The organism is Microcoleus sp. MON2_D5, assembly GCF_036701905.1.
Taxonomy (GTDB): Bacteria; Cyanobacteriota; Cyanobacteriia; order Cyanobacteriales; family Microcoleaceae; genus Microcoleus.
The window spans coordinates 1-57,671 of the sequence record NZ_JAUBRM010000047.1 but is presented as its reverse complement, the minus strand read 5'-3'; the positions used below and the strand labels follow the sequence as shown (position 1 = coordinate 57,671).

Annotated in this window: 43 protein-coding genes and 1 pseudogene (1 of these 44 running past the window's edge); 19 read left to right on the top strand and 25 right to left on the bottom strand. The window is 47.4% G+C overall.

Translation table 11 applies throughout. The features are described from left to right. On the top strand, positions 1-597 hold part of the coding region annotated (locus tag QUA47_RS18400; protein WP_333431770.1) for a transposase (this coding region is incomplete at its 5' end). Its footprint begins 127 nt before the window's first position; 597 of 724 annotated nt are visible. 410 nt (positions 598-1,007) lie between these two features. On the opposite strand, the gene psb35 is transcribed toward QUA47_RS18400, so the two are convergent. After that, positions 1,008-1,220 carry a photosystem II assembly protein Psb35 gene (gene psb35 / locus QUA47_RS18395; RefSeq protein ID WP_199292739.1) on the bottom strand — a complete coding sequence of 71 codons (213 nt, stop codon included), beginning with the start codon at positions 1,218-1,220 and terminating at the stop codon, positions 1,008-1,010. 208 nt (positions 1,221-1,428) lie between these two features. Here psb35 and QUA47_RS18390 point away from each other — a divergent pair, with 208 nt between their 5' ends. After that, the gene (locus QUA47_RS18390; RefSeq protein ID WP_333431769.1) at positions 1,429-4,410 is read left to right on the top strand and encodes a glycerol-3-phosphate acyltransferase; all 2,982 of its coding nucleotides are present in this window, start codon (positions 1,429-1,431) and stop codon (positions 4,408-4,410) included. A 187-nt stretch (positions 4,411-4,597) separates the two neighbouring features. Here QUA47_RS18390 and QUA47_RS18385 read toward each other — a convergent pair whose 3' ends face one another. The 4 genes from QUA47_RS18385 to QUA47_RS18370 form a co-directional block, all read right to left on the bottom strand. After that, positions 4,598-6,328: a chemotaxis protein CheB gene (locus QUA47_RS18385; protein ID WP_333431768.1), complete on the bottom strand. Its 1,731-nt coding sequence runs from the start codon at positions 6,326-6,328 to the stop codon at positions 4,598-4,600. 325 nt (positions 6,329-6,653) lie between these two features. After that, complete coding sequence (locus tag QUA47_RS18380) at positions 6,654-7,874, bottom strand: ABC transporter permease (RefSeq protein WP_333431767.1); 1,221 nt, start codon at positions 7,872-7,874, stop codon at positions 6,654-6,656. A 165-nt stretch (positions 7,875-8,039) separates the two neighbouring features. Continuing rightward, positions 8,040-9,257, bottom strand: a complete 1,218-nt coding sequence (locus tag QUA47_RS18375; protein ID WP_333215453.1) for an ABC transporter permease — start codon at positions 9,255-9,257, stop codon at positions 8,040-8,042. Positions 9,258-9,399: 142 nt separating this feature from the next. Beyond that, a complete protein-coding gene (locus tag QUA47_RS18370; RefSeq protein ID WP_333431766.1) occupies positions 9,400-11,268 on the bottom strand; it encodes an efflux RND transporter periplasmic adaptor subunit in 1,869 nt (622 codons plus the stop codon). Positions 11,269-11,838: 570 nt separating this feature from the next. On the opposite strand from QUA47_RS18370, the gene QUA47_RS18365 reads away from it, so the two are divergent. Then, a complete protein-coding gene (locus tag QUA47_RS18365; RefSeq protein ID WP_333431765.1) occupies positions 11,839-12,249 on the top strand; it encodes a hypothetical protein in 411 nt (136 codons plus the stop codon). A gap of 11 nt (positions 12,250-12,260) precedes the next feature. On the opposite strand, the gene QUA47_RS18360 is transcribed toward QUA47_RS18365, so the two are convergent. The 4 genes from QUA47_RS18360 to QUA47_RS18345 all read right to left on the bottom strand — a co-directional run bounded on the left by QUA47_RS18360 (position 12,261) and on the right by QUA47_RS18345 (position 16,453). Then, on the bottom strand, positions 12,261-13,271 hold the full coding sequence (locus QUA47_RS18360; RefSeq protein ID WP_333431764.1) for an ABC transporter permease: 1,011 nt from the start codon (positions 13,269-13,271) through the stop codon (positions 12,261-12,263). Positions 13,272-13,280: 9 nt separating this feature from the next. Beyond that, positions 13,281-13,832 (bottom strand): AAA family ATPase, encoded by a 552-nt coding sequence (locus QUA47_RS18355; RefSeq protein WP_333431763.1) that lies wholly within the window; start codon positions 13,830-13,832, stop codon positions 13,281-13,283. A 65-nt stretch (positions 13,833-13,897) separates the two neighbouring features. Next, entirely contained in the window at positions 13,898-15,556 is a 1,659-nt protein-coding gene (locus tag QUA47_RS18350; RefSeq protein ID WP_333431762.1) for an ABC transporter substrate-binding protein, read from the bottom strand. Between the two features lie 243 nt (positions 15,557-15,799). Then, complete coding sequence (locus tag QUA47_RS18345; RefSeq protein WP_333431761.1) at positions 15,800-16,453, bottom strand: hypothetical protein; 654 nt, start codon at positions 16,451-16,453, stop codon at positions 15,800-15,802. A gap of 236 nt (positions 16,454-16,689) precedes the next feature. On the opposite strand from QUA47_RS18345, the gene QUA47_RS18340 reads away from it, so the two are divergent. Together QUA47_RS18340 and QUA47_RS18335 are read left to right on the top strand one after the other, a co-directional pair. Continuing rightward, positions 16,690-19,173, top strand: a complete 2,484-nt coding sequence (locus tag QUA47_RS18340) for an NACHT domain-containing NTPase (RefSeq protein WP_333431760.1) — start codon at positions 16,690-16,692, stop codon at positions 19,171-19,173. A gap of 254 nt (positions 19,174-19,427) precedes the next feature. After that, a pseudogene (locus QUA47_RS18335) lies at positions 19,428-19,734 on the top strand (saccharopine dehydrogenase-like oxidoreductase); the annotation flags it as partial. A gap of 359 nt (positions 19,735-20,093) precedes the next feature. On the opposite strand, the gene QUA47_RS18330 reads toward QUA47_RS18335, so the two are convergent. The 5 genes from QUA47_RS18330 to QUA47_RS18310 all read right to left on the bottom strand — a co-directional run bounded on the left by QUA47_RS18330 (position 20,094) and on the right by QUA47_RS18310 (position 25,729). Continuing rightward, a complete protein-coding gene (locus tag QUA47_RS18330) occupies positions 20,094-20,708 on the bottom strand; it encodes a hypothetical protein (protein WP_190660379.1) in 615 nt (204 codons plus the stop codon). 241 nt (positions 20,709-20,949) lie between these two features. Continuing rightward, positions 20,950-22,077, bottom strand: a complete 1,128-nt coding sequence (locus QUA47_RS18325) for a type II secretion system F family protein (RefSeq protein WP_333431759.1) — start codon at positions 22,075-22,077, stop codon at positions 20,950-20,952. Positions 22,078-22,171: 94 nt separating this feature from the next. Further along, positions 22,172-23,269, bottom strand: coding sequence for a type IV pilus twitching motility protein PilT (locus tag QUA47_RS18320; RefSeq protein ID WP_190745295.1), 1,098 nt, complete (start codon positions 23,267-23,269; stop codon positions 22,172-22,174). A gap of 75 nt (positions 23,270-23,344) precedes the next feature. Continuing rightward, on the bottom strand, positions 23,345-25,351 hold the full coding sequence (locus QUA47_RS18315; RefSeq protein ID WP_333431758.1) for a GspE/PulE family protein: 2,007 nt from the start codon (positions 25,349-25,351) through the stop codon (positions 23,345-23,347). A gap of 150 nt (positions 25,352-25,501) precedes the next feature. Beyond that, positions 25,502-25,729, bottom strand: coding sequence for a hypothetical protein (locus QUA47_RS18310; protein WP_333431757.1), 228 nt, complete (start codon positions 25,727-25,729; stop codon positions 25,502-25,504). A 913-nt stretch (positions 25,730-26,642) separates the two neighbouring features. Between QUA47_RS18310 and grpE the strand changes: the two genes are divergently transcribed. The 8 genes from grpE (at position 26,643) to QUA47_RS18270 (ending at position 35,432) form a co-directional block, all read left to right on the top strand. After that, positions 26,643-27,437 (top strand): nucleotide exchange factor GrpE, encoded by a 795-nt coding sequence (gene grpE, locus QUA47_RS18305; protein WP_333215428.1) that lies wholly within the window; start codon positions 26,643-26,645, stop codon positions 27,435-27,437. Positions 27,438-27,730: 293 nt separating this feature from the next. Next, the gene (gene dnaK, locus QUA47_RS18300) at positions 27,731-29,884 is read left to right on the top strand and encodes a molecular chaperone DnaK (RefSeq protein ID WP_333431756.1); all 2,154 of its coding nucleotides are present in this window, start codon (positions 27,731-27,733) and stop codon (positions 29,882-29,884) included. Between the two features lie 132 nt (positions 29,885-30,016). Further along, positions 30,017-31,147: a molecular chaperone DnaJ gene (gene dnaJ, locus QUA47_RS18295; RefSeq protein WP_006635247.1), complete on the top strand. Its 1,131-nt coding sequence runs from the start codon at positions 30,017-30,019 to the stop codon at positions 31,145-31,147. 291 nt (positions 31,148-31,438) lie between these two features. Continuing rightward, positions 31,439-31,729, top strand: coding sequence for a sulfurtransferase TusA family protein (locus QUA47_RS18290; RefSeq protein WP_190660391.1), 291 nt, complete (start codon positions 31,439-31,441; stop codon positions 31,727-31,729). After that, complete coding sequence (gene rsgA / locus QUA47_RS18285; RefSeq protein WP_333431755.1) at positions 31,726-32,976, top strand: ribosome small subunit-dependent GTPase A; 1,251 nt, start codon at positions 31,726-31,728, stop codon at positions 32,974-32,976. Before QUA47_RS18290 ends, rsgA begins: the two co-directional genes overlap by 4 nt. A 244-nt stretch (positions 32,977-33,220) precedes the next feature. Further along, entirely contained in the window at positions 33,221-34,006 is a 786-nt protein-coding gene (locus tag QUA47_RS18280; protein ID WP_333431754.1) for a MotA/TolQ/ExbB proton channel family protein, read from the top strand. A gap of 15 nt (positions 34,007-34,021) precedes the next feature. Then, complete coding sequence (locus QUA47_RS18275) at positions 34,022-34,750, top strand: biopolymer transporter ExbD (protein WP_333431753.1); 729 nt, start codon at positions 34,022-34,024, stop codon at positions 34,748-34,750. A 484-nt stretch (positions 34,751-35,234) separates the two neighbouring features. Then, complete coding sequence (locus tag QUA47_RS18270) at positions 35,235-35,432, top strand: NblA/ycf18 family protein (protein ID WP_006635253.1); 198 nt, start codon at positions 35,235-35,237, stop codon at positions 35,430-35,432. Between the two features lie 432 nt (positions 35,433-35,864). On the opposite strand, the gene QUA47_RS18265 is transcribed toward QUA47_RS18270, so the two are convergent. From QUA47_RS18265 to infC, 9 genes are all read right to left on the bottom strand, one after another. After that, positions 35,865-36,296, bottom strand: coding sequence for a hypothetical protein (locus QUA47_RS18265; RefSeq protein ID WP_199292612.1), 432 nt, complete (start codon positions 36,294-36,296; stop codon positions 35,865-35,867). A 98-nt stretch (positions 36,297-36,394) separates the two neighbouring features. After that, positions 36,395-37,597 carry an anhydro-N-acetylmuramic acid kinase gene (locus tag QUA47_RS18260; protein ID WP_333431752.1) on the bottom strand — a complete coding sequence of 401 codons (1,203 nt, stop codon included), beginning with the start codon at positions 37,595-37,597 and terminating at the stop codon, positions 36,395-36,397. Positions 37,598-37,680: 83 nt separating this feature from the next. After that, positions 37,681-38,412, bottom strand: coding sequence for a PP2C family serine/threonine-protein phosphatase (locus QUA47_RS18255; RefSeq protein ID WP_333085120.1), 732 nt, complete (start codon positions 38,410-38,412; stop codon positions 37,681-37,683). Positions 38,413-38,829: 417 nt separating this feature from the next. Then, positions 38,830-40,596 (bottom strand): AarF/ABC1/UbiB kinase family protein, encoded by a 1,767-nt coding sequence (locus tag QUA47_RS18250; protein ID WP_333431751.1) that lies wholly within the window; start codon positions 40,594-40,596, stop codon positions 38,830-38,832. A gap of 111 nt (positions 40,597-40,707) precedes the next feature. After that, a complete protein-coding gene (locus QUA47_RS18245) occupies positions 40,708-41,040 on the bottom strand; it encodes a DUF6825 family protein (protein ID WP_333215412.1) in 333 nt (110 codons plus the stop codon). A 519-nt stretch (positions 41,041-41,559) separates the two neighbouring features. Then, positions 41,560-43,131, bottom strand: coding sequence for a protein kinase domain-containing protein (locus QUA47_RS18240; protein ID WP_333431750.1), 1,572 nt, complete (start codon positions 43,129-43,131; stop codon positions 41,560-41,562). Positions 43,132-43,868: 737 nt separating this feature from the next. After that, the gene (locus tag QUA47_RS18235; RefSeq protein WP_333128001.1) at positions 43,869-44,345 is read right to left on the bottom strand and encodes a Crp/Fnr family transcriptional regulator; all 477 of its coding nucleotides are present in this window, start codon (positions 44,343-44,345) and stop codon (positions 43,869-43,871) included. Between the two features lie 122 nt (positions 44,346-44,467). Beyond that, positions 44,468-47,512 carry a HEAT repeat domain-containing protein gene (locus QUA47_RS18230; RefSeq protein ID WP_333431749.1) on the bottom strand — a complete coding sequence of 1,015 codons (3,045 nt, stop codon included), beginning with the start codon at positions 47,510-47,512 and terminating at the stop codon, positions 44,468-44,470. A 111-nt stretch (positions 47,513-47,623) separates the two neighbouring features. After that, positions 47,624-48,160: a translation initiation factor IF-3 gene (infC, locus tag QUA47_RS18225; RefSeq protein WP_006635262.1), complete on the bottom strand. Its 537-nt coding sequence runs from the start codon at positions 48,158-48,160 to the stop codon at positions 47,624-47,626. Between the two features lie 416 nt (positions 48,161-48,576). Between infC and QUA47_RS18220 the strand changes: the two genes are divergently transcribed. The 6 genes from QUA47_RS18220 to QUA47_RS31040 all read left to right on the top strand — a co-directional run bounded on the left by QUA47_RS18220 (position 48,577) and on the right by QUA47_RS31040 (position 55,187). Further along, positions 48,577-49,599: an alpha/beta fold hydrolase gene (locus QUA47_RS18220; protein ID WP_333217308.1), complete on the top strand. Its 1,023-nt coding sequence runs from the start codon at positions 48,577-48,579 to the stop codon at positions 49,597-49,599. Positions 49,600-50,077: 478 nt separating this feature from the next. Further along, entirely contained in the window at positions 50,078-50,479 is a 402-nt protein-coding gene (locus QUA47_RS18215) for a hypothetical protein (protein WP_333431748.1), read from the top strand. Positions 50,480-51,024: 545 nt separating this feature from the next. Continuing rightward, positions 51,025-52,818: an N-acetylmuramoyl-L-alanine amidase gene (locus QUA47_RS18210; protein WP_333431747.1), complete on the top strand. Its 1,794-nt coding sequence runs from the start codon at positions 51,025-51,027 to the stop codon at positions 52,816-52,818. 144 nt (positions 52,819-52,962) lie between these two features. Next, the gene (gene murI / locus QUA47_RS18205; protein ID WP_190660417.1) at positions 52,963-53,802 is read left to right on the top strand and encodes a glutamate racemase; all 840 of its coding nucleotides are present in this window, start codon (positions 52,963-52,965) and stop codon (positions 53,800-53,802) included. A 180-nt stretch (positions 53,803-53,982) separates the two neighbouring features. Beyond that, the gene (locus tag QUA47_RS18200; RefSeq protein WP_242722119.1) at positions 53,983-54,537 is read left to right on the top strand and encodes an NYN domain-containing protein; all 555 of its coding nucleotides are present in this window, start codon (positions 53,983-53,985) and stop codon (positions 54,535-54,537) included. A 533-nt stretch (positions 54,538-55,070) separates the two neighbouring features. Further along, positions 55,071-55,187, top strand: a complete 117-nt coding sequence (locus QUA47_RS31040) for a DUF5615 family PIN-like protein (protein WP_333287332.1) — start codon at positions 55,071-55,073, stop codon at positions 55,185-55,187. 101 nt (positions 55,188-55,288) lie between these two features. Here the strand turns inward: QUA47_RS31040 and QUA47_RS18195 are convergent, their stop codons facing one another. Next, entirely contained in the window at positions 55,289-55,507 is a 219-nt protein-coding gene (locus QUA47_RS18195; RefSeq protein ID WP_333431771.1) for a DUF4926 domain-containing protein, read from the bottom strand. Positions 55,508-55,744: 237 nt separating this feature from the next. Further along, the gene (locus QUA47_RS18190; RefSeq protein ID WP_333431746.1) at positions 55,745-57,469 is read right to left on the bottom strand and encodes an AIPR family protein; all 1,725 of its coding nucleotides are present in this window, start codon (positions 57,467-57,469) and stop codon (positions 55,745-55,747) included. Between the last annotated feature and the right edge of the window lie 202 nt (positions 57,470-57,671).

Here is a 57,671-nt window from a genome sequence, read left to right as displayed (position 1 = left end):
ACTACGGTTGAAAACCCGAGGTTTCTAAAAAAAGGTGAAAAAGTCCTCAAACGTTCAGGGCGTCGCGTATCAAGAAAAGTAAGAGGTTTAAAAAACAGGCTCAAAGCTAGGCAGATTCTAGGCAAGCGCCATCTCAAAATAAGTAGACAGCGTAAAGACCATGCAATAAAACTTGCAAGGTGCGTAATCTCATCCAACGATGTAGTCGTTTACGAAGATTTGAGAATCAAAAACATGGTGAAGAATCACTGTCTGGCTAAGTCCATTAACGACGCATCTTGGTATCAATTCCGTGTTTGGCTTGAATACTTTGGTAAAGTATTTGACAAGATTACGGTTGCGGTGAATTCCCAATACACCAGCCAAGAATGCTCTAGCTGCGGGGTAACAGTCAAAAAAACACTATCCACAAGGACTCACGCCTGTAAGTGTGGCTGCGTTTTGGATAGAGATTTTAATGCAGCTAGAAATATCCTCAGTCGAGGATTGGGTACGGTAGGGCATACCGGAACCTTTGGTCTTGAGCCAAGCAACGCTTTAGGAGAATCAATCTCTACTGTGGTTGGAGAAGTCCTGCCTCAGCAAATTGGCTCGTAGATTAAAGAATCCCCGTGCGTAAACGCCGGGGAGTGTCAAGACATTAAACGGGAAAATAATCGTCGGGGCGATCGCCTTAGCAGCCAAATTTACGAATAGGTGGTGAGATGTCTCAAATGCCACTTCCCAAAAGAGCCTGAATCTCCTGAGAATTCTAAAGCTATAGTCAAGGTCGAAATTTCTATGATTAAATCTATCTAATGATCTCTTCCATCAAGGTCAATAAAGGGAGCGAGCGCGGGATGAGCGATCGCTGTATTGAAATTAGTGCTTTCGGTCTATTAAAACTGTTCACTCAAAGCTTTTATATATAGCAGCGTAAGGCGCGCCGAGGCGCACCCTACCGGATAGATATGCAAGGGTAATTTCTATTCCTCTCAAAGCTTTTTTTGATCTCAAACAGCTTTGTTCTATTTTTTCTTTGAATCAGAAACCTCAGCAATCAAATCATCTTTATCAACTTTGGGTACAAAATCAGGGCGTTCTTTGGCTTCCCAACCGGGGGGACGCTTGGAGTTATACCAGGCGACAGAGCCGATCGTAGCTGCCGCAATAAAGCCAGCAACAAGAACTAATATTGGAGTGCTCATGCTGACACTTGATTCCGGCACTGGCTGCTGCATCAGCAGCTCAATCATTACTCGCCGGATGGGTGCCACAACTGCTATGGGAGTGGTCAAGCTGATACCTATCATTAGGCTAAATCCTTATCTACTCTACTTTTACATTATCTTAAGTGCTAAGGACGTTTGGTTGATATATCGGAAGACAGAAAAATTGACAGAATTGCCGTCATAATGTTTAGAGCTTGAAAATAGGAGAGCTGATTTTATGCCGTTGCCGACAATAGCATTGCTGTTGACTGCTAGTTTCAGCCTGGGTGCTTTACCGCTAACGGAATGGGCAGTGCGAGTGTTTGGCCGCCGAGATTTGAGGGCGCTGGGCACGGGGAATGTGGGGGTGTCTGCAGCTTTCATTCACGGGGGGAAATTAGCGGGAATTGCTGCGGTGTTGGTAGAAATTGCCCGGGGTATTGTGCCAGTTTTGGCGGGGCGATTTTGCTTCCCGGATGCACCTGCGATCGCGATCGCCCTGTTAATTCCTCTAGTTGCGGGCAGATATGCGATCGCCCGAGGTGGAGGCGTGACCAACGCTGTTTGGGGTCTTTTGGTATTTTCGCCGTCGGTGGCTGTATCATCCGGCATTTGGGGGCTGCTGGCGTGGGCTTTGGCACAGCGGTGGTGGGGTGAGGGCGATCGGGCGAGACTCTTTGCTTCCCGTTGCGGGTGTCTGTGCACCCCAATCTGGGTTTGGGTGTGGCGACAATCAATGCCTGAATTTTTAGCAGCAACAGGATTAGCTTTGTTGTTAGCAGCAATTAATTTCAGTCAGGGTGATGATATGGCTTTATCTAAATCAGAACAATTGTTTTCTCTTGATGACTCGTTAGATGCTGCAATATGCGGCGATAAAGCTGCTAAATTGTCTCAACTGAAACGAGCCAATTTCAATGTACCCAATGGTTGGATATTATTGAATGAATCGGGTCTGGGGCCTGGGGCCTGGGGCATCGGACATCTAGAAAATGGTGAGGAATTGTCAATTCCTAATTCTTTAATCCAAAATCTCAAATCCAAAATCCAAAATCGCATGATTGTGCGTTCTTCTGCTGCGGGAGAAGATGGCGATACGAGTTCTGCCGCCGGACAATATCAAACTATTGGCGCTGTTTTCACTGAAGCAGAATTGCTCGATGCAATTAATCGCTGTCGCCAGTCTTATTGGACTTCCGAAGCCGTTGCTTACCGCCGACAGCGACAACTCCCCGATACCCAAATGGCTGTATTGATTCAGCCTTACATTGACAGCCAAATTGCGGGAGTCATGTTCAGCCGCAATCCTTTAGATGGCGGTTCCCAGATTATTATTGAAGCTTTGCCGGGAGGTGCTGAATCTGTTGTTGGCGGACAAGTTACTCCGGTTCATTTAGAAATAGATTTTAGTACACCTGAATCATTAGAAGAAAGTTTAAGTGAATTTGAAAATAATTCTATTTTTGATAAATCGATAATAGCAAATTTGGTGAAACAAGCGCAAGCAATCGAAGCTTTTTTTCACGGCATCCCGCAGGATATTGAGTGGAGTTGGGATGGGGGAAAAGTTTGGATTTTGCAAAGTCGGCCGATTACAAATTTACAGCCTTTTTGGACGCGCACAATTGCTGCAGAAGTGATTCCCGGTGCAATTCGCCCGCTAACTTGGTCGATTAATCGACCGCTTACTTGCGGGGTTTGGGGAGAGATTTTTCAGGTGGTTTTGGGCGATCGCGCGATCGGCTTAAACTTTAATGAAACGGCAACTTTGCTGGGTTCTCACGCCTATTTTAATGCGACTTTGTTGGGCGAAATTTTTCGGATGATGGGATTGCCGGAGCAGGGTTTGGAATTTTTGCTGAGAGGGCAAAAAATGGGCAAGCCGCCTTTGGGGAAGATTTTGCCTTCTTTGCCTGGTTTGTGGCGTCTGGTGGAGCGGGAGAGGGCGCTGAATGCAGAATTTAAGGGCGATCGCACTTCTATTTTCCTCCCCGCACTGCAAAGTCTGGAGAAGGAAGAAGGAAGAGGGAAGAAGGAAGAAGGAAGAGGTTCGAGCGAAGAAGAAATATTAATGCCCAATGCCCAATGCCCAATGCCCGAGTATCAATATTTGTCGGAATTGTTGGAGAAAGCCGAGCAAATTCAGGAGTGGCTGAAACCGATTACTTACTACAATATATTAGGGCCGATCGGGCTGGCTATTCGCAAGGCAATTTTTCGCGTTAATGATGACTGGCTGGCTAATGATAGCGCTCCTGAAATTGCTTCTGTGCGAGCTTTGCAGCAGTTGGCTCAGAAATTGCGACAAGCTGCTGTTTCGCAGTCTGGCGAAACTGTTTCAGTCGCACATTTAGCACAGACATTTTCTGAAACTCCGGCTTTACAAGCAGACTTTGAAAAGTGGCTTGATATTTACGGATATTTGAGCGAAGTGGGAACGGATATCGCTGTTCCTACTTGGCGAGAACAACCGGAAGTTTACCAAAAACTGCTAATAAGTATGGCTCAAAAAGCCCAAATTAATTTACTCGAAAAGCGGAAATTAGGCTTGAGTTTTGGGCAGAAGTGGCGACTAGATAAATGTCAGGAAAGAGCGCTCGTCAAAAACGAAATTAGCGAAATTTACGCGCGGTTGTTGGCTCATCTACGCTGGACTTTTTTGGAGATAGAAGCTTGCGGATTGGCAATGCAGGTGTTTCAGGAAAGCGGGGATATTTTTTATCTGGAATTTGGGGAAATTCAGCAGTGGATTCGCAGCGGGGCGAGTGTTTCGTTTAAGGATACAATTAGGGAAAGGCGCGATCGCCTCTTAGCCGATCGCGATCGTCCGATTCCCCCTGTCGTCTACGGCAATTTGCTGCCTAATTCTCAGAAAAGGGCGATCGAACTTGCCACATCCGCAACTAATATCATCCAGGGAATCCCCGCGAGTATCGGTCGTGTCGAAGGCTTTGTCAAGATTTGCCGCACCGCGAGCACAGATTTAGGAGAAAATGCGATCGCAGTAGTTCCTTACACCGATGCAGGTTGGGCACCGCTGCTATTAGGAGCAACAGCAATTATCGCCGAAGTTGGCGGCCAACTATCTCACGGAGCAATAATCGCTCGCGAGTACAAAATTCCCGCAGTCATGAATATTTCTGAAGCGACCACTCGCTTGCGAGACGGTCAAAAAGTCCGAGTAGACGGGTATCTCGGCACTGTAGAACTGCTGGAATAATTAGCAACAGGCAAGATGCCTGTTCCACAAAGAGTTGATTTCTTGTAAAACAGGCATCTTGCGGAACGGGCAAGATGCCCATTCCACAAGAAAATTGAGTTTTGTGGAACGGGCATCTTGCCCGTTCTTGAAAATGGTGAAAGATGTAAGCTCAAACCAATAATCTCGTAAACCCGCCCCGACTTTCCTAAGCCTTTAAGAAATTCTGGACAACATAGTTCCCCACATTTCTACCCGCACTCAAACCATCTACGTTAGCACTCATGAAATGAATGCCTCCGTAAATGCGACTCATGCCCGATTCATCGGCCGCTTCGCTGAAGTTTTCAAAGGTTCGCAAAGTGTTGACAGTCCTGTCTCCCCGATCTCCAAAGCCGTAATCCGAACCAAATACAGAACTCATAACAGGATCAGCAGCACCGCTAAAGGTGCTGTGGCCCGACGTGTACTCAGGGAACGGCGGAGTAGTTAGCAACGGAGTCCACAGGGGGTCGGCCGTCGTGTCGGGGTTGTTGTCCGTGTCAGCTTGGCGGATAGCTGTCACCGGGCGCCATAAATTGTACTGGTACTTGGCATCCCAGCAGCTAATAGCTGCATCGGCCAGAGCAATATTCAGCAGGGCGAACAAGCGGGCGCTATCTTCTAAGGATTGACCAGTGAGAGTCGCTGTTTCTTCGGCGATTTGGTTCCAGTGGCCCGGAGGCGTAAACGTCCCAGCGCCGTTGGCCCAGAATTTGGCGATCGCAGTTTGGTCTGGGGTGCGCGTGAGGCTGTCACTTTTGCCGATTTCTTGGACGTAGTTAAGTTCCTCTGCGTACTGGGCGCTGTCAAGGGCGGGCGGGCCGTCCGGGCGGAACTGAGAACCGCTAGTCATCGCAAAGGGAGTAACTTCTGCCCACTGTGGCGCCAGCCCTGCGGCAAGGGCAGGGGGAGTCGGCACCCAACTGCCAAGGTCGGTTTTGGGCGTGTACTGCACTACTTTCGTGATGCCGTCTGTACTCCGCGAACTGATAATTTGGTCGGCAACTTGCTGTCCCAGGGCAATCCCGTCTTGTTTGGCTTTGCCGTCGGTAATTTTGGCTAAAGACGATGCGTATACTTCGTTGAATGTGGCTGCTTGCGCTGGGTAGACGCTGACTAAGACGCGGTGGGCGGCTGCGGCGGTGGCAGCTTCTGCTGATGTGCCTGCTGGTGGGTCTATTTCCACCAGGTAAGGGCTGTATTTTTTGCTGATGGAATTAACAGCATCGTAAATGGCTGCGTGAACCATTGCCATGTTGCGGGAGGCGAGGGGAGGCGCGGTGCTGGCTGTCCGCACTGCATTCAGCATGACTCCGTTCCACTCAATGACAGGGTTTGCCGATAGCTGATTTGTGAATTGGTCGCGGTTGATTGTGGCGCTGTTGACTCCTTGCAAGACTGCTAAATACTCGCCCGTGAGTTTGTCTTGAATTACGGTGCTGTTGCTGTTGACTCCGGTGCCTTGCTGGATGTTTAAATCTTCAAAGGTGAGGCCGTCTACCAAGCGAATTTTGTCATTGCCGTTGCCGAAGTCGGCGATGTAGTCGGCTGTGGCTACAGTTGGGCCGCCGCTGCCTTTAGGAATGGCAAATATATCATCGCCTGTGCCGCCGCTCATGGTATCGCTGCCTGCGCCCGCGTAGATGATGTCGTTCCCGGAATCGCCACCAATTAGGTCGGTGCCTTTGCCTCCCCAGAGGATGTCATTGTCCGCACCGCCAAGAATCGTATCGTTGCCTGGGTCGCCGCAGATTTTGTCTTTGCCGACATCGCCTTCGAGATAGTCGTCTCCGCTGTTGGCATAAATGATGTCGTTGCCATCCAAGGCGTTAAATCTGTCTGGTTCGGTAGTTCCTTGGAAATAGTCAAAGTTAGGAGTTGGGGGGAGGGATGCCATGTTTATTTATTGGATATTTTGATTAAATCGCAAAGCTTTCGTAAACTCTATAGATGCTTAAGTGTGTTTACCCCTAGCTTAATATTATTAAACTTTCTGGCGCGGAAGTAAACACCACAACCCCGCTTTATTGAATCTTTAATATTTAATGGGCTTTTTATGAAGTTTGGCAATCTAAATGTGCGTAAAAATACAGTCCTTAAAACTGCCTCCAATACTGCAACTTAGTTAAAATTTTACAAAAAAAAATTTTTTTTATGTAGAGCTATATAATTTTTACCTTCATAAAAGGTGGGGATTGTGTAACTCAGTAAGTATATATTGATTAAGCACTTCTCAAGGCTGCGATCGGGTCTAGTTTGGCGGCTTGGCGGGCGGGGACAACGCCGAAAAAGAGGCCAACTGCACCGGATACACTGACAGCAAGGACGATCGCCACCGGCGAAATACTAGCTTGCAAGGGCGTGAAATTACCTACAAGCAAGATACCGCCGACACCTACGCAAGTACCGACTATCCCTCCGGCAGCCGACAAAATTACAGCTTCTACAATAAATTGAAACAAGATATCTTGTTGGGATGCGCCGATCGCCTTTCTGAGCCCGATTTCCTGAGTGCGTTCGCTAACGGACACAAGCATAATGTTCATAATCCCAATGCCGCCGACTAATAGGGAAATGCTGGCAACAGCAGTTAACATCAGAGTCAAAGCGCCGGAAATTGCCCCCATTCTTGCCATTAAATCTTTCTGGTTTCTAACACTAAAATCATCTTCGGTAGTAATTTTGTGCCGCAATCTCAGCAGGTTTTCCACCTGAAATTGCGCCGCGTCCATTTGCGATTCATCTTTAATTGAAATAAATATTGATGTGACAGCCAAACCGTAGGGAGATTTGCGCCCGACTATGCGATTGGCCATTGTGGCGATCGGCACAGCGGCGGAATTGTCAAAGTTCGTGCCAAAAGATGTGCCTTTGGGCGCCAATACTCCAATTACTTTGAGACTGACATTTTGGATACGCACCTGTTCGCCCAAGGGATTTGTATTGCCAAAAAGTTTCTCCGCTAATTCTGAACCGAGAACCACAACTTGGTTACTTTGCTTAACATCAAGTTCGGTCAAAAACCGGCCTTTTGCCATTTCAAAGCTTCTGACTTCTAGAAATTCTGGAATCGTGCCAAAAATTAGAGCCGAAACATTTTTGTTGCTGTAGCGAACTATTTCGGAACTGTTAAGTTCCGCTGACACGCCTTGAACGGAGGGGACTTGAGTTGCGATCGCCTTTGCATCTGGCAGTACGAGAGTTTGAGGCACATTTGTGAGAGAACTTCGCCTCGCGTTGGGAACTCCAGGCCTCACGATTAATACATTTGTACCCAGCGATTGAACTTGTCCTGCTACAAATTTTTGAGCTCCTTCTCCAATTCCAATCATGGCAATTACTGAGGCGTTGCCGACAATCATGCCGATCATTGTTAAACTGCTGCGAGTTTTGTTTGCTAGCAGTGTTTGACCTGCCATTTTGACGCTTTCAATAAAATTCATATTTTCTTTAAATGAACAAGAAGGAAGAAGAAAAACAGGCCAATGTCATGGTTTGCTGTGCGTCAAAATCCCAGGGGATTGGGATTGCGACGCACAGCAAACCATGACACACTTAATAATGAATTACTACAGTCAACCGTCAACCGTCAACCGTCAACAAACTGATTAAGCACTTCTCAAAGCCACAATCGGGTCTAATTTAGCAGCTTGTTTTGCAGGTACGATGCCGAAGAATAAGCCGATGCTGCCGGAAACACCGACTGCAAGTGCGATCGCCACGGGGGAAACACTAGCTTGCAGGGGAGTAAAAGCAGCGACTAAAAGCACGCCGCCGATACCGAATCCAGTGCCGATCGCCCCGCCTGCTGCTGACAAAATCACAGACTCGATCATAAACTGAATCAGGATATCCTGCTGAGATGCTCCGATCGCCTTTCTCAGCCCAATTTCCTTCGTGCGTTCGGTAACAGAAACCAGCATGATATTCATAATCCCGATGCCGCCGACAAACAGCGAAATTGCCGCCACGAAAGCCAACATCAACGTCAAACCACCAGTAATGTTGCCCAAAGTTTTCATTAACTCTTTCTGATTTCGGACCGTAAAATCATCTTCTTTAGTGATTTTATGACGCAATCTGAGCAGATTTTCTATTTGAAATTGGGCCGCTTGCATCATAGTTTCATCTTTGATCGCAACCGAAATAAATGTTACTTTTGTACCGTAGGGAGACGAGCGACCTACGATCCGGTTTGCCATTGTTGTCAGCGGCAAATAAACGTTCATATCTTGATTGTCGCCAAAGCTGGAACCTTTTGCCTGCATGACTCCAATCACTTGAAAGCTAGAATTTTTGATGCGAATGTATTGACCAACTGGCTGGGTATTGCCAAATAATTGTTCGGCTGCTTCCGATCCTAAAGCAACCACATTTTCTTGTCTTTCTAAATCTAATTTGCTTAAAAATCGACCTTGACCGACATCAAAGCTTCTGACTGTCAGAAATTCTGGGGTAGTTCCGACAATGGAAGATGAAACGTTTTTATTGCGGTAAGTAACGAGTTGACTATCATTGAGAGTTGGTGCGACTTCTTGGACAGAAGGAACTTGAGATGCGATCGCCTCTGCATCTTCCACTACTAAAGTCTGGGGCGGAATCACCGGGCGGCTTTGGGCTTCAGGACTTCCGGGAATAATAAATAGCAAGTTTGAACCCAGAGAGTTAACTTGTCCCTCGATAAATGTTTGAGCTCCTTCCCCAATACCGATCATCGAAATGACAGAAGCATTACCTATGATAATTCCTAACATCGTCAAGGTGCTGCGAAGCTTGTTTGCCATCAAAGTTGTGACGGCCATTTTGACGCTTTCAACAATATCCATAATTTTTAGAAGGAAGAAGGAAGAAGGAAGAAGGAAGAAGGAACAGGGAACAGGGAAAAAGGAGCAATCATAAAATAACAAATAACAAACAACTAATTTGCAATTCACAATTGGTAATGCCTTCTGCCCTCTGCCCCAGGCCCTATTTCTGATTCTTGATAATATCCTCCAGCTTTTTACCTTGAGGAAGTTCGGTAAAAACGCGATCGCCCGCTTTTGCACCCTCTAAAATCTGAATTTTGTTGCCAATAGTCGAGCCAACGGTAACAGGCTTAAACTTCGGCTGTTGTTTCTCATCAGGAACCAGCACACCCGTTTGACCTTTATTAGTCACAATTGCCACCGTCGGCACAACTAAAGCATTGCTCAGCTTTTGGCCGACAAATCTCAAATCTACATTCATTCCCGATTGCAAGAAATCCTTGCCCGTATCGATCGCTACGCGCACTTGAAATAGCGTCACGTCCCGTTCCTTAACTGCTTCCGGCGCAATTAACTTAACGCGGCCTTTAAACACTTTATCTGGATAAGCGTCAGCCACTATTTCAACTTCTTGACCCGCTTTAATTTGACTGATATCTGCCTCCGGGACTTTCGCCAAAACCTCCACATCTCTAGCTAGAGCGACAATCGATGTCGAAGTTGCCGAAGTAGCTTCCGATGCCGAAGTGGCGGGAGTTACAAAAGCTCCTTGAATCGCGTATCTTTGGGTAATGACTCCAGCAAAAGGAGCGCGAACTTTCGTATCTTCTAACTGCACTTCTTGAAAGCGGACTTGAGCTTGAACTTCGGCTAATTCAGCTTGAGCTTGAGCTATTTCTTCCGGGCGAGAACCGTTTTCTTGTGCCGCCAATTCGCTTTTTGCTTCAGCAACTGCTGCTTCGGCTTTGGCGATTTCTTCTGGACGGTTGCCGTTTTCTACTTGCGCTAATTTGCTTTTTGCTTCGGCAACTTCTGCTTCTGCTTGGGCAATTTCTTCGGATCGCGTGCCGTTTTGCAATTGCTTCAATGCTTGCTGCTCGACTTGGACAGCAGCTTGCAGTTGCTGAATTTGCGACTCCCGACTTTCTTGCAGTTGTTGCAGGCGTCTTTGGGATTCTATTAATTTAGCTTGGGCCGTGCGATTTTCTTTGATCAGTTCATCCAGTTTATCTTTAGCAAGAGCACCTTCTTCTACTAGCGGTCGATTGCGTTCTACCCGTTGAGCGGTTAGTTCTGCTTGGGCTTTACTCGATTCAATTTGCGTTTGTGCTTGGGCAATTTCTTGTTTGACACTGCCGGTTTGAGTATCTGCTAAACGAGCTTGAGCTTGTGCTAAACGAGCTCGCGCTTGGCTGACTTCTTCAACGCGGCTGCCAGCTCGCAGTCGCTGCAATCCAGCCTGAGTTTGCTGCAAGCGGGCTCTGGCTCCTGCAACTTCTTCAACGCGGCTGCCGGCTTGGGCTTGCGCGAGACTGGCCTCGGCTTGATCTAAGCGCGCTCGGGCGCTGGCGATGTCTTCCGATCTATTTCCGGCTTCGATTTGGGCGAGTTTGGCTCGCACGCTGGCTTCGCGGGCTTTAGCTTGAGCCAGTTGAGCTTCTACATCGCGGCTTTCCATGCGGGCCACGATTTGTCCTGCTTCCACTTTATCGCCCTGTTCGACAAATAATTCTGCGATCCTGCCGGAGCCTTTGGGGCTGAGATTCACGCGCTGTACGGGCTGCACCGTGCCGCTCGACGTGATCCGCACCGTGAGGTTTTGCGCTTCCACCGGCACTGTCATACTGGCGATCGCATCTACTTTCGGCTGCGATCGACTTTTTGCTATATATATAGTGGTCGGTACAGCTAGCAACCCGGCTGCAACCAACCCAATCGCCCACCGCTGCGGTTTGCGCGCGGGTTTCTTCGGAGACTGCTTTTGGGCGGTTTTGTTATCTGCAATTTTGGTCTCTGCTGCCTTGGTGTCTACAGTCTGAGTATCTTCCACCTTGACCTGAGCAGTTTCCTTTTTGGGGCTAACGATCATACCGACTCACCTAATTTAATCTCAGGATTACCTTTAAAGGTAAAATTTTTTCTGATGCTCGGCATCGTCTTTCAGACTCATCCGATCGGGTGAATTTAAAAAAGTTCCCCAACCAGCACCTGTAAGCAATTATAGCTAATCGTTGCAAATTATTAAATAATGTTAAGTTTTTTCAGCCTAAAGAGGTGGGCCCAAACTGAATCGCTGCCGACTGGTGGCAAATAAAAATATATTTTAGCAGATAATATTATTTTTGGGAGCTAGCCGTGCGCTTCTCACCCGCAACAAAGGCGGATCTGCCAACGGGCGATCGACTACAGTAGGTCATTGCAGACTCGTGTTAGCGATCGCAGCGAGCTCTGCCAGTGCTAAGCTCCTCATGGCACAATATTAAGATGCTTACTCTCATAAACCAGGCTTCTGCTAGAAATAACAGGTTTGTCCGCGAAGAATCCCCGCAGAAACCCCGTTCCACGGGTAGCGGTGCGTAAATCCTGAATACATTTCCGCCCTGTGCCCACAACAGGTTAAAATATTTTTCAAATCCGTTAAAAATGGAAAATCAAAACAATGAATCGTCATCAAAGCGTTACAGTTTTGGCAATCTTGCAGCTAATTAGCGGCATTTTCAGTCTGCTTGACGGCTTGTTCATCTTACTTTTTGCCGGCATTTTTGGCGGTCTCGGTGCGGCTGTAGGCGGGGCGAAGGTTGGCACTGTAATAGGCAGCTTCATTGCAATTTTTGCGGCGCTCAGTTTTATTTTAGGCTTCCTCTCCTTACTCTTAACTTGGGGTTTGTTTCACCTCAAAAATTGGGCTTGGACAGGAACGTTAATTGTCCATATCATCGCCACCCTCGCGCAAATTGTCAAAATGTTTGGCAGCGGCGGTACAGCAGTCAATTTTTTAACTGTGGGTTTTGCCGTGGCTAGCATTTACTACCTGCAGCAGCCGGATGTTAAACAAGCATTTCGTGTCTAATTTCCTTTTCATTAACGGTACTGAATTCTCGGATCGAAAAAAGCATAGGAAATATCAACCGCCAGATTAATCAGTACAAAAGTTACAGCCACAAAAATTACTCCTCCTTGGACAATTGGGTAATCCCGCGTCAGAATACCCGTGTAAATCCAAGAACCAATTCCCGGCCAGGAGAAAATCGTTTCAGTCAGAATAGCGCCGCCTAAAAGAGTGCCGAACTGCAAACCGATAGTTGTGACGATCGGCAAAAAGGCATTTTTCAAAGCGTGTTTCAAAATCACCCAATATTCCGGCAATCCCTTAGCCCTCGCAGTGCGGATGTAATCTTGAGAAAGCACTTCCAGCATCGCAGAACGAGTGATGCGAGCTATAATAGCCAGGGGAATAGTTCCTAAAGTCAAAGCTGGCAGGATTAAATGGGCGATCGCATCTCGCAAAGCAACCAAATCCCACCTCAGCAAAGAATCCAAAATATAAACACCCGTAATCGACTTAAAACCAAACCCCAAATCTACACTAATCCGCCCGCTAGGAGGCAGCCATTTCAAATAAACAGCAAACAAATAAATCAACATCAATCCCAACCAATACACCGGCAAAGATACGCCAATTAACGAACCGCTCATCGCGAGATTGTCCAGCCAGCTATTTTTCCGAACAGCAGCCAAAATCCCCGCCGGAATACCGATAACAAGTGCCACCAACATCGCCACCACAGACAGTTCAAAAGTTGCAGGCCAACGACTTGTAATTTCATCAATTATGGGAATACCGCTAATAATACTATTTCCCAAATCCAAGCGCAGCAAACTCCCTAAAAAAGCCAAATATTGCAAAGGTAAAGGCTGATTCAGACCCAACCTTGCTCTCAAAACTTCCACTTGTTCGGGAGTTCCTCGTTCTCCCAAAAGCACTGTAGCTGGGTCTCCCGGTATTAAATGCAAAAAAGTAAATACTAGCAGAGTGATTCCGAAAAGGACGGGCAATAGTCCCAGCAAACGTTTAACAATATATTGAAACATCAGTTGAGCTCATTCACCTTGCAAATTTGCCAAAATCCGATCGACCGTTTCTTCTACCGTTAGATTGGTTGAATCCAGCCAGTAGCCAAGGCGAGGAGTTTCGGTACGGAGAATGCGATCGAAGGCATAAACCATTGTTTCGTTGGCATATCCGGTCTTCGATCTTGCTGCATCCCGTGCCGCTACAACTTCTGCCTTCGGACACAGAACGATCGCCGACAAGGGCACATCGTGGAAAGTGGCAAGTACCTCAGCCAGTGCCGAACCAATGATGATGTCTTGATAAACGACCGTAAAACCAGCCTGGAGATAGTGTCGCGCTGCCATTGCTGCCAGGTGATACCGCAGTTGAAGCTGCTGATATGCCTCTGCTGACAAATTTAACGCCATTTCCGCCTGTCCATTCACAATCATGCGACGAAAGATATCGCCGCGAAGGTGGACACTTTTGGGCAACCGTTCGGCAAGTGATTGGGCCACACTTGATTTTCCGGCAGCCATGTTCCCGGTAATCAAAATAATTTGTGGCTGATGATTTGCAAGTTGCGGATTGCTGTCCATACTGTTTGTTAAGGTAAATTCATGTTAAGTATGAGAACCGAGGAGAGGTGTCTCGATCTAAACTCTCAATTTTTGCTCACTTCCTCAAAAGACTCCGACCCCAAAGGACTCGGAATCCAACCTTGAATATTCTTGCGTTTCCCTAAAAGCGGCTGCGAATGTACGATCGGCAAACGCACAGCTTCCTCGTGCAAAATCTCGCTAACTTCCGCATAAATTTTCGCCCTAGCTGCTTTATCGCCACTGGCCCTCCCCCGATCCAAAAGTTCCAGAACTTTCGGATTTTTCCAATTTCCCAAATCCCCCGTGGAACCAGGCCCGAAGTGAGGATAATAAAAATTGTCTGGATCGCCGTAATCTCCAATCCAACCCATCATAAAAGCTTGAAATCCGGGAGGTTTTACCCGATCGGCTAAATAAGCAGACCAATCCTTTGTCAGCAATTTTACCCGAATCCCGATCGCGCTCAAATCCGCCGCAAAAGCCTCAGCAATCGGCTTCGGTGTGGGAAAATAGGGACGGCTGACGGGCATATACCACAAATCCAAATCAAAACCGTTCGGATAACCGGCTTTCGCGAGCATTGCTTTAGCTTGCTGCGGGTTAAATTCATAATCTTTAACTTTATCAGACGCCGCCCAATTCAGCGCAGGCGGGATAAATTGCGAATCATGTTTTCCGAGTTCTCCCCAGAAAGCTTTGACTATTGCTGGCTTGTTAATTGTTTGGGCGATCGCCCGCCTGACTTCCGGTTTTGACAAAGGTTCGTAACTCGGATTTAACCCTAAATAACCGACATTAAAAGAAGGTCGCACAACAGCTTCTAAATTAGGATCTCCCTGAACTTCTTGCAGTTGATCCGGCGTTAAATCCACAGTAAAATCAAGTTGTCCTGCTCGCAATTGAGCCAGTCTCGCCGCCGGATCGTCAACAAAACGAATTACCAGTTGATTGACTTTGGGCGTGCCAGTTTTCCAATAATTCGGATTTTTCTCCAAAACAATGCGATCGCCCGATCGCCATTCCTTAAACACAAAAGGCCCCGTACCCACCGCCAGCGACCCCGGAGTGCCGTACTTAGCACCCGCTTTTTTCACCGCCGCCGGACTCGCCATCCCGAAATAAGCGGAACCTATCGCCGAGGGAAAAGCAGCAAAAGGTCGATTCAAAACAAATTTAATTGTAGACTTATCAACAACTGCCACATCTTTTACTAAAGAATCTTTTTCTCCCTTAAACCCGCCAAAAAGATCTTTCCAAATCGGATAATTCTTGCCCGCTTCTCGAAAACCGTTAGGATTTTTGGCATCCCACCAGCGCTCTACATTAAACTTAACAGCTTCCGCATCAAAATCCGTGCCGTCGTGAAACTTTACCCCGGAACGCAACTTAAAAGTCCAAGTTTTACCATCTTTAGAACTTGACCATTCAGTAGCCAGACTCGGTTCAAGTTCCACAGTTCCCGGTTTGAAATCAGTCAAGCGATTGTAAATTTGGTCGATAACAACCACCGAATTGCCATCAGTAATATTTCCCGGTTCCAGATTGACCGGCGGCCCGCCCGCACCGTAAACTAAAGCCCCAGCCGGAACCGCAGCAGGAGTTGTCGGAGTTGGAGAATTATTGCTAACCGTGTTTGAAGGAGTGCCGCAATTTGATAAAATTACAGCCATCCCAAAAACTAGACCTAATAAAACTAAACGCCAGGATTTTAACAATTTCATCTCAATAGCTCCCGTTTACTAGCAAACTGCACTCATGTAATAATAAAATGGTAATTCTCCCCGGCTCTTCCCTCTGCGAATTCTGCGCTCTCTGCGGTTAATTTAATAAATTCTATCAGGACTTACGCAACTGTCACAAGCACTCGCGGCTAAGCCACACCATCCGCCCAAAAACAAGACCCTAAACATAGTTAGGGATAGAACTGGCCAACTCCAGTTCTATCCTAACTATTTCTGAACCTATCAAGCAGCTTTTTCTCCAAAAAACTTTAGCCGTTTCAACCACTTCTGCCAGTATTCCAGCAATTGTTCGCGTTCCAACACAAATATTTCCGCATCTTGATCGGGAAGAGCCACAACAATCAAAGCATTAACAATTTTATTACCAAACAGACTTTCACCATAGCATCGATTAATTGCCCCACCATAAGCAACTAACTGTAAAGGCTTGTCGTAGAGTTTTTCTACTCGCAGTTTAGGTTCTTCAGCAGTCGTCCACTCAATAGTGCATGGAACACCTTGATAACGGGCAACTAAATCAACTTTCCCGGCGTATCCTTCCACATAATTTGGCACAACTGTCTCCACCAACTGGACATCGCTAAGTTTCTCCAGTACAGGCTGAACGCTATAACAATAGGGCTGAATCAGGCTGGAAGCAGTGGGAGATAACCCTTGCAAATAATCCTTAACCCACTGATGCAATAGTTCTCCCCGGCGACGGCTGGTTACAGCAATGCGATTTGCTTCTGCGTTCCCTACTTTATTGCGCCAATTAGAAAGAGCAGCTACAGATTCAATCGGCTGTGTAGCCTTAAGTATTGTGGTAACTGCTGGTAGCAGAATGCCATTTTCATCTTGGTAGTCAAACCGTCCATTAGCCCTGGTTCTTTTCATGATAAGAATCTCCCAAAAATTGCTAAATTCAATTTCGCAATTTAGCTTTGGAGATATCTCTCACGTTGAGGCTGACTTAGACTGACTTAGGCTGACATATCTACAATCTTCAGTTTCAGCCTGCTATTGAATAGCATTTTTGCTGCAGAATAAGTAATATAAGAGCAGCCCTAACTGTGATTTAAGGCTAGATAGAAGATACTGAATTCGTTGTCAGGTAATAGAGAGGTTAGTCAATGTCAATGCCGCGTGACTTTTTAATTGAGATGGCTCGTAAGTATGCGCTTTCGCCAGAACAAGAGGATGCTTTTGTAATCTGGTTTAGTAGCAGTAACAAGACAGAATTGGAGATAGCAACCAAACTCCATATCACCAACAGTGCGCTTACCACTCGCATGAGCCACGTTTACAAAAAGTTCAGTATCAACGGTAAAGGCCCAGGTAAATATGGTCGCTTGCTCAATTTTCTGACTGCTGAATATCGTAAATGCAAGGCTTCGGACTCTCCAACTTCTAATCTGTCAGAAAATGAGTTAAATGACTTGGTGCAAGAGGTGCGCCAGAATTGCAGCGAGATGATTCAATACCAATGCGGTACAATGCGATCGCTCACCATGCCACAACCCATTGACGTAAGTGACCTCTACACAAACGTCAATATTCTGGAAAAAATTACCAGTCATCGGCGGCGCGAAATAGATGAACTGTTGCAAGACTGTAACCCGGAAAACTTCGATCGCTTTGGACTTGGCCGAGTAACTGATAAACGAATACCAGGACTAAAAGCGGTTGAGAAATACTCAAAATTGATGGTGCTGGGTAAGCCAGGGTCAGGAAAAACCACATTTTTAAAACATTTAGCCATCCAGTGCAATCAAGGTAACTTTCAAGCTCATCGCGTTCCTATTTTTATCACGCTCAAACAGTTTGCAGAAACAGAAGGAAAACCTAGTTTACTGGAATACATTACCCAGATATTTTCTGATTGTGATGTCTCTGCTGAACAAATAGCTGTGCTGTGGAAGCACGGTAAGACACTGGTTTTACTCGATGGTTTAGATGAAGTAAAAGTTGAGCATAACCGCCATGTCATCAAGCAATTTCTTTATTTATCTGACAAATTTCGCACTAATCACTTTGTAATGACTTGTCGGATTGCAGCAAAAGATTATACTTTTGAGAAGTTTACAGAGGTTGAAGTCGCAGATTTTGATGGCAAGCAGATAGTCACCTTTGCCCGAAAATGGTTTCAAGCTAAGGAATCAGCGAAATCAGAGGAATTTATTCAACAGCTTAGGGCAAATGACCGGATTCGAGAACTAGCAACAAATCCGTTACTGCTGACGCTGTTATGTTTGGTGTTTGAAGAATCAGCCAAATTTACCGGCTTACGCTCAGAACTTTATGAAGAAGGAGTGGATATCCTGCTGAGAAGATGGGATGAAACGCGAAAGATTGAGCGAGAGCAGGTTTATAAAAATCTCTCATTGCAGCACAAGAAAGATTTACTCAGTCAAATTGCTCTAACGACATTTCAGCAGGGAGACTATTTCTTTAAACAGAAACAACTAGAGCAGTATATTTCTGATTACATCCGCAATCTGCCCGATGCTCAAAACGACCCGGAGGCTTTGCAGCTAGATAGTGAAGCGGTGCTAAAATCAATTGAGGCGCAGCATGGATTATTAGTGGAACGGGCGCAGAAAATATACTCTTTTTCTCATTTGACATTTCAAGAGTATTTCACGGCTATAGAAATTGTTAAAAATTCGGAAACATCAGCTTTGGAGAGTTTGGCAAGTCACATTCTTGATTCAGGTTGGCGGGAGGTCTTTTTACTTGTGGCTGAACAGTTGCCAAGTGCCGATAAACTCTTACAGTTAATAAAACCAGAAATTGATGCTCTCATAGCCGAAGATATGCACTTGCAGAAGTTATTAAACTGGGTTAGCCAGAAATCAAGTGCAATTTCTGTAAGTCACAAACTGTATGCTGTTAGAACATTTTATTTTGAAATAGCCCTGTTAATTGATGATGCTTTGTTTAGTGAGTTGGACTGTGGTGGCTATTTTTTTCCGACTCCTGATGATGCTTATGCTCTGTCTCATTCCATTGACATGTGTTTTAAGCATGAGCTTGCATACTTTAGAAATGCCGATCTCAATCCACAAGATCGTAAGCTTGCTCCTGTTCTAGAGATTTATTGTACTCTGCCTCGTATCCTTTTTGATACTCGATATTTAGCTACTCCTAATTACGGGGAAGGACATTATAAAACTCAAGAAGATTATTCCCTAAATTTCCATATTTCCACAGACATAAATTTTGTAATTGATTGCTGTATTTATCCTGACACCAAAGGATTAAAGGCAACACTAAGTCAACTCAATAAGAGACTACCATCTGAAAATAAGAACCGCATTAATCAAGAATGGAAAGATGAAGAATTAGAACGAGTAATGGAATGGTGGGATGAACACGGTCAAGTCTGGTTCGAGGACTTAAAGCTTGCGATAATTGAGCACTGTAATATAGGTAATGATTGGCAGTTTAATTCTGAGCAATATGAGGTGTTGGCTCAGTATCACGAAGCTCATCTATTTCTGATGGAATGTTTCAATAGTGGTTTTGTTGCTGTGAGTCATGAAGTGCGTGAGGAAATTAAGGAGACGTTGTTGTTACCAATAGCTGAGATTCAAAACATGAATAACAACAACTGAAGTGCTATATTTTGCGGGTATTAGTGACCAATAGTTGTGAACCGAGAAAATTTAACTATTTAGTTTAACAACTCAAATGTCCTTCCCTAGGTATCTCTTTGGTCTGATCTTATTGGCGCGATCATATGTGATTTTTGCGTAAGCCCTGGCTATATTAAAACCAAACACAATCTAAATATATTCTTCACTTGTCCCCTATTGACAGAGCGTAAAAAATTGTCCGCTCTCAAGAAAGCCCCGTGAATGACGTAGCAAAAGCCCAAGCAATGACTGATGCAGAAGTGGAAGCACTGTTAGATAGCACCGACGGTTTATTGAAGCTATAAAATATGGAACACGCCGATGATATCATGTTGGAATTGGGGGGGATTTGCGATCGCGAGCGAGTCACAGTCGGCGGCATCGTCGATACCCGAAATTCCAAAAAAACCCTCAGTACCAACCTCCCCAATACCGATCGCACATTCATTCGAGGGCAAAATCTCAACTCACACCTTTACTTTAGGCTACCCAACCAGCATGAAAGCCAACGTTTGCGGCCCAGCTAGAGGGGTCATTCGATTTTAGATTTTAGATTTTAGATTTACTCCACAGATGAATTTGGGAGCTTGAACAAGAGTCTAAAATTTTAATCTCTCCACCACGTCGGGGGCTTGTATCCGTTTTTGGGCGGGTCACAAATGGCAAAGCGATCGATTAATTCGATTCTTTGAAATACGCTCTACCTGTGGAGCATAAACATTCCTTTTCACACCAAAAATATCTTTGAATATCTGCATATAACAACCCGATTCGGGATTCGCAAACATCAATATTTCTCTCTTTTTTCTTTCTCTGCGCCAAGAGCGCCCTCTACGGTTCGTTGAAAAAAATCTACTTTACATCAAGCAATAGGATGGCTATATGCGATCGCACCCACCCTACAAATCAAAACTCTCTTCACCAATACTTCCCAGTTCCCCGCTACCCAGAAACTCTTCCTCCTCTACTTCCTCAATCTCAGAGTCGAAACTTTCCACCACAAACGGCAAACCAGCAGCCATCAAACCCCGTTGAATCAGTTCCGGCGTTTCGTCAAACAAAACAAATAGCGGATGAACAGCCTCAGCTTCATCGCTGTAAATATGGCTGTAGCGGTACGGCATCACCCATTCGTAACCTTTATCCAGCCAAACCTGAGACTGTCGCCAGCGGCCGAGCAACTCAGAAAACTCTTCGCCCGGACGATGAATGAAAATCAAAATTTCCACTCCAATTTTAACTTTCCATTCAGGATCGCACATCAAAATGGCCAAATCGCAGGGCAAACAAACCGCCTGTCCGGGCGATATGCTAGTGCCGCCCCTTCCCGCATAAGAAACTCCGTCTCGCAAGCGCGCAATTGGCAAAGGAATGGTAATTAAACTATCATGGGCGCGGCGGATACTGGGAATCATTTCCATGTAAACCCGATATTTTTTCAGCAGGGCGATCGCGGCGGAAGATTCGCTGTACTCTGCTAGTAAAGCCTCGTAATGTGATTGTTTAACAGACATTTTCAAACAAAAGAATAAGTAATTACTAATTGCTGCTAATTCCTGAGCGATCGCTTCTCGTTACCAGGAAGACCCTGGTAATTAAGATTTGGAGGCTGAGCCTCCCAATTATTTTCTCCTTTAAATCGAGGCTGTGCCTCCTCCAAAGGCATTCCCAGGCTCTGCCTGGGAACGATTGGAATAGTCATTGGTCATGCGTTAATTGCTACTAACTAATAACTAATAACTAATTACCCCTTTTTTACAGCTTCTGGAACACTGCGAACATCGGCAGATACATCGATAGCAAAATCGAACCTACGATACCACCGACGACCACAATCATCAGAGGTTCTAGCATACTGGTAAGTCCTTTTACTGCTTCTTCAACTTCCGTTTCGTAGAAAGCGCCAACTTTCATCAGCATCTTGTCAAGTTCCCCTGTCTCCTCGCCAATAGCCATCATTTGGATGGCCAAAGACGGAAAAACAGCTTGTTCTTGCAAAGCAATACTGATCATGCCGCCGCTTTGAATTTCCTGTCTCGCATATTCGATCGCATTAGATATCGCCTGATTCCCCGCCACATCTCGCACAATTTCCAAAGAATTGAGAATCGGCACGCCCGATCGCGTCAGCGACCCAAATATCACGCAAAAGCGAGCCACAGCCGATTTTTCGATCAAATCTCCAAAAACCGGCAACTTCATCGCAATCCTATCAATTTGTAGGTGACCTATGGGAGTTTTGTAGTACAGATCGAATGCAATTTTGAGCGCTATAATTACCCCAATAACTGTTATCTGTTGGATGGGAGGCCAAGCTGTACAAAATGCACTAATTGCCAACATAAACACCGTAAAAGCCGGCAAATCTGCACCAATATCCTTAAAGATTTTAGCGAAAGTTGGTAGCAAAAATATGGTCATTGCGAAAAAAATTACGATCGCAATAAAGAACACAGTCTTGGGATAAGACATTGCCGAATTAATTTCAGCCTCCGTCTTGTGATTTTTTTCCATCATCACCGCCAGACGGTCTAGGGTTTCATCTAGCACCCCCCCGACTTCTCCCGCGGCCACCATACTGATAAACAGTTGGTCAAAAACATCAGGAAACTTAGCCATCGCCTCTGCCAAGTTTATCCCCTCCTGCACGTCAGCATTCATGCTCCTGAGGGCTCGCTTCAGTTTAGCATTAGAACACTGCTCGTGCAGCACAGAAAGGCATCTAACGATCGCCACCCCTGCATTAAACATAGCTGCAAACTGACGAGCAAAAATAGCCATATCCTTAACAGTAAGACTGGTAAGGTTATACTCGATTTGCTCCTGAATTTTACTGAAATCAAAGCCACCTTTCGGTTTTTGGCGGATAACGTTGGTAGCCACAGCTCACCTCTGAAAATTTATTAAAATTAATGACTCATCAGTCATCAGTCATTAATTCAGTCGGCAGACTCCTGACTAATGACTGCTGACTGAATTAATGAGCTCCTACCTTGGCGCCACCAACAGGTGCCGGGCCGATCAAGCGTTCGAGTTCGTCAGCCTTAGAAGCCTTGGCCATTGCCGATTCCCAAGTGACTTTACCGCTCTTGTAAAGTTCAGCGAGGGCCATTTCCATCGTCCTCATGCCCAATTTCGCCCCCATTTGGATTTGGGAGTAAATCATGGGAGTTTTGCCCTCCCGGATCAAGTTCGCCATAGCTGGAGTATTCACCATGATTTCCATAGCGCAGCAGCGGCCGCCCCCAACTTTTATTACCAAATTTTGGCTGCAAATTCCCACCAAAGAGTTAGACACCTGGGCGCGAACCTGGGGTTGTTGAATGGGCGGGAACACGTCCAAAATCCGATCGATCGTGGCAGCCGCCGAATTAGTGTGCAGCGTTCCCATCACCATGTGACCCGTTTCTGCAGCCGAAATTGCCAGACCGATGGTTTCCAAGTCCCGCATTTCCCCCACCAGAATTACATCAGGATCTTCGCGCAAAGCTGCTTTCAGCGCATTAGCAAAGCTCTTAGTATCTTCGCCCTTTTGGCGCTGGTGAAACAAACTTTTGATATTAGGAAACACGTATTCGATCGGATCTTCAACTGTGAGAATGTGTTCCGCCCGCGTCCGGTTGACCAGATCCAACAAAGCCGCCATCGTAGTAGTCTTCCCGGAACCCGTTTGTCCCGTCACCAACAGCATACCCCTGGGTCTTTCCGTCAGATCCCGCAAAATTTGCGGCACGCCTAAAGCATCTGCATTAGGAATCTTAGAAGCCAGAGCCCGCATACAAGCAGCCCAAGCACCCCGCTCCCGGTAGACATTGACGCGGAACCGAGCCAATCCCCGAACCCCGTAAGCGCAGTCGAGTTCCCACTCCATTTCCAACTGCTTGCGCTGCATATTGTTGAGCATTTGGAAAATTAGGATCTGCACTTCCTCAGCAGAAAGAATGTCGCCGTATTGCGTCTGAGGAGTTAGTTTACCGCTGACTCGGAAGAATATAGGCGCGCCCGCTTGGATGTGTATGTCCGAACCCCCTTGCTCTACCAGGGACTCCAGTACGTCTTCAATCATCAGACCCATAGATACCTCTCCTCGATCAAATTGATAGTTATTGACCAATCTAGCTCAGTTAACAGTCAACAGTTAACTGCTGAATCAATCCACAAAGCGTGGCGTCAAGCAGTACGGACAATCCAGCATCTCCGGCTTCAATTCCGCCCGACAACTTTTGCAGGTAAGTCCCTGCTTGCGTTTGGCTTTCAGTTCAGCCTCCAGGCCCGAGTCAGTAAACGTCACCCGCTCGACTTCTTCAAAAGTAGTCGCGCCTTCCCGCACTAACTGCAAGCTGTAAGCCAACAACGTTTTCATCCCTTCTTCTACTGCTGCTTCCTTAATTTGTTCTGTAGGAGCTCCTTGAGTGATCAGAGTTTGAAGCCGCTCAGTATTTTTCAGGAACTCATAAACCCCTACCCGTCCTTTGTAGCCTAGGCCGGCGCACTTGGTACAAAGTTGCTCGCGTTCTGCGAGTTCCTTCCTTTCCTCCACCGGTACAGTGTTGGCTTTGTAAACAGTTAGATCAATTTCTTGAGAAGCCGACAGACCGTACTTGCCCAGTTCTGCTGCAGTAGGCTGGTAAGGAATGCAGCATTTGTCGCAAACGCGCCGCATCAGACGCTGAGCCAACACGCCCAACAGAGCGGCCGAAACCATGAACGGTTCTACGCCCATTTCGGCCAAACGCGCGACCGCCCCGGCCGCGTCGTTCGTGTGCAGCGTCGTCAGCACCAAGTGTCCCGTCAAAGCAGCTTCCAGAGCCGTTTTTGCCGTTTCCTTGTCCCGCGTTTCCCCCACCAGCATCACGTCAGGGTCTTGCCGCAAAAATGCCCGCAGAATGTTGGAAAAAGTCAAGTCTTTTTCCCGAATTACTTGACATTGGGTAATTCCTGGCAAAGCATATTCGATCGGGTCTTCCGCCGTACTGATATTAACCCCCGGATCGTTCCGTTCCGCCAGAATCGAGTAGAGAGTAGTTGACTTGCCCGAACCCGTCGGCCCCGTCACCAAAATCAGTCCGAACGGACGGCTAGCACTCTCTCGCACTAAAGCCAGAGTTTCCTGGTCGGAGATTAACAAACCCAAGCCCAACTGAGTGCTGGAACTGTCCAAAATCCGCAGCACGATTTTTTCGCCGTACCGCGAAGGTAAGCTGTTCACCCGGAAATCCACCGTGCGTCCCTCAAATACCCGGCGGATACGGCCGTCTTGAGCTTGTCGGCGTTCGGCAATATCCAGGTTCGCAATAATCTTGAAACGAGCCGTAATCGATGCGACTACCTGCTTGGGAAACCGGAAATACTCTTGCAGCACCCCGTCTTTCCGCATCCGAATCCGCATGAACTCTTCTTGAGGTTCTACGTGGATGTCAGACACCTTTTCCGACAGAGCTTTAGCCAAAATGATATTGACCGCCTTAATTACCGGAGCGGCCTCAGCATCGTCCAAGGTGTTAGCTAGGTCTTCTTGGTCGGCACTCTCCTCTTCTAGCGAGAGTTCGCCAAAATCTCCCTCCCCTAAATCCATCTTTCTCTGCTTTTCGGCTGCTGCCATTTTGGCTGCTACCTTAACTTGATCCTCTTGATAGGCAGAAGTTATGTCCTGATAGTCGTCTGGCGTAATCACCCGTCGCTGCAAAGCCAAGCCGTGAGGCTGTAAAATCCGCCGCAAATCTTCTATGGCGTTGAGGTTGTCGGGATCTACCATGGCTACTAAAACGGCCGCCGGCTCAGTTTCAGTCTTCGCTACGGGTAAAAACCGACCTTGGTGACAAATGTCGATCGAAATCTTCAACGCATCGAGCATAACTCCGAGTTGCTCGTTAGACATTTCGCTCATCTCCGGGTCAAATGCTTCAACCCCGTAGACTATCTTCCGTTCAAACATCTGCTGCTTCTTGTAAAGTCGCAGCAATTCTGGGGGTAACGGCTGCCCGGTAAGTGCTTCTAATACCTCCGTCAAACGCTTGCCCGACTTCTGGCTTTCAATTTGAGCTTGCTTCACTTGCTCGCCGTTGACGTAACCCGACTGAATCATCTTGGTGAGAGCCGGAGTAAAAGCGCTTAGAGCAACTATCGATGTGGATCGAGGCGCGGATGTGCTAGTCATAAAAAACACTCAATAGGTGGGAAACTCAGTCACAAAGAGTGCTGAGAGGAAAACCAACGCGGGGTTTTAACCCCCGTATTCTTTGCTTATGGATCAGCTATCATGTTGTTGCTCAATCCCTATCTCTCAAGTGTAAACTCGCAGTCACCTCTAAGCTTCGTCCACAAATTGACGAGACGTTGGAGGGGTTTGCCGATGCTTGCCATCAAATCTTGTTGGTTGAGTGCTAAGTTGCTTACTTACCTGATTAACTGGCGGGATACTCTCGTTATAGCGTCCGGGCACATCACTTGGGGATTCCCCGTACCGGGAGAGAAAAGCGGGGCGGGGTGTGTCCCCTTCCCAGGCTAATTCTATTTTCCCAAATTGTTTGCTCAAATTACAGCGCCCGTGGTGACGCGGTTAGCTGTACTAAATTAAAGATGACCTATGTTCTGTGATGATAGCTTTTACAAAAGCTTCGACCGCCCTTTTGAAACATATTTTGATTAATTATCTGCGATCGGTCACTGCCCGATCGTCGGCTGCATGAGCCCCCAGGGCAAATTTTGAGCAACTCTAGTTTTCGCTCACTAAATATTACTTTAATTCTACCCTGGTGTCCGAACCTTTGTGACGTAAGGTTGACGGTTCAAAAATCTTGGGAAGAGGCAAATTAGATATCAACCGTCTTTACAGATGAGCACCTCAGCGAAACCAACTAATCTCTCTCATTTGGCTGGCAAAAATCCGAGACTTCAAGCGACTTCGGCGGTATTGAATCCGAAAAACCACAGCCCCAATTCGCATCAAGATTAACAACCTAGTATCTGAGTTACACAAGTACACAGCTAACTACTTAGTCACTCAATACAAATTCCTTTTTCTCCCGACTAGGGAAACTCAGCAAATGGTAAAAAATGCCTGCCTCAGCTTGCAACTAAAACAGCCTGACAGATGATAACTTTAAGTCACTATCGTTTTCAGTAAACCTTGAAACATCAAGCCTCCTAGGTGGGAAATGTTGTAGTAGATTTAACAGAAAAATATACTTATAAAAATTGTTGTAAATGCGCTCGCGTTAATTAAAAATGAGGAACCAACAAACGTTGGGTTGCCCGCATTGCTGCCATATTATACGTAAATATCTAAACGGGCATTTGAATATTTTATGGAAAGCTTTGGGCAATGTCTCCAGATCTGGCGATTTGTCCTCTTTTCACATTGTGCCATACACAGTCAATTCGAGTCTCTAGATTTACCGGGTTAACTGTATCTGCTAGAATTGATAGGGTTCTGTCGCGCAGCTTTTATGATTGACGAGGAAAAACAGCAAGATCAAGATCCTAGCTCAACTGGGGAAACCACCCCAGAGGGTTCGCCAATGGGAAGCGAAAATCCGGCGGCATCAGGAAACTCCAACGAATCGGCGGATTGGGAGCTCGAACTTGCTCGAGCTTATCAAAGTGCTCAGGGCGATCGCACCCCAGCAAACGCATCGGGGCCTACCGTCACAGGCAGTTCAACCAACAGTCCGACTGCAGACGCGGCGGAGCCTTGGAAGAAGGAACTGGCGCAGGTAACCGAGGAAAAAGAGGCTTTAAAAACTCAGTTGCAAGCCGCATCCGCTCAACTAGAAGAACTGAAAAATCAAAATCTCCGCCTAGCAGCAGATTTTGAAAACTTCCGCAGGCGTACCCAAAAGGAAAAAGAAGAGCTAGATTTACAGGCAAGGTGTCTCACGATCAAACCCCTGTTGCCGGTAATTGACAATTTCGAGCGCGCTCGATCGCACATCAAGCCGCAAACCGATGGCGAAATGAACATTCACAAAAGCTACCAAAGCGTTTACAAGCAAATGGTAGACGGCCTCAAGCAAATCGGGGTTTCTCCGATGCGCCCCGAAGGCGAACAGTTTGACCCCAACCTCCACGAAGCTCTGCTGAGCGAGCCAACTGACGAACACGAGGAAGGAACAATTATCCAAGAACTAGAACGCGGCTACATTCTGGGCGATCGCGTCTTGCGGCACGCCAAAGTGAAAGTTGCAGCGGCTGGGCTATCTGTGGTAGCCTCAGATGAAAATCCCGATAGTTCAGAAGGTTAATCGGGATACAAGCTACTGCATTCCTCAAAGTCACTGACCCCCGAATAGAATTCGGGGGTTCCAAGGTGGCAGACTCACCAGCTTCTTAATTAAAGATGACTAAAAGCAGGTCAGCGCTTGATCCAAAAATTCTGAAAAATGTTTTTACCAGTCTTTGATATTGCTTTAGGACATCAAGTTTATTTCCTACAAATCTAGTCTGGGAATGCTTGTTTAAACAAGCTGAGTCGTTTTTCATCTCCCAACCTGCAGTTGGAGATTTCCAAACATCCCACAAAGTTTTATGAGGCGCTATGGGAAAAATTATTGGAATTGACTTAGGCACGACTAACAGTTGCGTAGCTGTGTTAGAGGGCGGTAAACCCGTCGTGATCGCCAATTCCGAGGGCGGGCGCACAACTCCGAGTATAGTAGGATTTGGCAAGGCGGGCGATCGCTTAGTAGGTCAATTGGCCAAGCGACAAGCTGTAACTAATGCTGTAAATACTGTCTACAGTATCAAACGATTTATCGGACGGCGGTGGGACGACACGGAAGAAGAACGAGCCCGAACTCCCTATACCTGCATAAAAGGCAAAGACGATACCGTTAACGTCCAAATTCGGAACAAGGTTCACACTCCCCAAGAAATCTCGGCAATGGTACTCCAAAAGCTCAAGCAAGATGCTGAAGCTTATTTGGGACAAACTGTTACCCAAGCCGTGATTACAGTGCCAGCCTACTTCACAGACGCCCAGCGGCAAGCTACCAAAGACGCCGGTACGATCGCGGGCCTAGAAGTCCTGCGGATCGTCAACGAACCGACGGCGGCAGCCCTTTCCTACGGGCTGGACAAGCAAAATATAGAACAGAAAATCTTGGTCTTTGACCTGGGCGGCGGTACTTTTGACGTTTCGATCCTGCAACTGGGAGACGGAATTTTTGAAGTCAACGCCACCTCCGGCAACAACCATCTCGGAGGAGATGACTTTGACGACTGCATAGTCCAGTGGCTCGTAGAAGCTTTCCGGACTCAAGAAGGCACTGACCTCTCACAAGACAAAATGGCCTTGCAGCGCCTCCGAGAAGCTGCCGAAAAAGCGAAAATCGAACTCTCCAACCGAGAATCCACCTCAATCAATCTGCCCTTCATCTCTTCTGACGAGAAAGGGCCGAAGCATTTGGAAATGGAACTCTCCAAAGCTCAGTTTGAAAAACTGGTGGCTCATTTGGTGCAAGCGACGATCGATCCGGTGACTCAAGCCCTCAAAGACGCAAGTTTGACCCCCAAAGACATAGACAGGATTATTTTAGTGGGAGGCTCAACCCGGATTCCGGCAGTTCAAAAGGCAATTAGCAAGTATTTTGGGGGCGTTTCTCCCGATAAATCGGTCAATCCCGACGAAGCTGTAGCGGTAGGCGCGGCAATTCAAGCCGGGGTGTTGGGTGGTGAAGTCAAAGACTTGCTGCTGCTCGATGTGACGCCGCTCTCACTGGGACTCGAAACCTTGGGCGGAGTATTCACCAAAGTAATCGAGCGCAATACAACTATTCCCACCAGCCGATCGCAAATGTACAGCACGGCGGCAGACGGGCAAACCTCGGTAGAAATTCACGTACTCCAAGGCGAGCGGGCATTGGTTAAAGACAATAAAAGTCTTGGCAAGTTCCTGCTCAAAGGCATTCCCCCAGCTCCCCGCGGCGTACCTCAAATCGAAGTTACCTTTGAAATCGATGCCAACGGGATTCTCAAAGTGGCTGCTGAAGACAAGGGAACCGGAAAAGAACAAAGCATCCAAATTTCCAATACAGGGGGATTGAGCGAAACCGAAGTCGAGCGGATGCGACAAGAAGCCGAACTTTACGCTGACGAGGACATCAAGCGCGCTCTACTGGTCGAACTCAAAAATCAAGCTGACTCCCTCGTCTATAATTGTGGTGTAACTTTAAAAACCAACGCGCAACTGCTGAGCGACGAGCTCAAGGCAGAAGCGGAAACAGCCGCAGCAGCCTTGCGAGCAACGATGACTAACCCCGACATCACAGTCGAGGAACTCACGCCCGCAATCGAATCTTTCAAGCAACTGCTATACTCGCTGGGGACAGCAGTCTACGACCAAGCCCGCAGCGGGGTAGCACCGTCAGGAGCTGTTGTTGAAAGCGAGATGATGTCAGAAGTAGAATCATCAGAACCAGAAGAGGTTAAAGCGGACGACGACAGTATTTTGCTGGAAGAAGAGCTGCTGGTGGCGCCCCAAGCTCCGCCGGAACCAAAGCCGGAACCAAAGCCGGAACCAAAGCCGGAATCAAAGGCGGCATCAAAGGCGGAATCCAAGCCGGAACCAAAGCCGGAACGACAGTCAAAACGACAGTCAAATCCACAGTCAAGTCCACAGTCAAATCCACAGTCAAAACAAAAACAGAAGGTTCCCGAACCAGAAGTTGATGATATGAATCCTTTCCTTTAAAACTGAAAAGCTAAAAATTAAAAGTTAACAATTAACAATGAGAATTTTTAACTTTTAATCTGTAATTTCAGGAAAGGTCGCCCGTTTATTTTTCGTACACTTTTTGTTATTTACCTCCAGGCAAGCAGCTCTATGGCCGGTGATTACTATGAAATATTAGGCGTTTCTCGCAGCGCAGACAAAGAAGAAATTAAGCGTGCTTACCGCCGCCTAGCTCGCAAGTACCATCCAGATGTCAACAAAGAACCCGGTGCCGAGGAGCGGTTTAAAGAAATTAACCGCGCCTACGAGGTACTCTCAGAACCAGAAACCCGCGCCCGTTTCGACCGTTTCGGCGAAGCAGGCGTCAGCGGTGCAGGTGCACCGGGGTTCCAAGACTTTGGTGACAGCTTTGCCGATATTTTTGAAAGCTTCTTTCAGGGCTTTCAGGGAGGCGTCGGTGGCCAACAACAGCAAGGTCGCAGGCGCAGCGGGCCGGTGCGCGGAGACGATTTGCGACTCGATTTGCGGCTGGATTTTCGGGAAGCAGTGTTTGGTGGGGAAAAAGAACTCCGCATCAAGCATCTAGAAACTTGCGAAACTTGCACCGGGACTGGTGCGAAACCGGGAACCCGACCCCAAACTTGCTCGACTTGTACCGGCAGTGGTCAAGTCCGACGTGCTACCCGCACTCCTTTCGGCAGCTTTACTCAAGTTTCAGTTTGCCCCACCTGCAACGGCACCGGGCAAGTGATTGAGGATAAATGCGAAACTTGCGGGGGCCGGGGTCAGAAAGAAGTGATGAAAAAGCTGAAAATCACAATTCCGGCTGGAGTTGACAACGGTACTCGCTTGCGTGTTTCCAATGAAGGGGATGCCGGCAAACTGGGCGGGCCGCCCGGGGATCTTTACGTGTTTTTGGCCGTAAATGAAGACCCGCTATTTAAGCGCGAGGGTACTAACGTTAGCTCGGAAGTTAAGATTAGTTATTTGCAAGCAATTTTAGGGTGCCGGTTGGAAGTGGAAACCGTAGACGGGCCGACGGAATTGTTGATTCCTAGCGGAACTCAGGCGAATACTGTTCTGACTTTGGAGAAAAAAGGGGTGCCTCGGTTGGGAAATCCAGTCAGTCGCGGCGATCATTTGATTACGGTGTCTATTGACATTCCGACTAAGGTGACGGCTGAAGAACGGGAATTGCTGATGCAGCTTGCTAAGCTGAAGGGCGATCGTACCGGTAAAGGCGGCTTGGAAGGGTTTCTGGGTAATTTGTTTCAGAAATAAGCAATTTTTGACACCACTTGGTGTCAAATTTTCCTGTTTGAGGATTCCCCGGCAATTTGTTTTAGTATCTGTCAAAAAATTGTGTGCAATTGCTCACAAAAATCTCAGGTGGGACGCTTCCTAGGCATTCGGTTTCAGCAGCGCTCAAAAAAGTGAGCGCCCTTGCGCTCACTTTTTTCAGAAAGAATAATAGTCTGTGTCCAATTGGACACAAAATTTTAGATTCTCCCGTGTCCATGCAACTTATTTAAAAAACTAAGGCTTTCAGGATTGGAGATTGCAAAAAGCATTATGAATTCAACATCGAAAATTGAAACTCCCAAATCCCCAGATGCCAAAATCGATCTGCGGGGTACCCCGTGTCCTCTGAATTTTGTTCGCACTAAACTGCGCTTGGAGCAAATGGCACCGGGTGCTGTTTTGGAAGTGTGGCTGGATGCTGGGGAGCCGATCGAACAAGTGCCCGATAGTCTCAAAATGGAAGGCTACCAGATTCTGGAAACGCAATTTGTCGCGGATGAGCCGGAGTCGGGCTTTTTTTCAATGAAAGTGCAGCGCCCAGAAGACAAGGAAGCAGGATGAGCCTGAATTCGCCCTCGATCGTCGGTACTGTAATTGCTGTTCAGGCTAACTTCTACCAAGTGAGGTTAGATCCCGAAGTCTCGATTGACGGGAAAAATGCTCCCCTCGCTGATTCTCCGACTCTCCTGTGTACTCGTCGCACTAGACTCAAAAAAATTGGTCAACAGGTGATGGTGGGCGATCGCGTGGTGGTAGACGAACCGGACTGGAGTGACCGCCGGGGAGCAATTTCTGAAGTCTTCCCGCGCCAAACAGAACTCAACCGCCCGCCTGTAGCTAATGCCGATCGCATTCTCCTTGTTTTTGCCCTTGCTGAACCAGACTTAGATCCCGCGTCATTAACTCGGTTTTTAGTCAAGGCCGAATCTACAGGTTTAGAGGTAAGTTTGTGCCTGAACAAATGCGATTTGGTCACGCCCCAAGAGTTGGAACAGTGGCGCGATCGGCTTTCAGGCTGGGGCTACGAACCCATGTTTATTAGCGTCCGCAGCGGTGCAGGAGTTCAGGAAGCCCCCGTTAACGATCAAAATGAAGTTTCTGCCTCGGAACTGCCTTTCCATGACTTAGTGGAGAAAACAGAGCTATCTATGCTGAGTTCTGAGGATAACCCCCAAAATCCAAATTCGCTCAAGCCGTTACCTCCGTTAAAGCCCGTACATAGCCCGTTGCCGAACTTGCTTCTAGACCACTTGCAAGGGAAAATAACGGTAATTTGTGGCCCTTCTGGGGTTGGCAAGTCCAGCTTGATCAACCAACTGATCCCGGCCCTGAACCTACGAGTGAGCGCTGTTTCCGGCAAACTCGGTCGCGGGCGCCATACGACTCGCCACGTCGAACTATTTGAACTCCCCGGCGGCGGACTTTTGGCTGATACTCCGGGCTTTAATCAGCCGGCTCTCGAATGCGATCCCTCAGAATTAGCGGAATATTTCCCAGAAGCGCGCCAGAGGCTGGCTTTGGGTAGCTGCCAGTTTAGCGACTGTTCGCACCGAGACGAGCCTAACTGTGTCGTGCGGGGCGCTTGGGAGCGCTATGAGTATTACTTGCAGTTTCTCGAAGAGGCGATCGTCCGCCAACAAGCTCTGCAAAACTCCAGCAGCGCCGAATCGAGTTTGAAGCAGCAAACCAAGTCGGATGGTACGCAGCATTACGAACCGAAGCTGCAAACTAAAAAATATCGCCGCTCTTCCCGCCGTCTTCAACACCAGTCACTCCAAGATATGTGTCAAGACTTAGAGGAATTGTGAGGAAGTCGCCGCCCATGGCCTGCAGGCGCTAGAAAACAGTACCCAGACTTACCCCGAAACTGGGTTTGAGCGAGGAAAATATAGAGGCTGCAGTCCTCGGACCCCGTTCCCATGCAGCCGGTGTCTTTAGTGGCGAGGGCGTAAGTCCTGAGTACATTAATAGCTAAAATTAAATGGCCTTAGATTTGTTAAAAAAAGTAGAACAGAAGCAAAAGTTAGCGGGTACTGCAGGAGCAAAAATATTGTGAATATTCAAGAACTGTTTCAAAAAGGCGGCCCCGCCATGTGGCCCCTGTTGCTGTTATCGATTCTATCTTTGAGTACAATTATCGAGCGCTTGTGGTTTTGGGCGAGCCTCCTGAGCAAAGAAAAGCAGATAGTTAACCGTATTCTGGAAGCGGCTCGCAGCGATTGGGGGGCGGCTAACGAGATTGCCAGACAAGCTAACCGACAGCCGATCGGGCGATTTCTTTCTGCACCCCTGCGGCTCTACAATCCCGAACCAGATTTATTTCGACTCGCACTCGAAGCGGCAGCCGATGAAGAGTTGGCTTCGATGCGTCGCGGTGACAAAATCTTAGAAGCTACGATCGCTCTAGCCCCTTTGCTGGGCTTGCTGGGAACAGTTCTGGGCTTGATTAACTCGCTCAGTTCTATCCGTCTGGGCGACATCGGCACGGCGGCAACAACTGGCGTAACTTTGGGGATTAGCGAGGCGCTGATCACGACTGCTACTGGAATGATAGTAGCAATTTTTACCTTGGCGTTTTATCGGATATTTCAAGCTTTTTTGTTCAACCAGGCAAAAATATTTCGCAAAGCTGGAAATGAATTGGAATTGCTTTACAGGCAATACTGGCCTGCCGCTAATGCTAAGGGTCGAGCACCCGGTGCAGAATACAGCAATTCTTCTTTTGGTGCAGATGGTTTGAACAGGCGTTCTCTCAATTCTCAAGAATCGGGAGAACGGAATCGGGAGCCGAAATTGAAAGGTTCCGATCCGGCTGAAGATTCACCTTCTAATAATTAGAACCAAGGAGAACTGATGAAGATTAATCTAGATACTCCTGCTGAAGAGGCTCGGATTGAACTGGTGCCTTTAATTGACGTGATCTTTTGCATTCTGACGTTTTTTCTCCTGGCGGCTTTGCAACTGACTCGGCAGCAAGCCATTAATGTGGATTTGCCTAAAGCGAAGACAGGACAAGTACAGATGCGAGAGATGCTGATTGTCAGCATTGATGATTTCGGTCAAACTTATATCGACCAATTGCCTGTTAATTACCAACAACTCGATCGAGTTTTAAAGAGTTTCCAAAGTAAAAACCCTACGGGTTTGATGGTGCTGTACGCTCCTCAGAATGCGAGATATGCCAAAGTTGTGGAGGTTTTAGACAAATTGAGAGAGGTAGGGGGCGATCGAGTGGCTCTAGCAACTCTTCCTAGTTCAGCTCCCTCGCCGCTGCCGAATTCCTCGCTTCCCAATTCTGGCATTCCTGCGGCACCTGCGATCGGCAATTCCGGTCAACCCCTGCCGTCTCCTGTGCCTCCTGGGCAGCAACAGTTCAATCCCAATCAGTTTCAATCTCCTCTCCCCGCTCCGGGGCAGCAGCAGTTCAATCCCAATCAGTTTCAATCTCCTCTCCCGGCTCCACAGCAGCCTAGTAACTTTGGGGCAAATCAGGGCATTCCTCCTGTTTCGCCGGCACCGGCTGCTCCCAATTTCAGACCCGGAATCGGCACTCCACCGCAGGATGGCGGGCCCTCGAATTAGTTAGAAGGAAGAAGGAAGAAGGAAGAAGGGAGAACAGAGAAATAGAAATTCTCCGACTCTCCCCATCTCCCGCTCTCCTCATCTTCCAATCTCCTCATCTTCCACTCTCCTCATCTCCTCATCTTCCAATCTCCGCCTCTCCCCGTCTCCTCATCGCGGAGAGAATCTCCGCCGGATTTGGTATAAACGGCTTCAATTCTTTTGGTTCGTACTGAGCCTTTTTTCTCTTGACAAGTAGATACACTTGTATATGCCTGCGGAAGGAACTTTTGCAGAGATCTCGCCATCTCTATCCCTAAGTAAGGTATTTCTTAGGACAGAGGGTAATTTTGTCAAATGATTGTTACCTTTTGTAATATAGACGAAAGCCAGATGGGCAATCGGGCATCCCGAAACCAACGGTCGATCGCTGAAACAGCTTACAAATCTGGTTAATCCAGGTGTTCACTTTTAAGTCACCTTTACTTACAGAGGAGTCAAAGTCATGAGCCAACCAGCAGAATTGTCTTTGGAACAGCAATTTAGCCTGTGTTCCTTCAAAACACAGGTAAGTGACATGAGCCGCGAACAAGCTCAAGAGTTTTTGGTCAAGCTTTACGAGCAAATGATGCTTCGGGAAACCATGTACCGCCATTTTTTGAAACACCACTGGGGTTTAGAACCTAACCCAGGCGTTGAGTAACAAAGAGTCGCAGTCGGCGACCTCCGTCTCTTACTCTCTTCCCTCAGGCGGAAAGGAGTTGGGGGTGATGGGGCGTCACTCGAAGGCAGAAGGTAGAAGACCTGTATAGAGACTTGAGGAAAATTAGACAGTTTCTTTGTGGATTTCACTCGAATTGTCGAGTAAAACTAAGCATTTTGTCGATCGACCACAGGAGAGCGCAAAAATAATTTATGGCGCCTCGACTCGAAAAGTGAATAACTATTAATAATAAGTGTTAATTTTTTAACCAATTAAAATTTTTAACAAATTCAATATATTTGTCTTTAGTGGCAGCGGATGAGGTTTGACAACAATGGTGCTAGTCGGACATCTGAGCGCGACCTCCGACTAGCCAAACCTTCAATTTTCACATCAAACCCTAGAACTCGCAAATGTTGACTCTAGAAAGAGTTATTCCCCCTGACGTTCCAGAGTCGCCTCGATTGTATTCGTCAAGTAATGACCAGACATGATGCCGCTAGATTGGTAGTAGCGGTTGTCATCAACCCGGTGAAGGGTGTCAAAACCCGTCCGCCGCTGGCGTTCGTCTCCCAATACCCAATAACGCTGGACGATCGACTGGGGAGCAATCCAACCTTCGCCCTCGACGCGGCCGAGTTCGCTGTGTTGGAGTACAAACGTATACTGCCGTTCATCGCTGTTGAGGTGTCCTCGGTACTGCAAAATAATCTCTTCGCGATCGCCTCCAGGAAATACGAGCTTTGTCACCATACTGAACCAATCTGTTCGGTTCCAGCTCACTAAAGTTTTGCCTTTAACCGTAATTGGCACGCCATTGCGCTCAATCCAGCTTCCTTCGAGCGTCCATTGGCCAGATTCCATTAAAAACGTGTGAGCCACAGTGCTGTTCCTATGCTTTTCCTGCTGGCTACAATGCTGGTGCAACAACGCACAGCCGTTGTCCCTCAGACTCTATGCTATCACGCCCAACTGTGCCAACAAGAGTTAATTTCTCCTAAAAGTACCGGTGTCCGGGCACCAGTAACTTGAGGCAGATTGCCGGGAATGCCCCGAACCCGCCATGCGGCTAAAACCGCGAAAGCTATCGCCTCTTTAAAATCTACATTCAAGCCTGCCTCAGAAGTAGTCAACACTTGCACTGGATGCAATTGAGATTGCAATCGGCGTTTTAAGTAGAGATTGTGGCTGCCGCCCCCGCATAGTAAAACTCGATCGGGCATAGCCGGTAAAAAAGTTTGGTAACTGTGAACGATCGAGGCAACAGTCAGTTCTGTCAGAGTAGCCAGCACGTCAGCAGGACTGAGGTTGTAACCTTGGGCCTCGACCAAACACCTGTCAAAATAGTCTACACCAAATAGCTCTCGCCCCGTTGATTTCGGCGGTGCTTGGCGGAAGAACTCTGATGCGAGCCAATCCTCGACTAAAGCTTGACAGGGAGTTCCCGATGCCGCCCAAGCTCCACCTTCGTCGATCGTCTTAGTGCCCCCTGAGAAGTGCTGTACTGCCAAATCTAACAGGGAATTCGCCGGGCCTGTATCCCAGCCCGATATGCCCTCCCCAAGACTGAAAATCTCAGACTCGTCATTGTTTTCCCCTTTTCCTCTTGCCGGAAGATAGGTAACATTGCCAATTCCCCCCAGATTTTGGATGCAGAGGCTGATGTTGGGTTCCGCCAGCAGGCAGGCATCAACTATGGACACTAAGGGTGCTCCTTGACCCCCTGCAGCAATGTCTGCCGATCGAAAGTTACTCACAGTAGTAATTCCCGTCAATTCCGCAATTAGCGCGCCCCGCCCAAGTTGCAAGCTGTAGCCCATTAACGGACCGGCGCTGTCTTTCTGGGCTTTCCCAGCAGGTCGGTGGTAGACGGTTTGACCGTGAGAGCCGATTAATTCGGCTATATCATATTCTGCTTGAATTGTCAATGCCGCCGTGGCAAATTCTTGAGCGATGGCATCATCTAATTGGGCTAGTTCAGCCATTGACAAAGCTGAGCCACTGCAAACTGAGAGAATTTGCGATCGCAAATTAGCAGGATAAGGGAAAGTCTTGCCTGCCACCAATTGCACTTTCAAGTCTGTGTGGGAACCGACCACATCCACCAAAGCAGCATCAATGCCATCCACCGACGTGCCGCTGATCAAACCGATAACGCGGGTCATTCAATTTTAGATTTTAGATTTTAGATTTTAGATTGTTCAATTTTTCGATTTTAGATAGTCGGGTGCGATCGGGCGATCGAATATTATTTGAGGTCGATCGTCACGATCACCACAGTAATATTATCGCGTCCACCTTTCTCCTTAGCTGCTTGAATTAAAGCATTTGCAGCGCCCTCGCAGGCGCGAATCGACTTCAGAGGCGAAGCTATCAAAGGATCGGAAAGTTCTTCAGTCAAGCCATCGCTGCAGAGCAGCAAGCGATCCCCAGGCTGCACGTCCACCGGCAAAATATCTATCTCCCGCAAATCATCGCGGCCCAAACACTGGGACAAAACGTGACGCCAAGGATGAGTGCGAGCCTGGTCGGGAGTTAGAGCCTTTCTTTTGACAGCCTGAGCCACCCAAGTCTGGTCTTCAGTAATCTGTTCCAAGCGAGAGCCGTGCAGTCGGTACAACCGAGAGTCCCCGATATTAGCGCACCAGGGTCGGCCCTCATCCCTAAACATTAGAACCACAGCCGTAGTTCCCATATCAGCACGCTCGGGGTGGTCGAGCTGATCCGTCAAAATAGCTTGATTGGCAATTAAAAAAGCCTTTTCCAACAACAGCGGAGAATCCTCAGGCCCTTCCCAATGTTCGAGCAAATAAGATTGAATCGCCTGAGTCGCAATCCGGCTGGCTTCTTGACCTCCGGCGTGTCCTCCCATTCCATCGGCCACTATGAAAAATCGCCCGTCAGAGTCTATGTAGTACGAATCCTGATTTACGGAACGAACTAGCCCTGTGTCTGTCTTACCTGCGAAAGAGCGTTTCATAGATTGGGTGATTGGACTCATCGAACTTGAAAGCTTGATTTAATTGGGTGAGATGTTTTCTTCCAAAACTTAAATCCCGAACGGCAGTTGAAATTTCTGCACCCCACGAGCGCGAGTTTTGGAAAAATTGCACTTCCTTGACCTCATATTGTAGATCGTATGATGGTAATCCCATCTTAAAATTTTGCTAAATCCAGTAAATTCAGCAGCACCTGCAAAACAAGACTGGATTTCTACCCAAAATCCGAGGTTTTGCTGGCGAAAAATCTAGGTAGCAACTGGGTTTTTAGCCTCACAGCGCGTAAATATTGTAAATTTCAGCAATCTGTGGTCAGCCAGCAAAAACTTAACATTCGATGTCAAATTCTTGCTGGCGAGAAATCTCAAACCTGAAATTTCCCATCTCAAATTGCACAATTATGACATCCTGTCTAAACGATCGATCCGCTTGAACAAACGCAGCATAGCAAACCCTGCACCCGCCGCCAGCACGGCAACAGCGACAGCCGGCCAGACTTGATTGCTGACAAACAAAATTGTCGCCGACAAAGTAAAAGCACTCATCAGCAAAGCATAATTCGTGCCCATTTGAGCGCTGCTCATGCGGCGAAGCAAGCGCTCTGTTTCTGCAGAACGGACGCGAATCCGCAAATCTCCCTGTTCGAGTTTATCAATAGTCTCCTCAATCCGGCGGGGCAAACCCAAAGCACTCGAACTCACCTGAGCCGCCTGACGGCCGATTTCGTTAAAAATGCTGCTACTTGTATCATGGCCATTTCCATTAGTCATAAGCTGCATGGCAAAAGGTTGTGCCACCTCCATAAAGTTGAACTCGGGATCTAAACCTCGGCCCACCCCTTCGATTGTGGAAAAAGCTCGCATTACAAAAGTAAAAGTAGCTGGGAAGCGAAAAGGTTGGTTGTAGGCAATATCGTAAAGGTCGTCGGTAATCGCGCTCACAGACTGATTTTCAAAAGGCTTGTCCATGAAATTGTCTAGCATATACTGGATGCTGCGGCGCACCGGACTCATATCACCTGTAGGCACCAAAGCTCCCAAATTGATCAGAGAATCCATAATCCGCTGTCCATCCTTGGAAGCAATGCCGTAGAGCGTCTCCATCAGTCCTTCGCGGACGTTCGACTGGATTTGCCCCATCATGCCAAAATCGTAGAAAATCAGACAACCGTCCGCACTAACAGCGATGTTGCCGGGGTGTGGGTCAGCGTGGAAAAAGCCGTCGTTGAGCAACTGGCGCAAATAAGCTTTTGCCCCCAACTGAGCGATTAATTTACGATCGATCCCGGCCGCTTCCAAAGCTTCGTAGTGGCTGATTTTAATGCCGGGCAGGTATTCCAAAGTCAGCACTCGCGGAGCGGCGTACCGCCAATAAACCCTCGGCACCCGCACCCAGTCACAGTTGCTAAAATTGCGGCGAAAAGTATCAGCATTGCGGCCTTCATGGAGATAGTCAATTTCCAGCCACAGAATGCGACAGCATTCCTCATAAATCCCCATCCAATCTCGGCCGCGGCCCCACTTAGGATGGTTTTGAAAGTACCGGGCAATTCCCTTAAGAATTTGCAAATCGATCTCGAACAGCTTCCGCAGTCCCGGTCGCTGTACCTTGACCACCACTTCCGGGCCCGAATGCAGTTGAGCTTTGTGTACCTGACCCAGACTTGCAGCAGCCAGGGGTACTGGGTCAAAGCTGCGGTAGAGTTCTTGAACTGTCTTGCCCAAATCTTGCTTAACAATTACCTCTAACTGCTCGTAGCTGAAAGCAGGGACTTTATCTTGCAGCTTAGAAAGTTCCTCCACAAACTCTGCTGGGAACAAGTCGGCGCGGGTGGAAAATAACTGCCCAACTTTAATGAAAGTTGGCCCCAAATCCAAGAGTGTTTCTCGAACCCAGATAGCTTGAAAGCGGCGTCTGGCAACTTTCTTTTCTTCAGTCACGCCTCCCAAGTAGCTCCAATTTTTGCTGTCGAGCCAGAGGGAAGCCAGCCAGAGCAAGACAAAGGCCCAAATGTCGAAGAAGCGCCGCTTCCGGGAATATTTTTCGCGGTTCCAGCGATAAGCTTTACTTTTGTAGGATTTACTAGCAGTTTTTGGCTCATCGGCTTCGCCAGTGTGCTTGGGGGAGCGCTGGCGATTAACAGAGTCATCAAGGAGAGCAGACACTTGGGTTCCCAAATTGCTTATTTTATGTTGTTGCTTTGATTGGAACTAGGAGCGCAGGAGCGCAAAGCAATGCGCTCACGTAGTAAATAATAGTTGTGGTCGAATCGAGAGCTAGGGCAAACTGCTGCGGTAGCGCTGCAATTCCGATCGCACCAGAGCCACTTCGGCGCGCAGCTCGTCAATAGTCGCTTGCAAATCAGCAGGATGGATGTCTTGAATGGTGGTGGTGCTTGCCGTGCCAGTTCTGTTCTGCATCGCCTCATCCGAAGCTCTATTTGCCCGTTCCACAACTCGATCTGTGAACTGTCGCAAGCGTTCTCTTTGTTCTGCGTCAAATTTGCCGAGTTCAGAGAAAGCGTTGGTTGCTGCGCTTTCTAATTGCTCGTACAGTGCTTCGGCAAGTGCTCTGCCTACAAAAAAAGCATGAACTGGGGGTTTACTCATAAAAAATCTCTGTGCGCTTCCGCAACAAATTATAACTTGCTTGTCCCCGATGATGCTTGCTCCCAAAGGAAGGAAGTTTGGGGGAATTGACTCTGCCACCCCTTTGTCGGGGATGGGATTGTTGAGAGTTAGAACAGTCTAAGGCGCCACGGCTTAGCACAAAAGCCTCGCTTACACTGGCTCAAATTCGAGGTTGGGGTTGCTTTGTACCAAAATGTTTGCAGCTTGGCAGTATTAATACGCGACATCACACCACCTCAGCGCCGCGCACATATTCTAACATAATTTAAATCAAAATAGAAAACAGTCCTGCATTTTTGTGCGGGCATTTTGATTGCAGAGGAAATAGGAAATATTCGATAAACTCAGACGGCGACTGTTGGGATTTTCAGATTCGACCAAAGTTTTTGGAATATAGTCGTTGGCTAGGTAGGGCCTTATTCTCTCAACTACTGAGCGGATATTTGCTGACTCATAAAACCAAGTATTTGTCCGCACTTTGAACCAACAAAAACCCTACTAATTTGTCGCAGGTTCGGGAAAAGGTATCGTGGGCTCTCCCACAGGGGGTGGTGAATCAGGTGCGATCGAACTATCTGAATTGTTGCCACTGCCGCTCGGTATCGCAGGCTCAGGCGATCGCTCGATGGGCGAGGCTATTACTGGCGGCGCGGATTCCGACGGCGGCAAGGTTTCAGCGCTAGCACTCTCAGGGGCAGGCGGGGCGGGCGCGGCGGGCGGTTCTGCAGGCAGGGGCGCAACTTCTGGTACTGGTGCGGCTTCTGGTTGGGGCTCAGGCTCGATTTCGGTTTGAGGCTCTGGAATGGGGGACTCAGAAGGCTCCTCTGCGGGTTCGGGCGTCGGCGATGGGTCAGGTTCCGGTTCGGGTTCTGGGGCGGGAGTTTCCTGGCTTGGAAACTCAGAAGGTTGTGCGCTCGTTTCTGAGGGATCGTCGATCTGTTCGGGAATGTTGGTGCTGTCTAAGGAGGGTTTGGGGAGCTTGTTGAGTTCGATCGGGTAGAGAGGGCTGCTTTCGACAGACGGCTGCCCGAACATCGGCCCTGACAAATCGCGGGATTTGAGCAAATCTTCCAGAGATGGGAAGGATTCAATTTTGGGACGATTGCTGAGACTGGTGCTGTTGTAGTGCCATGCTAGGTCAAAACCCATCCAGCCTGCAATTGCAGCCGTTACGAGAAACGCCAGAAAAGTCAACTGCGGCGGGGGAGGTGCGGGCAATCTTAGACTTTGCTTGCCTTTTCTTTTTACTGATACTCGCTCTGTTTCTTGCAGCATGGTGAGCCAATTTTCCACTGTCTGAGGGCGGTTGTGGGGGTCGATTTCGAGTCCCTGAAGGATGGCTCGCTCGATTCTTGGGCTGAGGTTGGGCTGAAATTGCCGTAACTCAGTCAAGGGAATGCGATCGCGCAGGGGTGCTGCTACGGGCGCCACGCCGGAGAGTAAGTAGTAGAGGGTGGCTGCGATCGCGTAGATGTCAGTGGCCGGTGTACATTTACCGTCATAGAGGTATTGTTCGAGCGGCGCGTACCCGGGGGAGAGCAAGTTAGTGTGGGTTTGTTTGGTGCCGGCGGTAAAGCCGCGGGCAATTCCGAAATCTATTAACATTACTACGTGAGAATCGGCTCGCCGGATAATATTTTCTGGATTGATATTTCCGTGCAGCAATCCGCTGTGGTGCACTGTACTTACGGCTGAGGCTATTTGCCGAATATAGTGAAGGGCCTGGGCTTCTGACAGCGGCTGATCGGTTTCGACTATTTGGGCGAGAGTTTGGCCCGGAATGTAGTCCATTGCAATAAAAGACTGTCCGGCTTCTTCAAAAAAGTCGATTACCCTGACTATGTTGAAATGCTGACACCGCGATCGCCGTTGGGCTTCGGCAATAAACTGCTGTTGAAATTGGGCAGATTCTGGGTGTTGGCGCAGACTTTCGTTGAGGGTTTTGAGTACGACGGTTTGGTTTAAATGGGTGTGGATAGCTCGGTAAGTGATGCCGAACCCTCCTATCCCTAAAGTCGCGTTAATTTTGTATTTGCCCTGTTGCAGGACTGTTGCTGGCGCTAAGTTCATCTTCAGTTGATGCCGTTTCCCAAACTATGCTACCGCCTTTGGGTTATTTCGCAGAGTTAGGGGTGAGGTTCGATCGGCGCCCTAGTTTGAGCTTTAGCTCTGCTATAGCAATCCTATATGATTTGTGATAATTTACCATAACTATGAAGCTTGACGAAATAAAATATCTGATAATGGGTAACTAACTTAAATATATATTTGACGAGAGCAAATGTCTGATACAGATGATAGCACTCCCTAATCAATTGTTTAGCTTGTAACCAAATATCTTCAATTGAATGCTGAGTCGGAGCGTAGGAGTGCGAATCTCAAACAAGTGATTTTCCAATCTGATTCATCTTGCATCATTATTCACCCATGACAAAAAGTCTTTAACCTAGAAAAGAAGAATGATATTTAGCGCCATCCCCAATTAATGCTATCCGCTTGTCGTTACATTGACTCATCACATACTTTAAATATTGACGGGGTGACAACCCCGTCAACTATCAGGTGCTTTTCACTTAATTGAACCTCATAACATCGGAAAGTGCTGTAAATCTTTTTTGCGAATGTTTTCTCCCCAGACCCCAGAGATGATTGACCGGATCGTAGCAGTTGCCCTTAATTTGATGAATCCGAACCATTTAAGACATTGGTTCACTCATTGCTGCTAATGTACCTCATAGCATCGCAAACTGCTGTAAATTGTGCAGAATTACCGCTCGACTAAAAACACAATTCCCAATTCCCCAATTTCATCGCATTTCCGCAACTCTCACAGTCTCTGTAGGCGGCATCATGGCTTCTTTAGCATTCAACTTTTGATTCAACTCACGAATCCGGCGCGACAGCAAGCGAATAATATTCACAGCAATTCCCGGCGTTTCATCAATCGCATCGTATAGCTGCATTTGAGTCAGCATCAAACACTCGGATTGTTCGAGAGTAGAAATAGAAGCCGAGCGAGGTTCTGCGTCAAAAAGCGACATTTCCCCGAAACAAGCCCCCGCTTTCAACTGTGCTAAATCCCGATCGCCTATATGCACCCGCACCGTTCCCGATACCAAAATATAGAGAGACCGACCTTCTTGTCCTTCCGTAAAAATCCTGTGCTTGGAAGGAAACGAAAGTTCATCCATTACCGATGCTAGACGCACGAGAAAATCATCCCGTAGTTCCTTAAAAATCGGAACCTCCCTCACAAACAATAGGCGTTCGACGCTGGTTAACATAATGAGATGCAATGATTAATTTAAACTTAAAAAAGGGAAGAAGAAGGGAAATAAAAATTGTTGACGGTTGACGGTTAACTGTTGACTGACAATAATAACTGCCAACTGACAACTGACTAATGTTACCTTTTTCCCCCAGCACCGAACTCTGCCATCATCTCTTCAACTTGAGCGGATACCAAATTATCGGGGTCATTTTGCAGCCTGGGCAACAATTCGACCAAAGCCCGCGGCGAGGCTATTTTCAAATAGGCTAACACTGCTTCGCGGACAAAACCCGTCGGGTGCTGCAGACAGACGAGAGTTTGTTGAGCCGTAAGACTCCAGCGCGCTTCTCTCGCCAAGTGAAAGCAGCAGGCCAAGGCCCAATCCGAAAGGAAGTGGCGCAATTCTAGCAAGCGGCGCAAACGATCGCTAGGGGCTAGAGGTTTGTAAACCATCAATTCCGAGAGGTTGCTCAATTTTTCTCTTTGCGAGTTTTGGTCTAACAAATTGATGAGCGATCGCTTCCTAGCTATATCCACAGTATTATCGAGAATTTCCAATCCCCTAGCAACCAAAGAAGGTTGGCCGGAAGCGATGTTGAAAGCAGCGGCTTGTACCGTGTCCAGCGGATAAAGAAACTTCATCAGCAAAAAACACCTATCCCTAGCATCAGCTTCCAACCCCGCCAGAGCCCGCTGCAACAATTGAGCCGTATCGTTCCCAGGTGCCCCGGTGCTGTTGGCATCCCGCTTGGAGAAATTGCCGTAGGTTGTTACCCCAGACAAATCTACCAGACCTGCATAAATTTGACCGATAAACATTAACTCCTGTTCGATGAGAGTTTCCAAGCCGCTGCGGCCGATGCGGTCTAGAACCCCTTCTATCCCCGCTTCCGAAGGCATTTTCAACAGGATGCGGAGGATGTTGCGCCTGGTAGTTCCCCAGGTCGTCATCAAGTTGCTGACCAAAATGTCGATCGCCTCCGGAGTCCCTATTTGACCCAGAGCCGTCCAAGCTTGCAACCTGACCAAATCCGGCTTGTGGATGTCCTCAGCCAAATACACGAGCAAAGGAATGGCGTCGTTGTGAAGTTTGACTATAGCCTGCAAAGCCGCTTCCCTAGTTGATTTGTAACCAAGGCCGCGCAGCAGCGAAGGATAATATTCTTCCGAATGAGTAGACGAAATCACGTCTAACAGAGCGCAGCGCACTCGCAGAGATTCATCTTGCAACAGATTGGGGATATGCAGCCGCAGTCCTTGCAAATAATCCGCTTCTCCCAGAGCCCGCGTCCCCATAACACGTTCTCGCTCTTGCTTGTGTGTCAGCATTTGCCGCAGCGTATTAGTAGCCTCTGCCTTTTGCTGGCGATCGCCCCTTCTCATAATTAAAGCAGCCGCCGTACCCCGCACCACCGGATCGACCGTCGGCTGCAAGTAAGGCCGCAAGCTCTCAATATTCGGTTCAGCTTCCGTCAGCCAGATGTAGCGCAAAGCCAAGGCCAGAACCTCCGGTGGCAAGGATTGCTGCGAGAGTGCGCGGACAGATTCTAAATATGCGGGGTTCGGGTGTTGCAGCATCGTTTCCAAGCTCTGGCGCTGCAAACCAGGGGACAGCGAATCGAGGAGGGGAGCCAGAACTTCTCCGACATTTTTGGGGTCAATTTGCGTCAGGAGTTCTATGCAAGAGCGCTTTTCATCTTCGCCCCCCGGCTTTTGTAGAGTTTCCACCACTGCGCGCTTGAGAGCTTTGAGGTCAACGTCTGTGACGCCCAAGCGCCCCCGCTCCGCACTTTTGACCAACAAACCCACGTATTGAGAGCGGATCAGCCATACGACAAACACCCACAACAGTGCCAATATTACGATCGCGCCAATAAATATCAAGCTTTGCTGGTCGTGAAATACATTTTCGTCTTGCTGGGGGAGTATCTTGCCTGTCACCCACAGCATAATCAGGATGCCTACTCCTGTAGCTCCGCAGGACAAAGGTTCGCCCACACCGTTGACCAAAGTTTGAATTCCCGATCGAATATTGTCGGGAATCGGTTGAAATAAAACCGGGCTAACGGTTTCCAAAAGCGTGTAGTGCAGCAGTTCGTCTAAAAATCTCAGCAATATCAGCCCGATGAACACAGATACTAGCTGGCCCAGAGATGCTCCTATGGTCAGCACCCCGAGTATAGCGATGCCCGCCGGCAAAATCATCGCCGTCACGAATACACCGATTCTTTCCACCAACCGGCTCGAAGCGAACCACTGAGTCGCCACTTGAAACAGGCCTTGTATGCCTTCATAAATGCCCAGGAAGCTAGCGATCCAACTAGCTCCGTCCCCCGGGTTTTGGTATTCTAACTGGCTGTAGAATTGGAAATCTACTAGCACGTAGACGACTTCTGCGAGGATGAAAAAACTGACTAGAGGTACAGCGTATTTTTGGAGCGGGCCTGTAACTTTGCGGGCGGTAAATTCTTCTTGGTCGTCGTCTTCGTCGTCATCCGTCCAGTGAGCCGTTTCCGGGAATGCTTGGCTGTATTTTTCCGTGAGGTAGTAGAGCAACACCGAGCCTGTCGCCACCATCAACCCCGATATGAGGGTAACGTTTTTGAGTCCGACTACGTACAGCAAAACAGGCAGAGAAAATCCGCTGACTACTCCAGCTACTAGATAGCCGCTACTGACTAGCGGATAGGTACGCTTGATTTCTCTAATATTAAACAGTTGGTTGGAAGTGATAGAAGTATTAAGGTCGTTGAGGACATAGCAAGCTTCTACCCACAGCCACATCAAAAAAATAGTAATAAAAGCGATGCTGACGCCAGCTATCTTAGTATTTTCGTAGCCGATGCCGAATCGAAACAAAAATAGCGGTATCGACATCATTGCCAGAACAACCACTACGGTGCGCCTTAGCGGCAGGATTTTTTGCAGCCACGAGTAGACAAATCCCAAGCCAGAACCGATAAACGCGCTGGCTATGTAGATCCAGGGCATTTTGTCTGCACCAAATTCATCTAGAAAAAGACCTACTGTGCTGAGTTCCAGCCAGATCAGACCGACGGAGGTTAGAGTGTAGACGAGGAACATCAGTATGGTTCGCTCTACTTCTTCCGATCGCAGGTTGAGCGATCGCAGCACTCCTTGTCTTACTCCCGCCGAACCGCTGATTTGAAAATTTTCCATGCAGCCTTGATTTTCCTGTGTGGTAGCTTATTCCTGACTGACTAACTTCGGAAGTCATCAGCTATCAGTCACCAGTTTATGACTGATGACTGCTTACTAATGACTATCTATTTATACTTTCTTGGGCGACAGCAGCATCATCATACTGCGTCCTTCTTTTTTCGGGGCTTGCTGCACTTCTGCGATTTCCTGCAAATCTGTGGCCATGCGCTTGAGCAAGTCCTCTGCGAGGTTGCTGTGTTGGATTTCCCGACCTCTGAACATGATCGTGGCTTTTACTTTGTCCCCAGATTTGATAAAGCGGTCTGCTAGTTTGAGGCGCACTTGGTAGTCGTGTTCTTCAATTTTGTAGCGCATCTTCACTTCTTTAACATCGGCAGTGTGCTGCTTCCGCTTTGCTTCTCGCGCTTTCTTTTCCTGCTCGAATTTGTACTTCCCATAGTCCATTACCCGGCATACGGGCGGGTCAGCTTTGTCGCTGACAAGTACGAGATCGAGTTCTTTTTCTTCTGCGAGGCGCAGCGCTTCTGCAGGCGTCAATATCCCTAGTTGCGCGCCGTCGGTATCGATTACCCGGATTTTGGGGTATCGAATATTTTCGTTGATCTGGGGTAGGTTGCGATTTTGTCTTCTTTCAATCACAGGCATGAATGGTTTTACAAGCAGTAGTTTAATAGCGAAGCTTCTTGATAGTTACAGGTTTGATCGGTCAATATTTCACTTGGACGATCGAACTGTTTTATAAGGTGTTACCCTTACCGGACGTACTACCGCGCCCTGTCTCCCCTCCGCTAAAGCCTTGGGGAATATTTGGACGATCGTAAATGAATTCTTACAATACTTGCTATTCTACTCAGTCTGGCTGAGTTTCTGCCTAGTTTTATTTTAACTTCACACACGATCGCCTGCCCCCTTGCCCGATTGATGACAAAACCGTCAAAAATTCAGGGTAAAAGCTTAAGGATGAGGTACCACCGCTTTTCCTAGCCCATCTCGCCCGGTCTGGCAAGTCCCCCAAGTCGCCTGATTTGCCTTGTAGAATAGGTATAAGCAAGTGTAAATTTATGTTGCGAGCTGAGGCAAAATTGACAAATTCTCTGCTGTGGCACCAACGGGTGGGAACTCAACGAGACTGGATGTGGCGGGGTTGGCAAACTCGCTACACTTATTTGCGGCAGACTTTGGGGCGAAATCAAGGCGCGCTCAAATCTCAAGATTCTGGGGCCCAGGCAATTGCCCCGCACGCATCGGGAACGCCGATTATTTTACTGCACGGGTTTGGAGCTTCGATCGGTCACTGGCGACAAAATCTCGCCCAACTCGCCGAAAACCAAACGGTTTACGCCTTGGATTTGTTAGGGTTTGGCGCTTCCCAAAAAGCTCCGGTCAACTACTCTGTGTCTTTGTGGGTCGATCAAGTTTATGATTTTTGGCTAACTTTTATCAGAGAGCCAGTAATATTGGCAGGAAACTCGATCGGCTCGCTGATTTGTCTGGCCGTGGCCGCGGCTCACCCGGACATGGTGGCCGGCACGGTGATGGTTAGCCTCCCAGACCCCTCTGTGCGAGCCGAAGCGGTGCCCGGATGGCTGCTTCCGGCGATCGAAGCTGTTGAAAGTTTGTTTGTTTCTCCGATCGTACTCAGGCCTTTGTTTTATTTTGCCAGCAAGCCTTCCTTTGTCCGTCGCTGGGTTGGCTTTGCCTACTCCAACCCCGAAGCTGTTACCGACGAATTAGTGGAAATTCTAGCAGGGCCAGCAGGCGATCGGGGAGCAGCCCGGGCCTTCTGCGCTTTATTTAAAGCTGTAGGCAGTTCAAAATTTTGCCCCAGTGTCAAGATTGTGATGCGAAATTTAACGATCCCCATGCTGTTAATTTGGGGCAAACAAGACCGGATGATTCCCCCTCGGTTCGCCCGACCCCACCAATTTGTCGAATGCAATCCCAATTATGTAGAGCTAGTTGAATTAGATAATGCGGGCCACTGTCCCCAGGATGAATGCCCGGAACAAGTAAATCAAGCAATTTTGAACTGGATGAGCCGGAATTTTGCACCTATGGGCGAGAGCCAATTGCAGCACTGTTGATTAGACATGGGGCCGTGGATTATTAAGGGAAAAAAATCACTTACGGGTATCGATCCCGCTCAAAAATAAATTTGCTAGAACTCGATCGCACCCGGTGGTATGGTATAGCAGATGTGGAAGGCTATAGGGACGAAGCTGACTGGGTAAAAAGAAGTCCGAGGGAAGGCCCAATCGACCGCTTAGGTTTCAGATATTAAGAACGTCCTAACCGTCAGGGCTGTTGCTATATTACAAAACTTCCCTATCTTGAGAGTCAGTCGATTTGAGGTTCGATACTGACTCGCCAGCGGCTATCTAGAGGCTTGAACTAACCTAAACCACTTGTTTGCTGTGGGCGACTCCTGCTGGAAATTAAGTCTCCGTCTTTCTGTGATGTCAGGTATCTACTGTTATTGATTGCCCTTTTTTTAAAAGGTCAGAGATTGACACAATCACCAAGATAGTGTATCTTCTCTAACTGGTAGTACACATCCAAGTTATGCAGTTAGTCGAAAGGCAAGTCATTAAACCAAATCACAGGTTTTACCCAGAAGCCGATCGATTGTCTTTGCTGTCCAAAAAACTTTACAACTGCGATAACTATATCATCTACGGTCAAAACTTTTTCTCAGGTCAACAAACCAATGCTCTGGCTGTCGATCGTGCACTCAAAAACAGTCTAAAGGACAAAGCATTGCCAGCCCAAGTAACACACAAAACTCTCCCGTTACTGCTGAAAACATGGACTAGCTATCATAGTGTCAAATTGGCGGGCGCGCTCGCGATCGCCCCACTAAGTTTCAAGCAGCACCGAAAATCCCTGAGTAAAAAATTCAGAAAAAAAGAGAGCAGGGGCGATATGGAGTTGTATTTAACTGTGAATCTGTTAGCAAAAAATTAGCAAAAAAGATTTTTCCAAAGAATATGTCAGTTTGTCTGGGACTAACATTTGGTGGCTTTGAAAAGTTACCTAAATCTTGGAAATCCGGATTGTTCCCGAGGTAAGTTGTTAAGTTATTGAGGTAGTTTAGGAAAAGTTAGAACACAACGCAAGTGTAAAGCGGATTATAACCCTTGCCGTAACGAGCTTCGCCAACATTAAAGAGCTATGAAACCCCTCCCTGGAAGAACGGTAAAATTCTACCTTCTAACTTGTACCTTCTAACTTCAAGAAGCACCTTGTTTCTTGCTCCTAAAAATAAATACCTTCCCTTGTGCCCACAATCTTTCAGTCTGCTTATAACCGATCGCCCCCAAGTATACGGGAAAGTTCAAAAATGCCGGGATCTGGCATTTGGGAGCCTGTTAACGCATAAAAAAGTAAATTTAGCCAACAACTGACGGCCCCCGTGCCCCCGGTCTGCTGGCGGCTAACTGCTGAAAGCCGATCGGGCAAGCAGCGCCCTTCCAGCTTTTGGCAGTAACGCAAACGAGGAAAAAACTGTCGTGAAATTCCACTGGCTACTACCGAGTTTCTTAAGTGTATTTTTGCTCGCCGGAGCCGCCGAAGCAGCTAGACTGCAATCTTGGCGGTTTGATGCTTCAGAGAACCGGCTTTACATTACAACAGACGGGGGAGTACAACCCAAGGCTCAACTGATTTTCAACCCGATGCGGTTGGTAATCGACTTGCCGGGGACGAGTCTGGGTCGTCCCTCGGTCAGCAAACCGCTCTCAGGGGCGATCGAATCGGTGCGGGTAGGGCAGTTTGACAACGATACGACCAGAATTGTGGTCGAGATCAAAGACGGGTTTACTATAGACCCTCAGCAAGTAAAATTCCGGGGGATTTCTCCGACCGAGTGGACAGTGGATTTGCCAACGCCGGTGCCGGGAGAAACTCAAAATCCGATTTCAGAGCCAGGGGGAGAAAGGTTATCGGTTGAATCTTCAGCATCCCAAGCCCAGTCGGGCGAGGCGACTGTAGTTCAGAACGTTCAGGTGACGGCGGACGGTTTTTTAGTCCGCACAGCAGGCGGTCGCCCCCAAATTAATTTTCAACAAAGTCGGGCTGGGGACATCGCCACCCTCGATATTGAAGGAGCTAGTTTAGCTGCGGGCCTAAGCAGCCAACAGCCTCAAACGAACGGTCAGCACGGGGTTGACCAGATTGAAGTCCGGCAACTGCCAACAGACCCGCCCGTTACCCGCGTGACTTTGCGGATGAAGAATTCTAATACTCAGTGGCGGGCATCTGTGAGCAATTTGGGCGGGGTTGTGCTATTGCCTGGAAGTGTAGTACGACAGCCCTCGGTTTCCCGCCGCCTGACTGTAGATCCTCCGGCTAGACAAGCTCAAGGAAATTTAGCGAGAGTTCAGTCAATTGATTTAGCCAGTAACGGCACGCAACTGGTGGTGAGAACTGACCGCCAAGTCTCCTATACCAGCGGGTGGGACCAGGGGTCGAGAGCTTACTGGATTAGGATCGCCTCTAGTTCCCTAACGGGGGAAATTCCTCAGCTCGATGCCAACAGTCCTGTATCGTTTACTGCCAGCCAAGAAGATGCGGAGACTGTGGTGATTTGGGTGCAGCCGCGATCGGGGGTAGAGGTAGGCAGGGTGACGAGACCGAACCCGCAGTTGCTGTCTTTGCAGTTGCGATCGAATGCTAGCGCGCAGCAGCCTTTGACTCGCACTCCGAATTTGCAGCCTTTGCCGAGAAGGACTTTCGGAAACGACGATTTGCCCCAAGCTTCTAACCGCCGCGCCGTAGTAGCGATCGATCCTGGTCACGGTGGCCGCGATCCGGGGGCAGTCGGGATTCAGGGCATTCAGGAGAAGGAGATTGTTTTGGATATCTCGTTTCAGGTGGCGAGGCTGCTGGAACAGCAGGGCGTGCAGGTGGTGATGACTCGGACTGACGACAGCGAAATCGACCTGGAACCGAGAGTTTCTTTGGCGGAACGGGTGAATGCTACTTTGTTTGTCAGCATTCACGCTAATGCGATTAATATGAGTCGGCCGGATATTAGCGGGATTGAGACTTATTATTTCAATAACGGCCAAGATTTGGCCAGGGTGATTCACGCCAGTATTTTGGAGGGTACAGGGGCGACTGACCGCCGAGTGCGGCAGGCGAGATTTTACGTTTTGAGGAAGACTTCTATGCCTTCTGTTTTGCTGGAGGTAGGTTTTGTGACGGGTGCTGAAGATGCTGCTAGGCTTTCTGACCCAGCTTACCGCAGTCAAATGGCGGCTTCGATTGCTCGCGGCATTTTAGTTTATCTTCAACAAAGATAATATATTGCCGGAGGGATTGGTAATTGGTAATTGGTAATTCGGCATTGGTAATTGGTAATTGGTAATTGGTAATTTTTCCTGATGACTGATGACTGATGGCTGGTGCCTGCTGACTATTGACAACTGACTATTGACAATTAACAAATGACAACAGACTCTGGACAACAAAGAATCGGTATTTTTGACAGTGGCGTGGGCGGTTTGACTGTTTTGACCCAGTTGTACCGACAATTGCCTAACGAATCGATACTTTATTTTGGAGATACGGCGAGGCTGCCTTACGGCACTCGCACGCCGTCAGAAATTGTGGAGTTTGTCCGCGAAATTATGGCCTGGTTGGTGGAACAGGATGTGAAAATGGTCATTATGGCCTGCAACACCAGTTCTGCTTTGGCGATGGAGATGGTGCAGGCTGAGTTTGATATCCCTGTGCTGGGAGTAATTCTGCCGGGGGCGCAGGCGGCGGTGCAGCAAGGCAAGCGGATCGGGGTCATCGCAACTCCTGCTACGGCTGCTAGCAATGCTTATCGAAATGCGATTTTGGAGATGGACGATTCTTGCCTGGTGTGGCAGGTTAGCTGTCCGGCTTTTGTGCCGCTGGTGGAGCAAAACCGGATTCACGACCCTTATACTTGTGAGGTGGCTCGGGAATATTTGGCTCCTTTGATTCAGCAGCGCATCGATACGCTGATTTACGGCTGCACTCATTATCCGCTGTTGGCTCCTGTGCTGCGCTCGCTTTTGCCTGCTGGGGTGACATTGATCGATCCTGCGGTACGGGTGGTGGCTGCTGCAGCCAGAGAATTGGAGCTTTTGGGGCTGCGGAATCCTGGTACTGCGCTACCGACTCGTTTTTGCGTGAGCGGCCCCCCGCAGCAGTTTGCGGAGTTGTCTGTGCAGTGGCTCGGTTGTACTCCTGCTGTGGAGAAAATATCCCTGCCGACAGTTGTACGATCGCCCGTCTCGCTGGAATCTGGCGAATAAGCCGGAAAATTTATAGGTTAATCTAACCCCCCAAAACTCAGGTAAAGCTGGAGCTGGGGGGTTTAATTATTGCGATGTAACCTAGCAATTACACATCAATAGGTAATATTATTGAACAAAAGCTTTGATGAACAATGCAAATAATGTCCTATACGTGCTGGATCTCTTCAGCCTTGAACCATGTCACCCTATGTATCACAAGCAGTTTTACTTGTAGACGGCTATAACATAATTGGACTTTGGCCTCGACTCCGAGAGAAGCGCGATCGCGACGAACTCGAAACAGCTCGTCGCGAGTTAATAGAGGTTTTAGTTAACTACAGCGCCGTTCAAGATTTTGAGGCTCGACTGGTGTTTGACGCGCACTATCGAGATACTCCCGGCGTTAAAGAAATTATTACTAAAAATTTATCGGTGCACTACACTGACTTCGGTCAGACAGCAGATACTTATATTGAAAAATCTTGTGCTAGTTTGCGCTACGAGTTGCGATCGGTCAAGGGCAAAGGCCGCATGATTGTCGCCACATCAGACCGAGCGCAGCAGTTGACCGTAGTTGGCTACGGTGCCGAATGGATGTCCGCCGAACAACTAGCGGCTGACGTAGAATCCACCGCCCGCCGCAGCGAGCGCCAGCACAAATCCCGCAAACACAATTCCAGTCGCTTTCTCGCCAATTCCCTCGATCCAGAATCCCAGCAGCGCCTCGCCAAGTTGAGAATGGGGCTGCATTAGCTGCGGAAACCCGCTCGCTGTCTGACAAAAAAAAAGTTTATCAAAGGCCTTGCCAAATCGAGTAAGTTCAGCTATTGTTAGTAAATGTGGGTAACAAAAACCCCCAATCCTCGGTAGCTCAGTGGCAGAGCGGTCGGCTGTAATGAATGCAAGCCTTTGGCACCAACCAAAAGCCCTAGTGACATAGCAGCTCTATCCGGTAACGGATACTGAAAAATCGGGTGAATTCAAGGAAACCGCAGCACTTCGGGTGGCGGCAATCTTGAGCCAAGTCTGGCGAAAGGCAGCGGTTACGATCGCAAGTACCCAGGAAGGTGCAGAGACTAGAGATGAGGAGCCTAACCAATAAATCTCATAGCGCCCGACATCCGACGACAGATCACAAACATGATTTGTAGGGATGATGAAATAGTCCGCGCCCTTCGGAAACGTTGGGATAAGTGTAACCGATTGGTCGTAGGTTCAAATCCTACCCGGGGAGTTAGTAAAAGTCTGAAGTTGGAATTTTCCAGCTTCAGATTTTTTGTTTTTATTTGTTGAACCATTTGTGTATTGTGACTCAAGATGCAGACTTTACGGAAAGAAGTTGGCTGTATAGTTCTCCACCGAAAGTAGTGTGGTTAAGATGTGGAAACGCACCCACCAATTAAGTTGAAACTCTGATCCGCTCTGGACAAGAAGCGATTCAAGAGTTTTTAAGTAATTCTAGCATTCACTGCTTAGAGCTTCATTGATTCAAGAGTAGTCATGCTTACGCTGTAACTATCTCCGGCTTGATATCAGGTGATGCTGGCTCGAAGTGCAACACCATGATTTTCTCTCTTGGCAATCCGAGAGAGTCATAAGTGCGTGCGTTGCGATCGCTAAATTTAACCTCAAACGCTGCACCATCAGCCAACAGTTCAACCACTGTGCTAACTTGTCCGCGCCGCAAGTTGTATTCAGGAAGGCCAACGGTCAAGGCAACAATATCTAGCTATTTGACTGTATTCTTTGCCACTCTTATGACCTCCAGTCACTATAGAGGATAGCAGGTTGTTAATCTCGGAATCTTTTTTTTACATCCTGAGTCGCAAAATTAAAGTTGAGAGCGCCAGCCGAATTTCCCCAAGCTATCAAAATTTGTAGTGTGACATGCAATCGCGTCCGGAATGTGGGCTTCAATGAGGTGTAATTAAAAGTGACATTTTTAGGTCAAGTGGCATTTTTAGGTAGCCAATTTAGTGTGTATTATTTTTTTCAGTTCTTCCGCATAAGATTTCGCCTTTAATTTATCGCGATTCACTTCTCCAGCTTGCTTGATAACATCTTCTACTTGCTTAAAGTAATTCAAGCTTTCATCATTCAAATTTTTACAGACTTCTATAATTCGTTTACAAAATTTTTCAAGATTATTAGATGTTAAATCTGGGCCTTTATTGCCGCAGATTAAGTACTTAATACACATTAACATATGCCACTTATACTTACCAAAGTTATACGGAATTTTTTTATTACCAATAAGTAATTGAATTCTATATAGGGCAAGGGAAGCAGTATAAAAAGCAATTTCTTTATTGCGCTCATCAAAAAGTTTTTCATGTAACTCCTCAAGCATTTGAGTCGGATATCTAGCAGCAAGATCGGGGCGTTCTAGAAACATTGATACAACTGCTCTTGAACACTGCTTAATATCAAATATTCTCTTATCAGGTATACCCTGTCCAACAAATTGACGGTCTCTTCGCTCAAAATATAGCTTAATTTCTTCATCACTATCTTCTGCTAATGCTTCAAAGAAATCCTCAACCTTACGTATAATTGGCTTGAGTGAGAGAAATTGAATGTCTTCAACTTTAGTTTGGCTATTAGTTGCTCTTACAATCTCACTAATCACATCAGGATCGGTAGCTTCAACTACCTTGATAGTTAGCATGGTTTCATCAGATAAAATGCTTTTATTTTCATAAAGTACGTTACTTGTCTGACATCCATTAACAATTTGAAAGTTTTCAATATATATTGAATCACTTTGTACTTTAACATTGGGGGAGATAATTGTAATTCCATTATTAAGAATACCAAATCTCGCTCTTCCGCTTCCATCAACGAGCGTTTGTTTAATCATCTTGTTAACTGGATTGTCTTGCCCTAAAAACGATCTAACGTTCTCTTCAAATATAAAAGTACGTAGTTTCCCATCTTCATCGGATAAAACATTTTTAATAAAATTCTGAGCAGGCACAATAGCAAGATAAGCTTCTTTAATACCAGAAATTTCCGGATAGGGTGTGTACCCTTTTACTTCAAATTTCGCTTCTACGCCTGAGTATGTTAGTGACCAGAGCTTTACCAGTTCGTCTCTATCTACTGGAAGAACAGTCACTTCTTTAAAATATCCAGAATCCTTTATTCTCTGTTGAACATTCTTAAAGGTTCCTTCTATTTCTTTTGCATGGGGATATGTTCCTGTTGTTGCATAAAACAGATGGCAATTTGGTTTGCCCTGAGCTATTTTAGGAACATTTTCAATTACAGTATTAAACAAATCTTTTGAATTTTGGATGAATTCTCCTTGAGGCAAGTTAGGTGAATCATTTAAAAAGTCTGATACACCATCACCGAACTTTAGAATTTCACCTCGTTCAAATTTTTCCGATCTTTTTGATTGAATGAAAACAATATCAACTACGACATTCTTCTTAGGTCTGTTGAATATACTACTGGCTTCATCACGAGTCGTAACTAATTCTCCATCAACAATGAAAGATATCCCATCAATTCCACAATCATCATCTTCGCTGGTAATAGCACTAATATCAAAACGAGTTGGATAGAATTTGTAAACAATACAAAAGTTACTAAACCTCTCAAATTGCTTACTTTCATCAAGTTCATCAAATGACTGCTCTAAGACGAATCTCTTGAGATGTGATGATACGATTTTATGCATATTCAATGAACCATTAAGCTAAAATAAACTTCCGTTGATTATAACAGCTCCAAGGCAATTTTTAGGAAAAAATGTCACTTAAAATTACAAGATATTAATGTCTTTCGGGTGAAAGCACTCTGACCGATGGGTGCATCTCAGTTTTGCACATATATCAAGTGGAAAGTTGACCATTGAGATAAGCACAGCGCAGAGAAAGGAT

Excerpts from the sequence above, each read along its gene's own strand:
- QUA47_RS18255 (WP_333085120.1), bottom strand. The coding sequence starts at position 38,412 with ATGAAACGCTCTTTCGCAGGTAAGACAGACACAGGGCTAGTTCGTTCC.
- QUA47_RS18220 (WP_333217308.1), top strand. The coding sequence starts at position 48,577 with ATGTTGCGAGCTGAGGCAAAATTGACAAATTCTCTGCTGTGGCACCAA.
- rsgA (WP_333431755.1), top strand. The coding sequence starts at position 31,726 with ATGAGCCTGAATTCGCCCTCGATCGTCGGTACTGTAATTGCTGTTCAG.
- QUA47_RS18365 (WP_333431765.1), top strand. The coding sequence starts at position 11,839 with ATGAATCGTCATCAAAGCGTTACAGTTTTGGCAATCTTGCAGCTAATT.
- QUA47_RS18200 (WP_242722119.1), top strand. The coding sequence starts at position 53,983 with ATGTCACCCTATGTATCACAAGCAGTTTTACTTGTAGACGGCTATAAC.
- QUA47_RS18390 (WP_333431769.1), top strand. The coding sequence starts at position 1,429 with ATGCCGTTGCCGACAATAGCATTGCTGTTGACTGCTAGTTTCAGCCTG.
- QUA47_RS18330 (WP_190660379.1), bottom strand. The coding sequence starts at position 20,708 with ATGTCTGTTAAACAATCACATTACGAGGCTTTACTAGCAGAGTACAGC.
- QUA47_RS18385 (WP_333431768.1), bottom strand. The coding sequence starts at position 6,328 with ATGGCATCCCTCCCCCCAACTCCTAACTTTGACTATTTCCAAGGAACT.
- QUA47_RS18320 (WP_190745295.1), bottom strand. The coding sequence starts at position 23,269 with ATGGGTCTGATGATTGAAGACGTACTGGAGTCCCTGGTAGAGCAAGGG.
- QUA47_RS18215 (WP_333431748.1), top strand. The coding sequence starts at position 50,078 with ATGCAGTTAGTCGAAAGGCAAGTCATTAAACCAAATCACAGGTTTTAC.
- QUA47_RS18340 (WP_333431760.1), top strand. The coding sequence starts at position 16,690 with ATGTCAATGCCGCGTGACTTTTTAATTGAGATGGCTCGTAAGTATGCG.
- QUA47_RS18355 (WP_333431763.1), bottom strand. The coding sequence starts at position 13,832 with ATGGACAGCAATCCGCAACTTGCAAATCATCAGCCACAAATTATTTTG.
- QUA47_RS18245 (WP_333215412.1), bottom strand. The coding sequence starts at position 41,040 with ATGAGTAAACCCCCAGTTCATGCTTTTTTTGTAGGCAGAGCACTTGCC.
- QUA47_RS18260 (WP_333431752.1), bottom strand. The coding sequence starts at position 37,597 with ATGACCCGCGTTATCGGTTTGATCAGCGGCACGTCGGTGGATGGCATT.
- QUA47_RS18240 (WP_333431750.1), bottom strand. The coding sequence starts at position 43,131 with ATGAACTTAGCGCCAGCAACAGTCCTGCAACAGGGCAAATACAAAATT.
- QUA47_RS18235 (WP_333128001.1), bottom strand. The coding sequence starts at position 44,345 with ATGTTAACCAGCGTCGAACGCCTATTGTTTGTGAGGGAGGTTCCGATT.
- infC (WP_006635262.1), bottom strand. The coding sequence starts at position 48,160 with ATGCCTGTGATTGAAAGAAGACAAAATCGCAACCTACCCCAGATCAAC.
- dnaJ (WP_006635247.1), top strand. The coding sequence starts at position 30,017 with ATGGCCGGTGATTACTATGAAATATTAGGCGTTTCTCGCAGCGCAGAC.
- QUA47_RS18360 (WP_333431764.1), bottom strand. The coding sequence starts at position 13,271 with ATGTTTCAATATATTGTTAAACGTTTGCTGGGACTATTGCCCGTCCTT.
- QUA47_RS18270 (WP_006635253.1), top strand. The coding sequence starts at position 35,235 with ATGAGCCAACCAGCAGAATTGTCTTTGGAACAGCAATTTAGCCTGTGT.
- dnaK (WP_333431756.1), top strand. The coding sequence starts at position 27,731 with ATGGGAAAAATTATTGGAATTGACTTAGGCACGACTAACAGTTGCGTA.
- QUA47_RS18380 (WP_333431767.1), bottom strand. The coding sequence starts at position 7,874 with ATGAATTTTATTGAAAGCGTCAAAATGGCAGGTCAAACACTGCTAGCA.
- QUA47_RS18230 (WP_333431749.1), bottom strand. The coding sequence starts at position 47,512 with ATGGAAAATTTTCAAATCAGCGGTTCGGCGGGAGTAAGACAAGGAGTG.
- QUA47_RS18345 (WP_333431761.1), bottom strand. The coding sequence starts at position 16,453 with ATGAAAAGAACCAGGGCTAATGGACGGTTTGACTACCAAGATGAAAAT.
- murI (WP_190660417.1), top strand. The coding sequence starts at position 52,963 with ATGACAACAGACTCTGGACAACAAAGAATCGGTATTTTTGACAGTGGC.
- QUA47_RS18350 (WP_333431762.1), bottom strand. The coding sequence starts at position 15,556 with ATGAAATTGTTAAAATCCTGGCGTTTAGTTTTATTAGGTCTAGTTTTT.
- QUA47_RS18290 (WP_190660391.1), top strand. The coding sequence starts at position 31,439 with ATGAATTCAACATCGAAAATTGAAACTCCCAAATCCCCAGATGCCAAA.
- QUA47_RS18315 (WP_333431758.1), bottom strand. The coding sequence starts at position 25,351 with ATGACTAGCACATCCGCGCCTCGATCCACATCGATAGTTGCTCTAAGC.
- QUA47_RS18275 (WP_333431753.1), top strand. The coding sequence starts at position 34,022 with ATGAAGATTAATCTAGATACTCCTGCTGAAGAGGCTCGGATTGAACTG.
- psb35 (WP_199292739.1), bottom strand. The coding sequence starts at position 1,220 with ATGCAGCAGCCAGTGCCGGAATCAAGTGTCAGCATGAGCACTCCAATA.
- QUA47_RS18190 (WP_333431746.1), bottom strand. The coding sequence starts at position 57,469 with ATGCATAAAATCGTATCATCACATCTCAAGAGATTCGTCTTAGAGCAG.
- QUA47_RS18370 (WP_333431766.1), bottom strand. The coding sequence starts at position 11,268 with ATGATCGTTAGCCCCAAAAAGGAAACTGCTCAGGTCAAGGTGGAAGAT.
- QUA47_RS18265 (WP_199292612.1), bottom strand. The coding sequence starts at position 36,296 with ATGGAATCTGGCCAATGGACGCTCGAAGGAAGCTGGATTGAGCGCAAT.
- grpE (WP_333215428.1), top strand. The coding sequence starts at position 26,643 with ATGATTGACGAGGAAAAACAGCAAGATCAAGATCCTAGCTCAACTGGG.
- QUA47_RS18375 (WP_333215453.1), bottom strand. The coding sequence starts at position 9,257 with ATGGATATTGTTGAAAGCGTCAAAATGGCCGTCACAACTTTGATGGCA.